Here is a 57,671-nt window from a genome sequence, read left to right as displayed (position 1 = left end):
TGGCTCGTCCTTTCGCTGCTCGATTTCGCCAAGTCCACCGGCGACAAACGCATCGAGGACACGGTCTTCCGCTGCTCGCGCGAGCTCCTCGGGCGGCAGTGGAAGCGGCCCGAAGACGCTTACCGGCACGGGCGCTGGAAGGGCTCGCTTTCGAGCAGCGGCACGGGCTGGCTCGCCGAGGTCATGAGCGAGGTGTTCATGTTTTGCCGGGACAAGGGCAGGGACAACTGCGACGCCTACAAGGACGCCGTGGTCGCCGCCGTCCGGCAGATCATGCAATACACCTACGCGCCCGAGAACGATTTCGTGGTGAAGAACCCGAAGGCGGCCGCGGGCGGCGTGTTCTGGAGCGTGCGAGAACGGTATGTCCGGACAGACTCCGTTTGTCACGCGATGAACGCGTACATCAACATCCTGCCATTCCTCGGGGACGGCGTGCTGCTCGAGCTGCCCGAGATGCCGCTCGCCGAGCGGCTCGCGTTCGACGCCGACGCCGACGACAAGAAGGCCGAGGCCGAGGACCGGGCCGGCGGCGACGATCGCGAGGGCGCGGACGAAGCGCCGATGTCCCGCGCCGAGGATCCGGCCGAGGAGGGCGCAATGAAAGGCCCGCGCCGCGGGCCGATGAGCGGGACGCCGGACGACGGGCCGCCGAGGCCACGTTTTCCCAAGGGTCTCCGGCCCCCGGGCGGCAGGGGCCCGAGGCCGCCGGGCCCGCCGCCGCAGGGCATGCCGCAGTAATCAGAAGATCTCGGGGCAATACGGGAGGCGCGCGCCGACGAACATTCGATCGGCGCGCTCGAGCGCACCTTCGGTCCGCGGAGCGGCGCCACCGACTTCCGCGAGGCGCGAGAACGAAAACCCGCCGAGGTACGCCGAGCCGAGCGCCGCGGCCGAGACCCGCAAATCACAGGGCTCCTCGGTCCGCGCCGCGCGCGAGGTGGCCGCGTCGAGGCGATACCGACCCGTGTTCCACGGGCAGAATTCATCGTCGACCTCGATCACGATCGAGTCCTCGCCGCCATAACGCCGCGCCGCGAGCGCCGCCGGCACGTCCACGATGCGGACCCACACCGAGTCGTAGGTGCGATAATGCATCCGCCGCGGCTCCGCGAGCAGCAGGAAGAGCGGGTGATCCGGGGGCAAACACGTCGCGTTGATGCGCGTCGCGAGGTCGATGTCGCAGAGGTACCGCCACGCGGCGCGCGTGCCCGCCGGCGTCGCGCCCATCGCCTCTTGCACCGTCACGACCGTGACCGGGATCTGCGGGTCCGTGTGCTCGAGGCGAACGCGGTAGAGCGCATACCCCTCATCGCGGCCATCGACCTTGACGATCACGCGTTGCAGCGGCCCCGATCCGGCGCGCATCGATTCCGCATCGATCAGCCTCCGCAGGCTCCACCACCCGGGCGAGCGCGACGGCATGCACGGGGCAGCGCGGCGCGCACGCTCGTAAAGCGGTGGTATGCGCTCGAGCGCCTCCGCCTCGCTCACGAACTCGGCCTCGAAGGGGACGGGCGAGCCCACGAATGCGGAGCGGTCGCGCTCGATCGACACGTCGCCCGAGAATGCGGCGATGCCGTACCCGAAGCGCCCGTAAATCGTCGCCTCGGTCGCCCAGAGCGCCGCGATGGGCTGCCCGCGGTCCCGCGCGTCGGCAAATTGCCGCTCGATGAGCTTGCGCAGGATGCCGCGCCGCCGGTGCGTCGGCATCACCGCGACCATCGTCAGGCCCGACGTGGGCACGGTGCCGCCGCCGGGCGTGCTGAAGTCGAAGGCGAACGCGCCGGCGGAGCCGACGATCGTATTGCCGTCATAAGCCCCGATCCGCGTGACGAGCTCGGGCAGCCGTCGGGATCGCTCCAGGCGCTCCTGCGAGGGGGGGAGACCAAAGGCCGTACGAATGGGATGGGCAAACTCGTCCGAGTGCTCGGGGCCGAGGAGGCGAATCTCGATGGACATGGCGGGGGCGAACCTACCACATCGTTCGTCGCGCCCGCGCGCCCGCTCCGTGCTCCGTGTGTCCCCGGGGCGCGCGGAGGGGCGGGCATAGGTCGGTTCTTGGTGGACGATCGGTGACGTCCCCGATGGCACGGCCCTCGCAAACGTCGATCTGACCGCCAAATCCGGGGGAAATGATGGCCGAACGGTTCACCTTGCCCGTCCTACCGCTGCGCGACACGGTGCTATTTCCCGGGCTCGCGACGCCGATCACCGCAGGAAGGCTGAAGACCTTGCGCGCGGTGGAGATAGCGCTCCGCGCCGACGGGGAGGACAAGCGGGTCTTCGCCGTCGCGCAACGTGACACCTCGGAGGAGCCCACGGAGAGCAGTCTTTTCGCGGTGGGCGTGATCGGACGGATCGCCCAGGTTCAGAGGCTGGGGACGGGGCTCTCGCTCGTCTTGCAGTGCGAGCGTCGCGCCACGGCGCTGCGATACGTCACGGAGGACGGGATCCTGCGCGCGGCTTGCGTGGAGCTCGCGGATCTGCCTCGCCGCCCGGGGGAGGAGGCGGTCGTGCTCGCGCTCGCCCGCGAGGTGCGTGAGCGGGCGATCGAGTACGGCAAGCGCCGCGGCGCGCCGAAAGAGGCGCTCGAGCAGTTCCTCGGCGGCGTCGAGGATCCGAGCGCGCTCGCGAACCACGTCGCGTTTTACCTCGATCTCCCGGTGGCCGAAAAGCAGGGCCTTCTGGAGACGCTGCGGACCGTGGAGCGGCTGCGCGCGCTCACGGTGCATTTGCATCGACAAATCGGGATCGCCGAGACGCAGGAGAAGATCCGGACGACGGTGCAGGAGGAGCTCGGCGAGCGGCAGCGGGAGCTTTATCTGCGCGAGCAATTGAAGGCGATCCAGAAAGAGCTGGGCGAGGAGGACGAGGCGGGCGTCGCGGATCGGCTGGAAAAGAAGATCGACGCGGCGGATCTGCCGATCGAGGTGCGCGAGGAGGTGCGCCGCGAGCTCGGTCGGCTGCGCCGGATGAGCCGGGAGACCTCGCCCGAGGCGCAGGTGTTGACGAGCTGGCTCGAATGGGTCGGTGATTTGCCGTGGAATCGGCGGACGGACGACCACGTCGATCTGGAAATGGCGCGGCGGATCCTCGACGAGGACCATTACGGCCTCGGCGACGTGAAGGATCGGGTGCTCGAGCTGCTCAGTGTCATCAAATTGCGCCTGCAGGGGCAGATCTCGGCGCCCGAGCGGGCGCAGCGGGCCGCGCGTGGGCCGATTCTGCTCTTCCTCGGTCCGCCTGGCACGGGAAAGACGAGCATCGCGGAGAGCATCGCGCGGGCGATGGGGCGCAAATACATCCGCGTCTCGCTCGGCGGCGCGCGCGACGAGGCCGACATCCGCGGGCACCGGCGCACGTACGTCGGCGCGATGCCCGGCCGGATTCTGCAGGGCATGCGGCGCGTGGGCTCGAAAAACCCCGTCTTCACGCTGGACGAGATCGACAAACTCGGCGTGTCGTACCAGGGCGATCCGGCGGCCGCGCTGCTCGAGGTGCTCGATCCGGCGCAGAACGTGACGTTCGTCGACCATTACCTCGGGTTGCCCTTCGACCTCTCGGAGGTCCTCTTCGTGTGCACGGCGAACCTGCGCGAGGGCATTCCCGCGCCGCTGCTCGATCGCATGGAGACGATCACGTTCCCGGGCTACACGGAGATCGAGAAGCTCGAGATCGCCCGGCGGTATCTGCTCCCGCGGCAGCGGCGCGAGTGCGCGCTCGAAGAGGAGCAGCTCGTCGTGTCGGACGTGGCGCTACTCGACATCATCACGAGCTACACGCACGAGGCGGGCGTGCGGCAGCTCGAACGGGCGATCGGCTCTCTTGCGCGAAAAGCGGCCCATCGTATTGCGACGGGCTCGGCCCAGCGGGTGCCGGTCGAGACGGTCGCGGACGTCCGTGCGCTCCTGCGGCGTCCGCGCATGCGGCCCACGGCTGCGCTCGAACGAGACGAGGTCGGCGTCGCGACGGGCATGTATTACACGCAGGAGGGCGGCGACATCATGCACGTCGAGGCGAGCATCGTTCCGGGCAAGGGCGAGCTCGTGCTGACCGGGCAGCTCGGCGACGTCATGAAAGAGAGCGGGCGCGCGGCGCTGACCTATGCGCGCGAGCACAGCGCGGCGCTCGGCGTGCCGCGGGAGCGGCTGGAGGGGCGGGACATGCACGTCCACGTGCCCGCCGGCGCGATTCCGAAGGACGGGCCGAGCGCGGGCGTGACGATGGCGTCGGCAATCGTATCGGCGCTCTCGGGCAAACGCGTCCGCAAGGATGTCGCGATGACCGGGGAAATCACGCTGCGCGGGCGAGTCTTGCCGATCGGCGGCGTGAAGGAAAAAGTGCTCGGCGCGCATCGGGCGGGCATTCCGGAGATCATCCTGCCGCGGGACAATGAGGCCGAGCTCGAGGATCTGCCTGAAGAGGTGCTGCGGTCGCTGCATTTCCACTTCGTCGAGACGCTCGACGAGGTGCTGACGATCGCGCTACGCTCGGCGCCTGCGGCGGCCTGGCCGGTGGAGGTGGAGACGCCGCGGGCGGCGTAGAGCATCGAACGATGCTCACGAGATCGCGAAGCGAGCTCGTCTCGGGGGGTGAATCGTCCGGGCTTTGCCCGGACGAGAGGGGGACGCGAGGCGTCCCCCTCGGGACAGAACTCATTCGTCTTCGTTTGCCACGAAGACCTGCGTGGAGAAGCGGAGCTGGCCGGTGGGCGCGTCGCGCGTGCCGGTGATCGTCAACGTGCTCACGGACAGGTCGCCGTCGAGGTCGCCCACGGCGGCGACCTCGACGCCCGTGACGCCGGGATCGGGCCCGCCGAGGGGCGGGCCGAGATACGCTTGCCCCACGGAATACCGATACTGGTAATACGTCGGGTCATCGAGACCGAAGCGGACGCAGCGCCAGCAACACTGGTCGAAGTCCTTGCCGTTCAGGTTTTCGGGCTGGTATTTTCGGGCCGCGGGGACGTTTTGCGGGGCGATGCACGTCATGGTGCCGCCGCATTCGGGGCACCAGGTCGTGGTGCTCGCCTCCGAGAGGCTGCCGAGGGGGAGGACCTCGCTCTTCGCGGCGCGCTCGGTGAGCATTGCAATGCCGCGTGCAATGGCGCCGATCGTCTGCTTCGCCTCGCTGACCCTCGCCGCCGCGAGGTAACGCCGTACGCCGAAAATGGCGAGCGCCGCCAGAATGCCGATGACGGCGACCACGATCATCAGCTCGACCAAGGTGAAGCCTCGGTCCTCCCTCCGCCGCTTCATGTTCTACCTTCCCCTGGGTGGCGCGCGTGAAGCACGTCACGTGCCATCCCCGCATGGTCCTGGATCCTGCGCTTTCTTGCAAGAAAGCGGAGCGGATTGCCTGACGCGCGCTGCGGCGCGTCAGGGTACGGTGACGAAAATCGTCACTCCCAGGACGAGGGGGTGACCATTTCCGTCAGGGGAAAACGGTCATTTCGGATCCGTCGCGAGGCACTCGCCCTCACCGCGGAAATGACCCACGGTGCGGGAGAGGTCCGTGACGAACGCGCCGAGGTCGTTCACGTCGCCGGCCGCGCCCGTGCCGTAGGCGCCGTCCGCGGGATCGATGTCCACGAGCTTTTTGGCGGCGAGCTCGGCGAGCGTCACCTCGCCGTCGTTATCCGTGTCCGCCGAGGCGAAGGCGTTGAAGCGCAGCTTTGCGTTCGGCGATTGCAGGTCGTCGTAGAACAGGTGATCGCCGTGGATCGTGATCTCGACATTGTCGGTGCCGCCGTTCGTGACGAGGACGCCGACCGTCTCGCGGCCGTCTTTCTCGCCTCGGCAATCGGTGTAGGCCGTGGGCACGCCGAAGCCCCAGCGGAACGTCTTTTTCACGGCGCCTTGCGTGGCCTCGCCCTCGGCCCAGATGGCGTATTTGCCTTGCTTCATCGCGTCGAGGTCGGCCGCGGTCGCGCCGTCGCCGAGCTCGGTATCGCCCCCCGCGGGGCGAATCTCGAAGCTCACCTTCGTCCAGGGCTTGGGCTCGAGATTCGCGAACGTGGCGAGCGGCTTGACCCCCGGGGCTACGTGATCGACGAGCTTCGTTTTGGTGACCTCGAAGCCGGGGGCGCCGGAATCGTCGGCGATGCGCACGCCGCCGAGAACGACGAGAAACTTCGAGAATTTGATCGCCCAGCCGTCTTCGAATGCGGACGCTGGGATCTCCTCCTCGATGTACCCCTCGCCCCAGGTCGTGAACACCACGTCCCCCGTGCCCGCGGTCTCGTCGGCACCGCAGCCGGCGAGGAGCGCGGCGGCGAGGCAAAGGTGCGTCATGCCAAACAGACTCTTCATGTGTTTCTCCTCAAGGTGTCGAATACTCGAAGGTCACGGCGGACCCTTTTTTGAAGCCGCGCGTGATCGCACGGAAGGCCAGGCCGTCCCGCGGCAGGACCACGGGCGAACCGTCCGGGCTCTCCGGAACCGCGTCGAATTCGGCCTGATCGAGCCATACGCTCGGCGCGACGTGGATCGTGATGGTCCCGTCGTTTTGCACGTCGGGCTCGCCCTCGAAGGCGCACCCTTCGAGGCGCGGCTCGCCATAGGCGTCGAGGACGTCGGCGGCATCGGCCTCGACGCGGAAGATTCGCGTCAGCGTGTCCTTTTGCGCCTCGCCTTCGAGCACGACGACGTGCCCCGCGAGCGCATCCTTCGCGCCACCCGTGGGCGCGGGCTCGTACGAGAAGCGCGCGGAGCGGTACAGGCCCGATACGCCCTCGCCGGGCGGGAGGTCCGCGGGGCCTTTCGCGAGGTCCACCGAGGACGAGGCGAGCACCTGGCCCATCGCGTCGCCGGCCTGGTAATGGCCGGGGTGCGCGTGGGCCAGGCCGAGGCCGAGCAGACGCGCGAAGTTATCGTGCGGGCGCGGGGGCGTGGCTGAGGCCGAGAAGATCGGCGCACCATTGAAGTAATAAAGCGGGCCGATCGAGACGGCGGCGAGCGAGAGGCGGATCGACCAGCCGTACGCATTGACGAACGGGGCGTCGATCCCGTCGTCGGCGACGACACGCGTCTGCAAGGCGACGCGCTTGCCGCTCGTGGTCTCGGCGGCGCCGCATGCGGAGGCGAGGGCGGCCGCGGCGAGGGAGAGGCCGACCAGGAAAAACCCGGCGACAGACGAGAGGCCCAGACGAACCATCGAGAGTTTCATGTGTTCCTCGCTTCTAGAGGTGGAGGGACAAGGTGCCCATCAGGGTGCGCGGCGCGCCCACCGTCACGTGATTGAGCGGCACGAGCGAGGGCGCCCCGCCGCGCGTGAAGCTCGAAGCGTAGGTGAACTGGCCGTCGTACCATTTCGCGTCGAGCAGGTTGTAGACGTCGAACTCGAGCTCGACCTCGCGGAGCCGGGCGCCGATCGTGGCGTCGGCAAGGAAGATGTCCCGGCCAAACTCGGCGAAACGCAGAGGCCGGGCGCCGAGGTAGGCGAGGCCGACGCCGATCTTGCCCACGAGATCACGGCCGAAGAGGCGGGCGAGGCGAGGCGTGAGCGCGACGTCGGCGCGCGCGACGAGCTGCGGCGTGTAGGGGACGAGCGAGCCGATGGCTGCCTCGGGGCCGGCTTCGGTGAACGAGGCGCGGGTATACGTGACGCTGCCGCTCTCGACGATCCACGAGCGCGGGCGGAGGACGAAATCGAGCGAAAAGCCGGTGCGCTGTGTGGCGGAGACACGCTCGTAGGCGACGGCCTTTTCATCGAAGACGAGGTCGTCGGAGAGGCGGGTGTGAAAGGCGGCGAGGTTCGCCCGCATGCGGTCGCCGTCGGCATAACGAAGGCCGGCCTCGAAGGAGCGCACGGTGGTGAAGGGCGTGCGTTCACCGTCGCCGAGGGTGCGGGCCTGCGGAGAGCGAAAGCCGTCGCCATAACTCGCGACCGCGTGCAGGCCCGGGAGCAAGGTGACGTCGACCGTCGCTTTTCCTCCCACGCGCGCGCCCATGGCCCCGCGCGCCGCACCCGCGCCCTCGCCCGAGGCGAGATCCGTGACGCCATAAAAGAGCCCGTCGACACGAACGCCGCCGCGGATCACCACGCGGCGGAAGGGCCGGAGCGAGGCGTCGACGTATCCAGCGACGTCGGCGGCGCGGACGTGGGCCAAGGCGAGCGTTTCCGTGACGCGATCGGTGACGACCGAGAGCCGGCGCTGCGATTGTTCGATCGTGTCGCCGCGGGCCTGGACGCCGATTTCGAGGGCGTCTTCCGGGGAGAAGATCGGCGTCTTGCGGTGGTAATGTGTGGACAAACCGAACGTCGTCGCCTCGTTCGTCTGCTGCTGCGAGTCGCCGTCGATCGGGTCGAGGAGGAACCCCGTATAGTTGGCGCGGAGGCGGAGGCCACGCGCGACGAAATAAGGCGTGAAGGAGAAGCGCGCTTTGCCGCTGTCGTCGTCGTGATCGAGGGAGAGGACGACCTGGATGCGGGTCGAGTCGCCGCCCTGGCGCGCGTCGTAGGTCGCGAATCGATCGACGAGGCCACGCTCGATGTCGTCGAGGCGGAGGACACCCGGCGAGGAGAATCGCGCCGCATAGGCCGAGGCCATCACGCGGGCCGAGAGGTTCGTGCTGATCGGAAAGACGTGCTGGGCCATCGCGGAGGCCCGGCGCGCGGCGCGCGAGGGGCCGAATCCGTCGGTGCTTTGCGCCTCGAAGGCGGCGAAGGTCGCTTCGGTCGTGCCTGCGGGGCGATAGGCGAGGAAGAGGCGCCGTTCGCCGTAGGTGCCGAGGCCGAGGGACGAGGTAAAACCCGTCTCGGCGAGGCCGAGATCCATTTCGATGGTGCCCGCGACCGCGAAATCGCCTTGTCGCGGGTCGTAGGGCCCGGCCTTCGCGCGGACGCTCTTCACGACCTCGGGCATGACGAAATGCAGGTCGGCATAACCCTGGCCGTGGATGTTCGAGACCTCGTTGACGGGCGCGCCCGCGACGCGCAGCTCGAGATCCTGCCCGTGGGCCGCGTCGAAGCCTCGCAAGAAGATCTGATGCGCCTTGCCCTGGCCGCCGTGTTGCGTGATGAAGACGCCGGGGACGACGCGCAGGAGATCACTCGCCGTGCGATGCGGCGCCGCTGCGAGGACGTCGCGCTTTTGCACGACTTCGGAGGCGCTGCGCGGCGGCCCTTCGCCGCGAACGGTCACGGCAATCGGAGGCGGAGGCGGGGGCGGCGGCGGATGCGGATGCGGATGCGGGGGCGGATCCAGGAGGCCGGGCGCGGGTTTGTCCGCCGGTTTGTCCGGTGGTACCTCGGTCACGCCCTCGAATCGGGCGATCATCCGGATTCGCGCCTTCACGGGCGCTCCGCTCCGGCGCGCGGGCTCGAACGTCCACTGCGCCGCGGCGCGGATCGCCTCGGCGTCGAAGGCCGGCGAGACGCTCGCCTCGATCTCGATCGCCACGGCCCGGCCGTCGGGGCCGACGGTGATCAAAAGCGGGACGATGACGTCGTGCGGCTCCGCGCGGCCACCGGGCCACGCGGGCGCGGGCTGGCTCTTCGGCACGGGCGGCGTGACCTCGTCGTGCGCGCGCGCGGGCCAAGCGACGAGCCATGCCAGAAAGAGGGACGAAGGGAAAAGGAGGCGCGGACGCAAGCGAGGTTCCCGTGCCGAGCTGGTAGCACGAGTGCGTCGGGTCGTGCTACCCATTTCGTGTCCTCGCGGGACGTACGCCCGACCGCGCGCCCCGGCTCCATGACGCGGTACGTAAGACCCCGCTTGACCGGGCGCTTACCAACTGGTAGGGAAGTCCTGACCGGATGGTTTTGGCTCGATCTTCCGACCCCGACGTGCCGCGCGCCATCGTCGCCGCGGCGACGCGCCTCTTCGCGGCGCAGGGCTTCGACGCGACCAGCTTGCAAGCGGTGGCGGACGAGGTCTCGCTGACGAAGCAGGCGGTGCTGCATCATTTCCCGTCGAAGGAGCACCTTCGTCAGGCCGTGCTCGACGCGATCCTCGCGCACTGGAACGATACGCTGCCGAGGCTTTTGCTCGCCGCGGCGGCGAGCGAGGATCGTTTCGAGGCGGTCTTCGGCGAGCTTTCCGCGTTCTTCGCAGCGGATCCCGATCGCGCGCGGGTCGTCTTGCGCGAGGCGCTCGATCGGCCCGCCGAGATGCGGAAGCTTTTGCGAGGGCCCGTGCGCCCGTGGCTCGAAGCGGTCGCGGGGTACATTCGCTCCGGGCAGGCCGCGGGAAAACACCACGCCGACGTCGATCCGGAGGCGTACGTGGTGCACGTGATGCTTTTCGTCATCTCCGCGGTCGCGACGGCGTCCGTGATGCAAGGGGCGCTCGACGACGACGCGCGCGCCCGCAGCGATCGTGAGCTCGCTCGAATCGCGCGCGCGAGCCTGTTTTCCCCCGCCCGGTCGCGCGGCGGGGCCCAACCGAAAAGGTGAATCCATGGCCAATTTCTTCACCGACAACGACGACCTCAGGTTCCATTTCGAGGAAGGCGTCGACTGGGCTCCGCTCGTGGAGGTGACCGAGCTCGGGTATCGAACCGAGGACGGCTTCAAGACGCCCCACGAGGCCGTGGCCTTTTATCGCGAAGTGGCCGAATCCACGGGCGCGCTCGCCGCCGAGCAGATCGCCACGCGCGCCGCGGCGATCGACCGCGAGGACACGCACCTCGAAGGCGGCGAGGCGATCGCCGGGCCGGCGATGAACCACGTCTTCGAGGCGATCAAGGCGGCGGAGCTGCACAGGCTGTGCTTGCCGCGCGAGCTCGGCGGGCTCAATGCGCCGCTGCTTTTGTATTTCCTCTCGGGGGAGATGATCGCGCGCGCCGACGTGTCGGTGATGACGCATCACTCGTTCCACGGCGGGATGGCGATGGCGATGCTCGCGTATTCAATCTACGAGGGGTCGACGGCGCTCGATCCGGCGCGCGGGCGGATCGAGTCCACGCGTTTCGCGAGCGCGATCGAGGAGATCGCCCGCGGCGACGCCTGGGGCTGCATGGACATCACCGAGCCGAACGCGGGCAGCGACATGGCCGCCTTGCGCACGCGCGCGGAGCTCGGGGCCGACGGTCGCTGGTATCTCTCGGGCCAGAAGATCTTCATCACGTCGGGGCACGGAAAATACCATTTCGTCATCGCGCGGACCGAGGAGGCGAAGGACCCGGACGATCCGTTCGCGGGGCTCGGCGGGCTCTCGATGTTCCTCGTCAAAGCTTATGACGATCTGCCGGACGGGACGCGCAAGCGGTACGTGACGATCGATCGCGTCGAGGAAAAACTCGGGCATCACGGGTCGGTGACCGCGGCGCTCTCGTTCGACAACGTGCCGGGGGAGCTCGTCGGCAAGCGCGGCGAGGGGTTCAAGTACATGCTCGTGCTCATGAACAACGCGCGCGTCGGCGTGGGGTTCGAGAGCATCGGGCTCGCGGAGTGCGCGTATCGCATGGCGAAGGCGTACGCCGAGGAGCGGCGCTCGATGGGCAAGCCGATCGCGCGGCACGAGATGATCGCCGATTACCTCGACGAGATGCGCACGGACATCCAGGGGCTCCGGGCGCTCGCGGTGGACGCGGCGTACAGCGAGGAGATGGCGCAGAAGCTCGTGCTCTTCGAGCGATTCTCGGCGGGGCTCGGGCCGGCCGAGCGGGAGCGCGTGGCGCGGGAGCTGCCGCGGTGGCGGGCGCGTTCGCGCAGGCTGACGCCGCTGCTCAAATACCTGGCCGCGGAGAAGGCCGTGGAGATCGCGCGGCGCGCGATCCAGATCCACGGGGGCGTCGGGTACACGAAGGATTACGGCGCGGAGAAGCTCTTGCGCGACGCGCTCGTGATGCCCATTTACGAGGGGACGAGCCAGATCCAGGCGCTCATGGCCATGAAGGACACGCTCATCGGCGCCATCAAGCGGCCGCGTGATTTCCTCGGGCGGATCGCGGACGCGCGGCTCGGCGCGCTCACCGGGAAAGACGAGCTCGATCGGCGCCTCGCGCGGGTGCAGGGGTATTCGCTCTCGGCGCAGCAGCACCTGCTCACGCGCACGGCCGCGGGCAAGCTGCGGACGCTTTCGGTCGTGCCGTTCGCGGGCTGGCGCGACGCCTTGACGAAGGGCTGGGATCCGAAGCGAGATTTCTCGCTCGCGATGCTGCATGCCGAGCGGCTCATCCGGCTTCTCGCGGACGAGGCCATTGCGGAGATCCTGGTCGCGCAGGCGAAAAAACATCCGGCGCGGCGGGAGCTCGCCGAGAGGTATCTCGATCGGGCCGAGCTCCGGGCGCGCGCGCTCCACGAAGAAATCACCACGACGGGCGGGCGCATCCTCGCGATGCTCTCGCCCGAGGCCGAGAAGCAGGCCGTCGCCGCGGAGTAAAACCCATGGGTGTCTCGACGAAACACGTGCTCTCGCAGCTCCCGGTGCTGCGAGGAATGGGGCAGGCGGCGCTCGCGTCGGTCATGCGCCGGCCGGCGAGCGGAATCGACGCGGAGCGAGGCGGCTGGCTGGAAGAGGAGATCGCGCCGCGGCCCGCGGATCTCGTGCGGGATTACGTGCGGCACGTGGGCGGCGATCCCGCGTGGTATCGCGGGCGCTTGCCGGCGCACATGTTCCCGCAATGGGGATTTCCCCTCGCGGCGCGGGCGCTCGCGGTGCTGCCCTATCCGCTGAGCCGCGTGGTGAACGCGGGCTGTCGGATCGAGCAACGCGCGATGTTGCCGGCGAACGAGCCGCTGCGCGTGCGGGCGCGGATCGATCGCGTGGACGACGATGGTCATCGGGCGCTCGTGACGCAGGTCATCGAGACGGGCACGGAGAGCGCGGGGATGGCGCTCGTGGCCGAGATGCGCACGTTCATCCCGCTCGAAAAGCGCGAGGGCAAGGAGAAGAAGGCGCGGCCGACGGTGCCAGCGAACGCGCATGAAATCGCGTTTTCCCGCATCCCGGCGAGCGCGGGGCTCGATTTCGCGAAGCTCACCGGGGATTTCAATCCGATTCACTGGATCGCGCCGTACGCGCGCGCGGCGGGCTTCCGGTCGTGCATCCTGCACGGGTTCTCGACGCTCGCGCGGGCGATCGAGGCGTTGAACCGGGCGCGGCTCGCGGGAGATCCGAGTCGACTCTCGGTCATCGACGTGCGATTCACCCGGCCGCTCGTCCTGCCCGCGCGGGTCGGCGTGTACGTGGATCAGAATCGCGGGATCTGGGTGGGGGACGCGAACGGCGGCGGGAGTTATCTGGAAGGTCACTTTGAAGCGGAGAAGGGGTCATGAGTGACGTTTTGCTGGAAATTGGTAGGAACGCCCGGGCGCGGGCGGTCGTGAACGCGCTCGGTTTGCCCATTCCGCTGCCCGTGCCGCTCCGGCGCGCGCGCGGGCCCTGGCGCGAGAGGCCGCTCGCGGACGCGAGCGTGGTCGTGGGCGCGTCGGCGGGCGCAGAACTCGCGCCGGTGATCGCGGAGACGCTCGCGGCGGCCGGGGCGAATGCGTATTTGACGGGGTCCGACTCGATTGCGCCCGCGTTCGTGGAGCCGGGCGAAGCGTACGGCAGGCCTGCGCGGGCGCTCGCGGCGCTCGGCGAGAACGAGCGCGTCGCGGGCGTGGTGTTCGACGCGACGGGGCTCCGGGACGTGGCGGGCCTTCACGCGCTGTACGAGACGTTCCACCCGCTCGTCAGCCGCCTCGCGCGGTCGGGCCGCGTGCTCGTGCTCGGGCGGCCGAGCGGGAAGGGGCCGGCGGCGGCGGCCGCGCAAGCCGCGCTCGAAGGGTTCGTCCGGAGCGTGGCGAAGGAGGTGGGCCGCGGGGGCGCCACGGCGAACCTCGTGCGCGTGGAGAAGGGCGCCGAGGCGCGCCTCGGGCCCGTGCTTCGATTCTTGCTTTCGCCGCGATCGGCGTTCGTCTCGGCGCAACCGTTCGTCGTCGATGCGCGGACGAAGGTGTCCGAGGAAAACCCGCCGTTCGTGCGGCCGCTCGAAAAGAAGGTCGCGGTCGTGACGGGCGCGGCGCGCGGCATCGGCGCGGCCACGGCGCGGCGGCTTGCCGAGGAGGGGGCGCACGTGGTTTGTTTGGACAGACCCGGCGACGATGGGCCGACGAGCCAGCTCGCGCGATCGATCAACGGGACGGCGCTGCTCGTGGATCTCGGGGCGGACGATGCGCCCGCGCGGATCGCGGACGTGGTGCGATCGCTCGGCGGGCTCGATGTCGTCGTGCACAACGCGGGGATCACGCGGGACAAGACGCTCGGGCGGATGAGCGAGAAGCAATGGGACGAGGTGATCTCCGTGAACCTCGGCGCGGTCGTCCGGACACACGAGGCGCTCGAGCCGCTGCTGCGCGAGGGTGGGCGCGTGGTGTGCCTGTCGTCGATCGCGGGGATCGCCGGGAACGTCGGGCAATCGGCGTATGCGGCGTCGAAGGCGGGGATCCTCGGGTTCGTCGCGGGGCTCTGTCCGATCCTGGCGGAGCGGGGAATCACGGTGAATGCCGTTGCGCCGGGGTTCATCGAGACGCGGCTGACGGCGGCGATCCCGGTGGCCGTGCGTGAAGCAGGGCGGCGCCTCGCCGCGCTCGGGCAGGGAGGTTTGCCCGAGGACGTGGCCGAGGTCATCACGTTCCTCGCGAGCCCGGGGGCCGCGGGGATCACGGGGCGGACGGTGCGGGTCTGCGGAGGCGCGCTCATCGGCGCGTGAGGGGAACATGGGGATGAGCGGAAAAACAGGGCGGCGGGCGGTGGTCGTGGACGGGCTGCGAACGCCGTTCGTCAAGGCATTCACGGATTTCACGAAGCTCGACACGATCGCGCTCGGCGTGGCCGCGACGCGGGGGCTTTTGAAGAAGGCGAACCTCGGGCGGCGGGACGTCGCGTCGATCGTGTGGGGCGGGGTCATCCTGCCGGGGACGGCGCCGAACGTGGGGCGTGAGATCGCCCTGGATCTCGGGCTGGATCCGGCCTGCGAGGCGATGACCGTGACGCGGGCGTGCGCGTCGGGGCTGCAAGCGGTGACGCTCGCGGCGGCGGCGATCGAGCGCGGCGAGGCGGACATCGTGATCGCGGGCGGGAGCGATTCGACGAGCAATGCGGAGATCAAGCTGCCGCAAAAGGTGGTGCACGCGCTCGCGCCGGTCGCGCTGGGGAAAGCCGATCCGAAGGCGATCCTCGGCGCTGTCGGAAAGCTCGCGCCGTTCACGGACATCCTGCCGACGCGGCCGAAGATCGCCGAGCGGACGACGGGCGAGGTGATGGGCGAGGCGGCCGAGAAGATGGCGCGGCGGAACGAGATTTCCCGCGCGGCGCAGGACGCGTTCGCGGCGCGCTCGCACCACCGCGCGGCGGCGGCGATGGCGTCGGGCCGGTTCGACGAGGAGGTCACGCCGGTCGAGACGAGCGAAGGGAAATGGGTGCACGCCGATGGCCTCGTGCGCGCCGATACGAGCGAGGAAAAACTCTCCAAGCTCCGGCCCGTGTTCGCGAAGGACGGGACGGTGACGGCGGGCAACGCGAGCCCTCTGACGGACGGCGCGGCGGCGGTGCTCCTGATGAGCGAGGAGAAGGCGCGGGCGCTCGGGTTCGCGCCGCGGGCGGCTTTGACTTCGTGGGCGTACGTGGGCGTCGATCCGGCGGATCAATTGCTCATGGGGCCGGCGCTCGCCATTCCTAAGGTGCTCGATCGGGCGGGGCGAACGCTCGCGGAGATCGATCTCGTGGACCTGCACGAGGCGTTCGCGGCGCAGGTGCTGTGCGTGCTGAAGATGCTCGGCAGCGCGGCGTTCGCGCGAGAGCGGCTCGGCAAGGGCGAGGCCGTGGGCGAGGTGGATCCGGCGCGGCTCAACGTGCACGGCGGATCGATCGCGCTCGGTCACCCGTTCGGCGCGACGGGCGCGCGCATGGTGACGACGATGGCGAACGAGCTCGTTCGGTCGGACAAACGGACGGCGCTGCTCGGGATTTGCGCGGCGGGCGGGCTCGGGGCGGCGGCGTTGCTCGAGCGGATCGATTGACAGAGCGCCGAACCGTGCGGGCTTTGCCCGGACGAGAGGGGGACGCGAGGCGTCCCCCTCGGGACTAGGGACTGCAATTCGTGTTCTTGGCGAACCAGCCCGCGAGCTTGCCCTCGGACTCGACTTTGTCGAGCTGTTCGAGGACCGGCACGGGGCGGAATGCGCCGTCGTCGCGCATCTGTCGATACACGCGGATGGCCATGCGCAAGCCCTCGACCTGGGCGGTCGTCGAATCGGCGCGCGGGTTCTCGATCAGGTGCGCCGCCACGCCGAGGATCGTGTAACCGAGGAGGATCGTCGCCGGGCCGGAGTGGCTCTTCGCGTTCGGGCCGTCGATGTAATCGCGGAACCACGGGCAGAGCCGCACGTCGATGTCGGGGCTCTCGCTGGCCCATTCGACCGCATTGCCGAGGTGCTCGCGGCTCGCCTCCGAGAGCGGCGCCTGGCTCATCTTCTTGAACACGGCGGCGATCGCGAGGAGGCGCGGGCGCGGCAAGGCCTCGCCCGGCGGGCCGAACGGGTTTTCCGCCTCGCGCATCTGATCGAGGCGCTCCTCCGCGGCCGGGCAGCCGTACATGTCGACGAAGATCTCGACTTCGCCGTCGGGGCATTCGACCACGTACCTGTCGATGATGTGCCCCGTGTGGTTCGCGCCGACGTTGCCCGAGCGCGCTTGTTGCCCTTTGCGGGGATCGGCGCCGAGCGGCTGCGAGCCGTCCTTGCACGTGTACTCCGAGACGAACGCGTAGCTGTCGACGGGGCCGCAGCGAGGGACCGGGTGCTCTTTGTCACGGCCGAGGCTCGGGTCCATCGGGGGCGGCCGTTTCGCCGACTTCTTCGGTGCCTCCGGGTTCGTGTCCGGGTTCGCCTCCGCGTCCGCGGCGGTCTGCGGCGGGGTCGTTTGCGCGCCTCCGCCGCAGGCGATCGTGAACAGGGAGAGGCCGATTCCAGCGATGGGGAAGAGGAGTCGTCGGAGCACGGGGGACCTCGTGTTCGGGGGAAACCGCATGGTACAGGGAGGCAGCCCACCGGTGTCACTTTTTTCTGGGCGCGCGGATGTCGAGCCGGCGCCGCGCGTCAGGGTTTTTCGGTGGGAGCCGGAGAGGGCAGGTTCTTGCCCCAGGCGAGCTGGCAGGCCGCGACGACGAAGCAGAGCACGAGGCAAATGAGCCAGAAGACCGGGAGGCCCGTCTTCGGCAGGAGGCGCATGCTGATCGAGGGAGCGCCCATCGCGCCGAAGCTGAAGGTGAGCGAAAAAGCGCCCTGATAACGGCCGCGGAGGTGCATCGGCGAGAGGTCGGCGACGATGCTCGCGTTCACGGGCGCGAAGATGATCTCGCCCAGGGTCCACACGGCGACCGTGGCCATGTAGGCCGGGAGCGTGGTGGCGAGCGCCATGGCCCCGAAGCCGAGGCCCGTGAGCGAAGAGGCAACCGTGAGGAGGACGCCGCGCGGGATGCCCTTCACCCACCGCGTGACGAGCGGCTGGAGGAGCACGATGAGCAAGCAATTCGTGGCGACCGTCGCGCCATAATGCTCGGTGGTGAGGCCCTTCTGGCGCATGTCCTCCGGCATGGCCGAGAGGTGCTGGAAAAAGACGAGCGTGAGCGCGAAGTTGCAGAGGAGGAACGGGAGGTATTTTCCGTCGAGGAAGGGCGTGAACACGCTGCCTCGTTTGTCGTCGCGTGCCTCCGCGGGGCGGCTCTCGGGGACGGAGCGCCAGATGATCGCGGCGAGGACGAGCGTGGTGAGCGCGTCGCCGATGAAGAGCGCGAGGAAATTGCGCTTCGCCATGAAGCCGCCGAGGACGGCGGCGAACGCATACCCGAGGTTCGCGGCCCAGTATTGCAGGGAAAACGCCTTCACGCGGTGCTCGGGCGGCACGACGTCGGCGACGAGGGCCTGGCTCGCGGGGCGGTACATGTCCGAGAAGAAGCCGAGGAACAACGTGGCCGAGGCGAGCTGCCAGAGCTCGCGCGCGAAGCCGAGTCCCATCATGAACGCGGAGCTCGTGACGAGCGCGAGGAGCATGGTGGCGCGGCGGCCGAGGCGATCGGCGAGGGCGCCGCCGAGCATGGTGCCCCCGAGCGAGCCGGCGCCGAAGAGCGAGGCGACGAGGCCCGCGGTGGGGAGGTCGAGGCCGCGCTGCTGCGTGAGGTAAACGAAGAGGAGCGGGACGACGAAGCTGCCGGCCCGGTTGACGAGCATGCCGGCCCAGAGCGACCAGAATGCCCGGGGCAAACCCTCGGTGATGCCAGCGAAGCGTACGGCGAGGGCGCTCATGTCCTAGCAGCCTGTGGACTCATCTGCTGCGCGCCCCGAATCGTCGGTCGACATCGCTCGAAATCCTTCAGGATTCCTCGCTCCGTCGCCCTAGCTTCGGGGCGCTCGCGACGATGATTCCACAGGCTGCTAGCGCCCGATTCCCGCACTGTCGCCAATGCCGACGGCGATGAAAAGATTTTCACGATTGGCGAGGACGGTGCCCCGCACGCACGGGCACGTCAAGCGCGGAGCATCAAAACGATCGGACGGCCGCGCCGAGGCCGGGCGCGCCGCGGTTGCCCGCGACGTCGAAGTCGCCGCCCTTGCCGCCCTCGCCGGGTTTGCCCGTGGCGAGCGAGACGGCGCCGCGGAGCTCGGGTTCGGCCCCGGCGTAGGCGATCACGACGGCAGGCCCGCCGAGGCCGCCGCCGCCGGGGCCACCCTTGCCGCCCGTTCCGCCCGCGCCGCCGTGGCAAGCGTCGGGCGCGGAGACGCCTTTTCCGGTGCCGCCCACGCCGCCCATTCCGCCCTTGCCGCCGGGCTGGCCATCGGCGCCGTCACCGCCGCGGCCGCCCCGATGGGCCGCGACGCGTCCGTCCCAGAGCACGATCGTTGATTCGATGCTGGCAATGCCGATGCTCGCGCCGCCGGGACCGCCGCCCATGCCGCCATGTCCGCCGCAGCCGCCGGTGCCGCCGCTTCCGCCGCTCGCGCCGGCCCCGGGGGTCGCATTGGCGCAAATCGAGGCCGCGCCCCGCGCGCCCCCGGCGCCGCCGCCGCCTTGTCCGGGCAAACCAAAGCCGCCGGTTCCGCCCGCGATGCCGAAATACCCCGTGGGGCCGAGCCGGCCGAAGCCCGCCGCGCCCGTGCCGGGCGTGCCCCGCGATCCGTCGTTGCCGGGCGTGCCCTTTCCGGTCGTGCAGCTCCAGCCGCTCCCCGCGTCCCCGGCGCCGCCGAGGCCGAAGCTCGGCGCCGCGGGCGTGCCGACTTCGCCGGCCTTTCCGGGGGTCGATTGCAATGAATCCGGCAGGATCGCGCCGCCGTCGCCGCCTTGCCCGCCGATGGAGACGCGGCCGCCGTCGCACATGCGCTCGACGCGCGCGCCGCCCGGGGTCCCGAGGTCGGGATCGGCGACGCAGGCCGCCTGGCCATCAAAACCGGGGTAACCGTCGAGCGTGGGATCGTATGGGAGGCTCGTGCCATTCTCGCCGTCGGCGCCCGCGCCGGCGCGCACGTCGCAGCGACGGAGCTCGACGCGGGTGTGGTCGGCGAGCAGGGCGATCGACGATCCGCCGGGGCGGGTCGCGTCGGCGGCGAAGACGGCGAGGTCCTCGATGCGACTCGTGCGCGGGCCGGGCGCGAGCACGAGCGGGACCTCGTCGGGCGAGCCGTAGAGGCGGGTCTTCTGGGTGTTGTCTTGCCAGCGATACCCGTCCTGGCAATCGAGGCCGCCGAAGATGCTGGCGCCGGCGGGCAGGACCAGGCGTTCGAAAAAGTCTTCGGCGCAGGTATAGATGGGACGTTCGGCGCCGGCGATGAGGGCGGCGCGGGCGAGGGTGCGGAAAGGTTTGTCCTGGGTGCCGGGGTTGTCGTCGTCGCCGAGGGTCGCGGAGACGAAGACGCCGCAATCGGCGGGGACGGGTCCGTCGTTCCAGGCGGGCACGCAGCGCGGCACCACGTAACGCTCGCCGGTGGCCCTCGTCTCGCAAATGGGGCCGTCCGTGCATTCGGCGTCGGGAGCCGGGGCGCAGCTCGCGCCGAACGCGAGCAGGGCGAGGGGCAAAAGGGCGAGGCGTGCGGCCCCGCCGAGGTTCGTCGGCATGATCGATCGCTTCCGGATTGGGCTTTGAAATGGAGAGGACGGCGCTCGCAGCGAGCACGCGTCCGGGGCCCTCGGGGGCCGCCGGGCATCGCATCGCGAGCGCCGACGATTTGGATGACGAGGCAACGGCGCGGTTGCGGAAATCGCGGAAGGACCGCAAGGCCAGGAAGGCGTGTTCGGGACGATGTTGACGGGCAAGAGACGGTGCTCTAGACAATGGAATCAATGAAAAAGGTTCTCGTCGGGACGTCGTTGATCCTCGGTTTGTGGGGCACCACATCCGGCTGCACGGACGAGGGTGAAGCGGGGTACACGACGTCGGGCAGCACGAGCGGGAGCGCGGGAGCGGCAAGCTCAGGCGCGGGCGCCGGGACGGGGACGAGCACGGGCACCGGCGGCGCAGGTGGCGTCGGGGGCGGAGGCGGGAGCGGCGGCGCAGGCGGGAATGGCGGCGCAGGCGGGAGTGGCGGCGCGGGCGGGAGCGGCGGCGCGGGCGGGAGTGGCGGCGCAGGCGGCGGGGCTGCGATCGACCCGAGCGATCTGAAGGCATCGGTCGCCTCCGGATATGTCGAGCTCTCGTGGGTGAAATCGAGCAAGCCCACGTCGAGGATCGTCCGCGCGGAGAACGGGATGCCCCTCGGCCCGGAGGATCCGAGCGCGACGGTGGTCTACGAGGGCGCGGCGTCGGCGGCGAGCGAGCCGCTCCGCAATCTGGTGGCCACGACGCCCGAGGCGCCGCGCACCTACCATTACGCCGTGTACGGCTGCGACGCGCCGGGGAGCTGCGGGGGCGGGGCGGCGACGGCCGAGCTCGCCGTGACGATCGGGCAGGCGCTCGTCGGCGGCGGGTACAACCTCGTCTTTCGCCACGCGGCCGCGGACGTGTGCCAGGACAATCTGGCGCTCGGGACGGCGGCCGAGACGTCGTCGCCGGATTGGTGGAAGAGCTGCGATCCGGACTGCGCGACCGCGACCGCCCGGCAGCTCAACGCGACGGGCGTCTCCCAGGCCGAGCAGATCGGCCTGGCGATGAAGAGCCGCGGCTTTCCGTTCGGGCGCGTGCTCGCGAGCGAGTTCTGCCGGTGCGTGACGACCGCCGACCTCATGAACCTCGGGCCGGCCGTCGAGGAGCGCAGCGACATCACCTATTACGTGCACGACGAGGGGAACCGCTGCGCGAGCACGATGTCGCTCGTAGCGACGGAGCCGCCCACGGGTACGAACGTGGCCATCGTGGGCCATTCCGGGTTCAGTTGCGCGCTCCTCGACACGCTCGCGTGGGGCGAGGCCGCGATCTACAAGCCCGATGGAAACGGCGGGTCGATCTACATCACGCGGGTCGATTCGATGAGCTGGCTCTCTTTGCAGTAACCTCTTTCATCGGGGCCGGGCCCCGGGCAGGCGACGATGACGCCGATGTTTTCCTTCGAGCCAAAACGAAAAACGAGGGTGATCGTCGGGCTCGCGTTCCTGCCGTTCGCCTGCGGCGCCTTGTTTTTTCTGGGGGTGTCTTTGCGGACGGCGTCGATCGGGTCGCGGCTCGGGGCGCACGCGGAGCGAAGGACGGACGATGGGCCGATGGCGATCCGCGGCGAGCTTTCGCTGCTCAAGGCGTCGTCGTCCTCGCCGCTCGGCGCCCCCGCCGCGGGCTGGGTCGGGGCCGTCGGGCGCTTGTCCCCGAGCGGCGACGGCCGATTCGAGGTTTCATGCGCGCTCGGGAGCTTCGAAGACGTGGCCGTGCGAAGGAACGACGGTTTCGCATTCCGGCTCGCGTTTGCCAAGACGAACGAGCGGGTACGGATCGACGAAGAGGAGGGCGCGACATGGCTCTTCGGCTCCGATCCGCGGGTGGGGATCGCGATCGGAGGGCTCTCCGCGACGGGCGACGCGCCGGGCCGGTGGATGAAGGAAAAGGAAGCGACGGGGCCCGGCATTCCGCTTTCGATCCGGGAGGCGTGCGGGAAAGAGCTCTCCACGCTGGGAGATTCGGCCGTCTACCGGGAGCGTGTCCTCGCGGAGGGGATGCCGGTGACGGTGCTCGGTTGCAAGCAGACGAATGACATCGTGCCCTGCCGGGACGGCCTGGATTTCGTCACGATTCATCCGCTCGATCGCGCCAAGGAGCGCATCGGGGGGCGAATGAGCCCGCTTCTTTTTCTTGGCGGGCTCTTTTCGCTGGTCGTGCTCTCGGCGGCCGGCTTCGGGGTGCTCTCGCTCGCGAGCCGCACGCGGAGGAGCTTCCGATGATCCTCACGTTGCTCGGGGCAGGACTCGTGGTGGCCGGGAGCGCGCTCGTCTTTCGAGCGCGGGAGAGCGCGGCGCTCGTGCTGGAGGTGTGGCGGCGCCCGACGAAGAAGATCGCGGAAATCGAGCCCGGGGTGGTGGAGCTCGCGGGGACGATTTCGGCGGCGGAGGAGCCGATCGACGGGCTCGCGCGGAAGGGCTGCGTCGCCGTGCGCACCACCATTCGAGGTTTTTCCGGGGACGGGAAGCGGCGCGCGCGGCTCGGGGAGCGGTCGATCCTGCGCGCGTCGCGGGTCGCGCTCCGCGATACGAGCGGTACGTGTGTGGTCGATCTCGGGGACGCGGAGGTGGTGGGGGACGAATGGGTGTCGCCTGCGGTGCGCGTGGAGGAGGCCCTGTCGTCGTGGCCGTCGTGGGCGCGGGATCTGGTGCCGCCCGGCGCGACACACGTGGAGGTCGAGGAGGCGGTGGTGCCAGAGGGCGCCGACGTGATGATCACGGCCATGACGCGGAAGCAGGAGCGCGTGGACGGGTTTTACAGGGACGCACGGGCGCGCTGGGAGCTCGGTGGATCCGAGGAGATGCGAAGCCTCGTGACGGTGGGAGGGCAAACGCAGCTCTTCCGGCGGACGGGCGGGGCCGTGGCGTTCGCGGTGGTGTGCGGGCTCTTGCTGGTCGTGCAGGGGATTGCGACGATCTTTTCGGGGATCCAGCTTTGAGCCGGATGGGCGGGCTCGGCGCGCGCTAGGGTCGTCAGCCTTTTTGGAAGGGTGAAAGGGAGACGTCGGAGCGCGCGGAATCGGGGTGGGAGGCTTCGGAGACGAGCGCGTCTTCGCGCGGAAACGTGCGGGGAGGGGTCCACGGGAGGATCCGGGCGAGGCGCGCCGCGCGGGGAGGGGTCTCCGCGGGAATTTCCCCGCGGGGAGGTCGGGGGGAGAGGCCCTCCCCGGGGGATTTTGTCGCCGGGGGGCGGGCGTGGGAGGGGTCCCCGCGGAGAATTGCAGCGCGGATCCTCGACGGGGAGGGGTCCCCGGGGGGAGCGCGGAGCGAAAATCTTCGCGGGGAGGGGTCCCCGTGGGGAGCGCGGTTCGGTTCGGTCCAGTGGGGAGGGGCGCCGTTGACAGGGGTGACCGCTGTGACCTGTCATCGTGGGCATGGACCAGGGAAAAAAGCCAACGCACCGGGGAAGGTCGGTGATGGACCGGGGAAGGTCGGTGACGGGCCGGCGAAGGTCGGCAAGGTGGGGGGCGGACCTGCGCTGCCTTGACAGGAGTTTCGATGTCCCTGCTGCCATCCAGAATAGTGAACCTTCCGCGTTTGCGAGCCCTCATTTTCCTCGGCCTCATCGGTTGCATGACGCTCTCGCTCATGCCGCTCGGCCAGGATTTACCGCCCTTCGGGGCCGGATGACCGGCCGAGCATCCCTGACGCCACCGCAGAGCGCCTCAGGGAATGTGTGGATGAGCTCAGCGGCGATATCAACCCCGGACACTACACGCTCGACGCCTCGGTGGAGGTCGACCAAGAAGGCCACGTGGTGGAGGTGGAGACGACGGGCCAGCCCAATCCGGACGTTGGGGTTGCATGCGGATGGCCCTGCGAGGGATGACCCTCCCGAAGGAGCTCCTCACGAACCGGAAGCTGCGCATGGGCAAGGTGTCCGCGTCGGCGGACGGGCAGGCGATGCCGGGACGGGGGCAGATTGGGGAGGTCGTGATCATCACGATTGTGACCATTACTGCTCGGGGTCGCCAGGCCTGCCGGCCCCAGGAGGCGGTCGGTTCAGGCGATGCATGCGAGAGTGCATGGAGGCAGAAGGGTGTTCATTCTAGGAGTAGGGCTATGAAATTAGGCACGGTGGAAGCTGCGAGAGTCGTGCGCGACGCCAGCATCGAGGCAATGGATGCTCTCAATTCGGTGGTGGTCGAGATCGCCCCGCTATTGTCGGAGGCCAACAGCAAGGACCTACGATTGGCGGTCGCAAAGAGCATGACGGCGATACTCGAACATCTCGTGAACCCCGCGCTGGAAGAATATCCAGAGCTCGAAGTAGATGAGGACACCTGGGGGGATATTGCGAGAGGTAGGGCCAGGGCGCGGCTGGCCTCTTCCGATTCACCAAACGAATGATCGCCATACCCTCCGCTGGTCTACGCGCCCTCCTTTCGCTCGCGGTCCCGGACTGAGCCGGCTCACGGTCCCCCAGGCCGGTCGAAAAGCTGGCCTTTTCCCGCGCTTCGCGCTACCCGTCGGGCTCCCAGCATGAAACCCGGGGACGTCGTCGCGGATCGGTTCGAGCTCGAAAAAGTGGCGGGCTCGGGCGGCATGGGGAAGGTGTTCCGCGCGAAGGACCGCAGGACGGGCGGGCTCGTCGCGCTGAAGGTGCTCTGGGCCCACGCGCACGCGGACACCGAGACGCGCTTCGTCCGGGAGGCGGAGCTGCTCGAAGGGCTCGATCACCCGGGGATCGTGCGGCACGTGGCGCACGGGCTCGGGCCGGAAGGGGAGCCGTGGCTCGCGCTCGAGTGGCTGGAAGGCGAGACGCTCGGTGATCGGCTGAAGCGCACGGGGCTCGATGCCGCGGAGAGCGTGGGCGTGGCGCTGCGCGTGGCCGAGGCGCTCGGGGTCGCGCACGCGGCGGGGATCGTGCACCGGGATCTGAAGCCGGCGAACATTTTCCTCGTGGGGCAGAGCGCCACGGACGTGCGTTTGCTCGATTTCGGGATCGCGCGGGTCGAGGGCGGCGAGGCGCTGACGCACTCGGGATACGTGATCGGGACGCCCGCGTACATGGCGCCGGAGCAGGCGCGGGGGTCGAAGCGGATCGATGCGCGGGCGGATGTGTTCGCGCTCGGATGCGTGCTGTTTCATTGCCTGACGGGGCGGCCGCCGTTCGCGGCGGAGGAGATGCACGCGGCGCTGCTGAAGGTGGTGCTGGAGGAGGCGCCGCGCGTCTCGTCGATGCGGCCCGGGGTGCCGGAGGCGCTCGACGCGCTCGTGGCGCGGATGCTGGCGAAGGCGTCGAAGGATCGGCCGAGGGACGGGGCCGCGGTGGCGGCGGAGCTCGCGGCGCTCGGGATCATCGCCGATACGGACGCGATCGAAGCGAGCATGCGGCCGAGCGGGTTGACGGGCAAGGAGCGGCGCGTGGTCTCGCTCGTGCTCACGAAATTGCCGCCGGGCGAGCGGGCGCCGAAAGCCGGGGAGAGCGGGGTCTTCGCGCCGACGCTCGAGCTTTCGGGGGCGGACACGGCGATGGACGCGGGCGGCGGGCGGGCGAGGTCGCTCGGGGCGATCGTCGAGCGATATGGCGGGCGGCTCGACGCGCTTTCGGATGGGACGCTCGTCGTGAGCCTTCTATCGACGGGCGCGGCGACGGATCAGGCGGCGCGGGCGGCGCGATCGGCGCTCGAATTGCGGGCGGCGCTGCCGGAGGCGCCGATGGCGCTCGTGGCGGGCGCGGAGGTGTCGTCCGAGGGGCTGCCGATGGGCGCGGTGATCGAGCGGGGCGTGAAGCTGCTCGGGAAAAAGGCGCCGGCCGGGAAGGCGCCGCCGATCCGGCTCGACGACGTGATGGCGGGGCTGCTCGACGTGCGGTTCGACGTTGACGGCGACGAGGGGGGCCTGTATCTGCGCGGCGAGCGCGACGTGACGGAGGCGGCGCGCACGCTGCTCGGGCGGCCCACGCATTGTGTCGGTCGCGAGAGCGAAATGGCGATTTTGATGGCGCTCGTCGACGAGTGTTTCGACGAGCCGCTCTCGCGCGCCGCGGTGATCCTGGCGGCGCCGGGCATGGGCAAGAGCCGGCTTCGGCACGAGCTCTTGCGCAAGGTGCGCGAAAAGCGGGATTCGGTCGGGGTCTGGGTCGGGCAGGGCGATCCGATGAGCCAGAATTCGCCGTTCGCGCTGGTCGGGCAAATGCTGCGCGGGCAGGCGGGGTTGTCCGGGGGGATGCCGCTCGACGTGCAGCGGCAAAGGCTGCGGGCGCGGCTCGGGCGGCACCTCGCGGGAAAGGAGCTCGAACGGGCCGTGATGTTCCTCGGGCCGCTCGCGGGCGTGCCGCCGGCGGACGAGGAGAGCATCGAATTGCGCGCGGCGCGGCGGGATCCTTTGCTCATGGGCGATCAGATCCGGGCCGCGTGGGAGGATCTCCTGCGTGTCGAGACGGAGGAGCGGCCGGCGATGCTCATCCTCGAAGATTTGCATTGGGGGGACCGGCCGACGGTAAAACTCGTCGACGAGCTGCTCCGCGCGTTGCCCGAGCGGCCGATCTTCGTGCTGGCGCTCTCGCGGCCCGATTTGCCGGAGGTGTTCCCGCGGCTCTGGGAAGGGCGGCCTTTGCAGGAGATCCGGCTGAAGGAGCTTTCAAAAAAGGCGGCCGAGCGGCTCGTGCGGGAGGTGCTCGGTGATCGGATCTCGGATGCGATGGTGGCGCGGCTCGTGGAGCGGGCCGGAGGAAATGCGTTTTACCTGGAGGAGCTGATCCGCGCGGCCGAGAGCGGGCGGGCCGCGGAGCTGCCGGAGACGGTGCTGGCGATGGTCGAGGCGCGGCTGATCGCGCTTCCGGCCGAGTCCAGGCGGCTCTTGCGCGCCGGGAGCGTGTTCGGGCAGGTGTTCTGGCGGGGCGGGGCCGCGGCATTGCTCGGCGAGGGGCCGCGGGAGGACGCGCTCGGGCCGATGCTCGTGGATCTCTGCGCGCGTGAGCTCGTGGTGAAGCGGCCGCAGAGCCGTTTTCCCGCGCAGGAAGAATATGCATTCCGGCACGCGCTCGTGCGCGAGGCGGCGTATGCGGCGCTGACCGAGGCGGATCGCGCGCTCGGGCACGAGCTCGCGGGGGCGTGGCTGGAGGAGGCGGGGGAGCGGGACGCGGTTGTCCTGGCAGAACATTACGAGCGCGGAAGGGCGCCGGCGCGGGCGGCGGCGTGGTACCGGCGGGCAGCGGAGCAGGCGCTCGAAGGGAACGATTTCCGGGCGGCGATCGAGCGGGCCGAAAAGGGGACGCGGGGCGCGTCGCCCGAGGCGCGCGGGGAGCTCGCGTGGATCCAGGCGGAGGCGTATCGCTGGCTCGGGGAGGCGGCCGAGGCCTCGGCGCGCGCGGCGAGCGCGATGAAAGCGCTGCCGCGAGGCAGCGGGGCGTGGTACGGGGCGGCGGCGACGGCGGCGTCGATGCTGGTCCGGCTCGGGCAGAGGGACGCGCTGGAAGAGCTCGCGGAGGAGGTGCGCGCGCCGGGCGCGGAGGCGATGGGCGCATCGGCGCCGGCCGTGAGCGCGGTGGCGCACGTGGCGGCGTCGCTGCTTCATGCGGGGGAGCACGCGGCGGCCGAGGCGCTCATCGGGCAGCTCGGAATGGCGGCGTGGCCCATTGCGGAGCGGGATCAGGGGGTTGCGGCGCGGCTGTATGCGCTGCACGCGTCGCGGGCGCTCTGCGCGGGGGATCCGGCGGCCTCGCTGCTCGCGACGGAGAAGAGCATTCCGGCGTTCCTCGCGACGGGCAACCGCAGGGACGCGTGCGTGGCGCGCGTGAACGCGGCGCACGCGCGGATCCAGCTCGGTCTCTTTGCCGAGGCGGAGCGGGATCTCGTGGAGCTGCTCGGCGAGGCGCGGCGGCTCGGGCTGTACAACGTGGCGGCGCTCGCGAAGCAGAACCTCGGGCCCGCGCTCGCCGCGCGCGGGGCGCTCGGGGAGGCTTCGCTTCATTTGCGCGAGGCGATGGCCGATTTCGCGCAGCAATCGAACCGGCGGCAGGAAGGGCGGGCGCGGATTTACCTGTCCGCATTGCTGCTCGCGCGCGGGGATCTGGAGGCGGCGGAGATCGAGGCCGAGGGCGCAGCCGAGGCGCTCGCGGCAATCGGGCCGCTGCGGGCGTTCGCGCTGGCGGCGTGGGCGCGGGCGCTGCTCGCGCAGGGCAACTGGCCGTCCGGGCTCGGCATTGCAGGGGCGGCGATGGGGCTCTTCGCGTCGCTCGGGGGGATGGAGGAGGGGGAGGCGCTGCTCCGGCTCGTGTATGCGGAGGCGCTGATTGCGTCGGGGAGCACGACGAGCGGCAAACATTCTATTTTCCAGGCGCGGACGCGGCTCCTCGCGCGGGCGAACCGGATGACGGACGGCGCGATGCGGGAGAGTTTTTTGGAGCGCGTGCCCGAGAACGCCCGCACGATGGAGCTCGGGCGCGAGCTCGGCGCCGGCGCCTGAGAAGTGCAGTGACCGCGTGACGCCGTAGGCCGGCGCGCGTCGCCTTGTGCCAGCGTGGGCCAAGGGTACGGCGAAATGAAAAACGAGCTTCGACGCTGAAATCGTGCGCGCGGACCTCGGGCATGCGGATTGCTCCGCTTTGCTTCCTCGCTTCGGGAGGTCCTCATGAAATTACGGTCTCTGCGCGCGCTCTCCGTCGTTCCTCTCTTGCTGGCTTCGCTCGGCGGGAGCATCGCCGCTTGTCTTGCCGTGGATGGCGAATCGAGCGACTCGGGGGGGTTCGTCGACGAGTCGTCGGGCGGAAGCGGGCCGGGGCCCGTGGGATCGGTGGGTGTAGGCGGCTCGGGGGGCGGCTTCAATGGCGGCGGCGGTTCGGCCGGCGCGGGCGAATTCCCCGGGGAGCCGCCGCCGCCCGATCCCGCCGCGCCGGGCGCGGACGCGGGCACGGACGCGGCCGCGGAATTCACCTGTGAAGGCCTCGACACCTCGAAGCCCGTCGTCCTGTATCTCTCGGCCGACGATTCCAACTCGATGGGCTCTCCCGTCCACGTGCGCGAGCTCATCCAGATGGGCATCGAGCCGATGGCGTACGAGATCCGCACCTACGAGTTCCTCAATTATTATCGGATCCAGTACGACGCGCCGGCCGCGGGCAAGCTCGCGCTCTACCCGGAGCTCGCGAATACCGCGGTCGTGAACGAGCTCGATTTCCAGATCGCCGTGCGCTCGTACGACGCGATCAAGCCGCGGCGCCCGATGACGGTGACGTTCGTGCTCGACACCTCGGGCTCGATGGGCGGCCCCGGCATCGAGCGCGAGCGGGCGGCGGTGAAGGCCATCGCCGCGAGCCTCGCCGAGGGCGATATCGTCAATGCCGTCACCTGGAACACGAACAACAACGTGGTGCTGAGCGGCCACGTGGTGACGGGGCCGAACGATCCGAAGATCCTGGCCCTGGGGAACGAGCTCACGGCGAACGGCGGGACGGACCTGCACAGCGGGCTCGTCGCGGGCTACGGGCTCGCCGAGCAACATTATGGTCCGGGGCGGCTGAACCGCGTGGTGCTGATCAGCGATGGCGGGGCGAACGTGGGGGAGACGGACGCCGATTTCATCGGCGGGAAATCGAAGGACGCCGACAAGGAGGGCATTTACCTGGTCGGCGTGGGCACGGGGCCCGGCACGTCGTACGACGACCGCTTGATGGATATCGTGACGGACAAGGGGCGCGGCGCGTACGTGTATCTCGACGGCGCGGACGAGGCCTCGCGCATGTTCGTGGATCGTTTCGACGAGACCATGGAGATCGCGGCGCGCGGCGTGCAGGTCGAGCTGACGATGCCGTGGTACTTCCAGATGCACAAGTTCTACGGCGAGGAGTATTCGGAGAACCCCGAGGAGGTCGAGCCGCAGCACCTCGCGCCGAGCGACGCGATGATCTTCAATCAGGTGCTCAAGGCCTGCGACCCTGCGCAGATCGTCTCGACCGACACGATCACCGTGCGGGCGCGCTGGAAGACGCCGCTCACGTACCTCGACCAGGAGACGTCCGTGACGACGACCGTGGGCGATCTGCTCGCGGCGCAGAAGGCAGGGCTGCCCAAGGCCAAGGCCATCGTCGCGTTTGCCGAGGCCCTGAAGTCGCCGACGTCGCAGAACCTGGCCGACGCGCAAGCGATGGCCGTGGCGGCGAACGTGAATGGTACCGATCCCGAGCTGCTCGAGATCGTGAGCCTCATTCAAAAGCACCCGCAGTATTGATGCCCGGGCAGCAACCTTAGGGGTTCTCCCGACGGTATGGAGGCCGTTGCGTACGGCCTCCGTCCAATTTCTACTACACGCCCCCGTCCATTTACTGCTTTGCCAGGTTCGGCGCCGTCAGACGCATGGCGCTGCCCATATGTCCATGGTACCCCCTTGGACCATTTCATTCAAACGGCTCGAACGGCCTTTTTGGCCGTGGGAGGGTGGCATGGACGGTGGTGGAGTCGACCGCGGACCTGCTGCTGAGGCGGCCATTTTACGGACGCTGCTCGATAACCTGGACGTCGTCGTCTGGGCCGTCGATCCCCAGGGGTACATGCGGTTTCACGACGGCAAGGCCGCGCGGCCCGAGGGAGATCTGACCGGGAAAAACGTTTACGATCTTTATCCGCCCGAGGTCAACGTATGGCTCGAGCGCGCGCTCCAGGGCGAGGCGCACCGCAAGATCACGGAGCCCGCGCCGGGCCATTTCTGGGAGAGCTGGTACACGCCGGTCAAGGACGAAAGCGGCAAGGTCACCGGCGTGATCGGGATGTCGATCGACGTCTCCGAGGCGCAAAAGGCGCAGCGCGAGCTTGCGCAGAAGCTCGAGGTGATCGAGCGGCAGCAGGACGTGATCCGGAACCTGGAGACGCCGGTGCTCGAGGTCTGGGACGGCGTGATCGCGCTGCCGCTCGTGGGGATCATCGATTCGAGCCGCGCCGCGCGGGTGATGAACGATCTGCTCTCTGCGGTGTCGCGCACGGGCGCCCGCTTCGTGCTGCTCGATTTGACCGGGGTCGACGTCGTCGATACGGCGACCGCGAACTATCTCATCGGGATGGTGCGCGCCATCGGGCTTCTCGGCGCGCAAGGCGTCGTCACGGGCATCCGGCCGAACGTGGCGCAGACGATCGTGTCCATCGGAATGGATCTCTCGTCGTTGAAGACGCTCGGGACCCTGCGGCAAGGGCTCTCGTATTGCATCCGGCAAATGGCGGCGCAGAAGAAGGAGCCCGCGTTCTAGCAACGGTCGATGAACTCGCTCTCGAAGGAGTGGCCTGCGCGGGCCGCTGGTGTTTCGCCGAGCGTACGATACGCTTGCGCGCATGACCGTGACGCCTCCGCCCGTGCCGCCCGGCAAGAGCCCCTTTCATGTCCGCGGCTCGACGTACCTCGGGGTCCGCTCGTACATCGACGAGCAGATCCGGGGCGGGCTCCCGGCCGTGCTCGCGCGCGTGCAGGACGAGGCGGTGCGCGCATTCGCCTCGCAGGTGTTCCTGCCCGTGGCCATGTACGACGTGCTCCCGCTCCGGCCCATCACGGAGGCCGCGGCGCTCGCGGAGGGGATGTCGTACGAGGAGTCGGTGCGCGGGCGGGCTCGGATCGTCGCGCAGCGTGACATACGCGGGCTCTACAAGCTTTTTTTCAAGGCCGTGTCGCCGGCGACGGCCGCGGAGCGATTGCAGCGCGCGTCGCTCCGGTATTTCGATTTCGGGGAGCTCGAGATCCTGGAGAAGGGCGCGAAGCGGACCGTGCTCGCCCAGAAAGGCATGCCGCGCTTCTTATTGCCCTGGTACCTGCCCATGATCGAGGGATACACGGCCGTCGTGCTGGAGATCGCCGGCGCGCAAAGCCCGACGACGCGCGCGGAGCCGCCGCGGCGGGACGGAGAGCGCGAGGGGATCGAGACGGTGTCGTTGCGAATCGAGCTCGCCTGGAGCTGAGCGACTCGCCCGTTCGACGCGGGTTTCCAGGAATGCCCGTTCACAGCCATTTGCGCGAAGGGACGCAGAGTTTTCCCGCTGGCAAATGAAAAGAGGCCGGGCGTCCTCGGAGATTCGGGGTAGAGTGGGGGCGTCGAGGAGGCCCATGCGGCACGATTCCACAGGACGAATGTTCGCCCGGGAGAGCATTGCGGCGCAGGCGCTCGGCTGGGTGGACGAGGAAACGCGCGCGATCGTCGCGCCCATTCACCCGTCGACCACGTTCCTGCGAGATCCGGACAATCAATACCGGTCGGGCAGGGTGTACGGTCGGAGCGACAATCCCACCTTCGATCAGGCCGAGGCGCTCGTGACGTCGCTCGAAGGCGGCTCGCAGAGCATGCTGTTCGCCTCGGGAATGGCGGCGGCGACCGCCGTGTTTTTGAGCCTTTCGCCCGGCGATCACGTCGTCGTGCCGGAGGTGATGTACTGGTCGCTCCGGAGCTGGATTTGTGGCCCGGGAGCGCGGTTCGGCCTCCGGGTGTCGCTCGTCGACATGACGAGCCCGGAGAAGGTCGCCGCCGCGATGGAGCCGGGCAAGACGAGGCTCGTGTGGGTGGAAACACCCGCGAACCCGCTCTGGGGCGTGACGGACATCGCCGAGGTGTCGCGTATCGCGCACGCGGCGGGGGCGCTCGTCTGCGTGGACTCGACGTCGGCGACGCCGGTGCTGACGAGGCCGCTCGAATGGGGCGCGGATTTCGTGATGCATTCGGCGACGAAATATCTGAATGGTCACTCCGACGTCCTCGCCGGGACGTTGACGGCGGCGCGGGCATGCGATTTCTGGGAGCGCGTGCGGGCCACGCGGTGGCAGGTCGGCAGCATCGCGGGGGCGTTCGAGGCCTGGCTGCTCGTGCGCGGAATGCGGACTTTGTTCCTGCGGGTGCGGGCGGCGTCACAGAGTGCGCTCGCGGTCGCCGAGTACCTGGAGCGACATCCGCGCGTGCTTTCCGTGATGTATCCGGGGTTGTCCTCGTTCCCCACGCACGCGGTGGCGGCGCGTCAGATGGACGGGGGGTTCGGCGGGATGCTGTCGGTGCGGATCCGCGGCGGCGAGGAGGCGGCGGTACGGGTCGCGTCGCGCGTGTCGCTCTGGAAACGCGCGACGTCGCTCGGCGGGGTGGAGAGCCTCATCGAGCATCGCGCCAGCGTGGAAGGACAAGGATCGCCGGTGCCGAAGGATCTGCTCCGGCTCTCGGTCGGGATCGAGGCGGCCCCGGATCTGATCGCGGATCTCGACCAGGCGCTCGCGTTCTAGCGCGGTTCTTGTGAAAAACTGCCTCCCGGTGCATCCTCGCGCGCCGATGGAGTCGATCCCGCCCGCGATCCTCGCCCGCTATCGTGACCTCGACGGCAGGCCCCACGCGCCCCACGGCGGGGGCCTCATCAACCGCACGTTCCTCGTCGAGGGGCGCGCGGGGAAGGTGATCGTGCAGCGGCTGCACCCGGTGTTCGCGGGTGTGGTGAACGAGGACATCGACGCGGTGACCGCGCACCTCGCGCGAAAAGGCCTTTTGACGCCGCGGCCTCTGCGCACGGACGACGGCGCGCTCTGGGTCGACGACGAGGAGGGGCGGGCGTGGCGCGCGCTCTCGTTCGTGGAAGGTCAGAGCCACGACCGCGTGCCGAGCCCGAGCTTCGCGCGCGAGGCGGGCCGCATGGTGGCGCGGTTCCACGCGGCCGTCGCGGATCTCGTGCACGACTACCGGCACGTGCGGGCGGGAGTGCACGATACGAAGAAGCACCTCGCCACGCTGGAATCCGCGCTCGACGCGCATTCGGGGCATCGGCTGTTCGGCGAGGTCGAGCCGCTCGCGCGGCACCTGCTCGCCGAGGCTGCCCGGCTGCCGGATCTTTCGGAGCTCCCGCTTCGGCACGTGCATGGAGATCTCAAAATATCGAATCTCTTGTTCCGGGGCGAACAGGCAGTGTGTCTCGTGGATCTGGACACACTCGGCCGGATGATCTGGCCTTTCGAGATGGGCGATGCACTGCGGTCGTGGTGCAACCCGGCGGGCGAGGATGCTCCGCGGGTGGTGATCGACGCGGATATGTTCGGCGAGGCGCTCGCGGGGTATGGCGAGATCGCGCGGGGGTCGGGGATCGTGTCGCGCGAGGAGGCGGGGGCGGTCGTCGCCGGGCTCGCGACGATATGCCTGGAGCTCTCGGCGCGGTTCCTCGCGGACGCGCTGCGCGAGGTGTACTTCGGCTTCGACGCGCGGCGATTCCCGGCCCGGGGCGAGCACAACCTGGTGCGCGGCAAAGGGCAACTGGCGCTCTTCGACAGCGTACAGACACGACGCACGGAGCTCGAACACGCCGCGCGCGTCGCGCTCGGCTGAATCACCCGCGGCGTTCGTCCCGTGGTAAAATTTTTGCCCATCACGCACTCGGCTCTTGCCGCGGGATGGGATCCATGATCGTTTGCCCCGCAATATTTGACCATCCTCTGGCCCGAGTCCCGGAAGTCTCGTCTCTCGTCGCGTGAGCGGCGGGTGCGGGGACGTTTTGGCACGCCGGCCATCGAGGAGGCGTGGAGGGTATGATGATCAAGCGAGGGTTCTTGGGGTTCTTGTGTTTCGGCGCGATGCTCGGGTTCGCGGGCATCGCCGGCGCCGAGCCCATCACGCAAAACACCGATCCCAACACGATCCTGCCGGCCCATTCGGTGGTCTGCGGTAACTCCGCCTACACGGCCGAAAACTCCTATTATCGTGCGTTCGATCTCTACGGCCTCGGCATTCCGGCGAGCGCGATCCGCAGCGTGCAGTTTGGCATCCAAGCGGCATCGGCCTTCGGCCCGCAGGTGGTCTTCGTCAAGTTCTACACGCTCGCCTCGACGCTCGAGCTGGCGAACCTCGTGCAGATCGGGTCGACCCTCACCGTGCCGATTCAGGGTCAGCAGACGTCGCTGCTCACGGTCCCCCTGAACCCGAATCTCTCCTTCGATACGCAGGACCAGATCGTCGTCGAGATCAACTCGCCGGATGGCGCGGAGACCGGCGCGGTCTTCTATATGGGCTCGAACGCCGCCGGGCAGTCGGCGCCGAGCTACATTTACGCGCCGGACTGCGGCCTCACCGAAATCACGGATTTCGCGGACATCGGCTACCCGAACGTGCACATCGTCATGACGCTCGACGTCGGCGTCTGCGGCGACGGCCTGGCCGAGGCCCACGCCGGCGAGACGTGCGACGACGGCAACACGGACAGCGGCGACGGCTGCGACGCGAACTGCACGGTCACGGCCTGCGGCAACGGCGTCGCGACGGACGGCGAGACGTGCGACGACGGCAACCTCGTGAGCGGCGACGGGTGTGACATGAACTGCACCCCGACCGGTTGCGGCAACAACGTCGTGACCGACGGCGAGGCCTGCGACGACGGCAACACCGTGGGCGGCGACGGCTGTGATTCGAACTGCACCGTGACGGCCTGCGGCAACGGCGTGGTGACGCAGGGCGAGGCGTGCGACGACGGCAACCTCGTGAACGGCGACGGCTGCGACGCGAACTGCACGCCGACGGGCTGCGGCAACAGCATCGTGACGGGCGGCGAGCTCTGCGACGACGGCAACACCGTGGGCGGCGACGGCTGCGACGGCAACTGCCTCAACCCGGCCTGCGGCAATGGGTTCGTCGGCGTCGGCGAGACGTGTGACGACGGCAACGACACGAACGGCGACGGCTGCGACGTGAACTGCACAGCCACGGGCTGCGGCAACGGCGTGCTCACGGAAGGCGAGGTCTGCGAGGACGGCAATACGGCCGACGGCGACGGCTGCGATTCGAACTGCACGCCGAGCGTCTGCGGCAACGGCATCAAGACGGGCACCGAGGAGTGCGACGACGGCAACACGGACGACGGCGACGGCTGTGATTCGAACTGCAAGCTGCCCGCCTGCGGCAATGCGATCCTCAACGAGGGCGAGGCCTGCGACGACGGCAACAACAGCAGCGGCGACGGCTGCGATTCGGACTGCTCGCTCACGGCGTGCGGCAACGGCATCCTGACGCTCGGCGAGGAGTGTGACGACGGCAACGACGTCGATGGCGACGGCTGCGACGCGACGTGTAAGTCGACGGGGTGCGGCAACGGCATCGTGACCGACGGCGAGGCCTGCGACGACGGCAATGACGTCGACGGCGACGGCTGCGACTCGAACTGCAAGGCGACGGCCTGCGGCAATGGCGTCGTGACCGAGGGCGAGCAGTGCGACGACGGCAACACGACGGCCGGCGACGGCTGTGACGCGAACTGCCGGGCGGAGTCGAACGGCGAGGGCGGCGCGGGCGGCGCGGGCGGCGGCGCGGGCGGCGGCGGCGAGAACGTCGAGGGCGGCTGCAACTGCAGCGTGGCGGGCGAGAGCGACACGAAGACCAACATGGGCCTCTTCGGCGCGCTCTTCGCGGCCCTGCTCGTGCCCTTCCGGCGTCGTCGCCGGTCGGCGCAAGCCTGATCCTCACGGAGCGACTCCCTCACCCCAACCCCTCTTTCATCGCTTGGGGGCTACGCTCGGACGAGCCGAGCTACGCCCCCAAACCCCCCTCTCGGGAGAGGGGCTTTTCATCTAAAATTGCGACCATTGCGGAAGTCGGTGTGTCTCTGCGAAAAGCATGGACGCGGCCGTCGGCGGCGGGGTATCCTCGTTTCACGCGCGCTTCTTGCCGTGATGAAAGCGAGATTCCCATGAGAATGCTTCTTCCCGTGATCGCCATTTCTTTGGCAATGGTCGGTTGCAGTAGCTCCGGTGACGTCGAGCTCGGGTCGGGGGCCGGTGGGCCCGGCGGATCGGGCGGAAGTGGGGGGAGCGGTGGGAGCGGCGGCGGCGGGAATGGGGGGAGCGGCGGCGGCGACGTGATCGATGCGTCGTATACCGTGACGTTCGACCCCGTGAAGGTCGCCGCCGGGACGGAGCGGACGCAATGCGTGGTGAAGCGGCTCGGGAACGACGAGCTCGTGCGCGTCCACGAGATTTACAACGTTCTGCCGACGGGCTCGCACCACCTCATCGTGTACCGGACGAACGACACGGTGGAGCAGCTCGAGCCGTTCGATTGCCAGCCGTTCGCCGATACCCTCGACCCGTCGAAGGGCGCGCCGGTGATGATCACGCAGAAGCACGAGGATAAGCTGACGCTGCCGGACGGCGTCGCGTTCACGATGCAGCCGAACCAGATGGTGCGGCTCGAGATGCATTACCTCAATGCGTCGCAGGCAGAGATCGACGTGTCGGCGACGTCGACGTTCCGCACGATGAAGGAGGCGAACTTCAAGGACGAAGCCGATTTCCTCTTCATCGGCAACCCCGACATCAACATCGCGCCGCATTCGTCGGCGACGCTCGGGCCGACGTTCATGGCGTTGCCCTCGGACCTCGTCGGCTCGAAGTTCTTCGGGATCACGGGGCACACGCATCAATGGGGCAAGAACGTGACGGTGGCGACGGTGCCGGCGAAGGACGGGCCGGAGACGAGCGTCTACAAGGTCGATGGCTGGCTCTGGAGCGAGCCGCCGACCGTGCTCCACGATCCGCCGTTCCAGATCCAGGAGGGCGGGGGCTTCAAGTTCACGTGCGCCTGGGACAACCAGAGCAGCCAGCAGGTGGGCTTCGGGGAGTCGGCGAACGACGAGATGTGCTTCTTCTGGGCCTACTACTACCCGAGCAAGGGCTCGCGGGTCTGCGCGCACACGGACCAGATCGGCGGCGGCCTCGACGTGTGCTGCCCGGGCAATCAGCTCTGCGGGCTTCTCTTCTGAGTCCAGGCGTCGCCGGGGGGACGCGCCCGCGCACGTCCCCCCCGCATTCCCGTCACCAGCCGCAGGTCTCGCCCTTGCTCTCCTCGCGGATGAATTTGCGCAGGGGCTCGAAGTATTCGAGGATCGCGCTCGCGTCGCCCTGCGTCTCGCCCGAGATCGCCTTCATCGCCTCCGGCCAGGGTTTGCTCGCGCCCATCGCCAGCATGGCCTTCAGCTTGTCGCCGGCCGCCTTGTTGCCGTAAATCGAGCAGGTGTGCAGCGGGCCCGTGTGGCCGGCCGCCTTGCAAAGCGCGCGGTGGAACTGGAACTGGTAGATGTGCGCCAGGAAATACCGCGTGTAGGGCGTGCCGCCGGGGACGTGGAACTTCGCGCCGGGGTCGAAGTCCTTTTCGCTGCGCGGCACCGGCGCCGACATGCCCTGGTATTTCCGGCGCAGGTTCCACCAGGCCTCGTTGTACTTGTCGGGCGGCGTCTTGCCCGCGAAGACGTCCCAGCGCCATTGATCGATGAGCTTGCCGAACGGGAGGAAGGCGATCTTCGCGAGCGCCTGCTTCATGAGGAAGTTCGTCTCGGCCTTCGGGTTCTCCGGGGCCTCCGCGAGCAGGCCGATCGTCTTCAGATACCCGGGCGTCACGCTGAGCGCGATGGTGTCGCCGATGCCCTCGTGGAAGCCGTCGTTCGCGCCCGATTGGAAGAGGACCGGGAGCGTGTGGTAGTAGGCGTAATAATAGTCGTGCCCGAGCTCGTGGTGGATGGTGATGAAATCCTCCTCCTTGGGCTCGATGCACATCTTGATGCGAATGTCGCCGCCGTACGTGACGTCCCAGGCGCTCGCGTGGCAGACGACCTCGCGGTCGCGCGGGCGCACGAACATGGAGCGCTCCCAGAACGTCTTCGGCAAGGGTTCGAGGCCGAGCGAGGTGAAGAACCGCTCGCCCATCTTCACCATGTCGACGGCGCCGATCTTCTTGTCGACGAGCGCCTTCGTGACGTCGATCGAAGCCTCCTTCGGATACGGCGCCACGAGGTCGTAGAGGTTCGACCAGTCCTGCGCCCACATGTTGCCGAGCAGGTGCGCCGGGATCGGCGCCTTGTCGCCGATCTTGTCCGCGCCGTACAGCTTGCGGAGCTTGGCCCGGACGAGGCAATGCAGCTCGTCGTAAAGCGGCTTCACCTGGTTCCACAGGCGCTCGGTGTCCGCCTCGAACGCCTCGGGCGTCATGTCGTAGCCCGCGCGCCAGAGCGCGCCCATGTCCGAGAAGCCAATCGAGCGCGCGCCCTCGTTGCCGAGCTCGACGTACCGCGTGTACCGCTCCTTGATCGGCGGCGCGATCGAATGCCAGCCCGTCCAGGCGTCGACGAGCTCGTCGTATTTGCGGCTCTTCGCCATGATGTTCGAGAGCTCGTCGAGGTTCAGGCATTTGCCCTCGAGCCGCGGGGGGCAGTATTTGCCCTTGCCGTAATCGGCCTCCATCGAGACGGCGATCTGCGCGAGCTCGGCGCGCTTCTTCGCGTCCGGGGGCGCGGGCAGGGTGCTCGAGAGCTTGATGAGCTTGAGCTGCCGCGCGACCGGCTCGTCGAGCTTCAGCCCGTCGAAGCGCGTCGCGCCCGTGATCGCGGTGCCGAGGTATTCCATGTTGGCTTCCTCGGCCGCCGCCGAGATCGCCGTCGTATCGTCCGTGATGTACGTCTTGTTCACCCAGGCCGCGCGCGCCGAGGCGGTCCAGAGTTTCTTCAAGTCGTCGTTGACACGGAGGGTGAACCCGTGCGCCTCCTCGGCCGTGGGCGGCTTCTCGGCCGCGGGTGCACCGGTCTTGCCAGGCGCGGACGCCGCCGCCGAGCCCGTGGCCTGCGGCGCCGGCGGCGATTCGGAGCTACACGCGAAGACGGCGGCGGCGAGCGGGAGGACGAGGGCGAGCGAGGCGTAAGGGCGTTGTTTCATGGACCGGGCTCCGAGGTTTTGCCCGGTATAATCCGGAAACTAGGCTTCGGGAAAGAGCATTGCGAAGGCGCCCGGCGAAAGGAGATTGTCGCAGACGAACGTGGCGCCGGCCTTCTCGAGATCTTCCTGGACGAACCTGCCCGTGGCGACGGCGAGCGACTCGGCGCCGATGGCGTGGGCGGCCGAGATGTCCTTGGGCGTATCGCCGATGACGACGACGCGGCAATCGCCCCGGTCCTTGCCGAGACGCTCGGCGCCGCGGCGAGCGCCCGCGTCGAGGATTCTCGCGCGCTCCTCGGCGTCGCAGCCGAAGCCGCCGAAGGAGAAACGATCGAAGAGGCTCGCGCGGTCGAGCTTGATTCGAGCGCCGTCCCGGACATTGCCCGTGCCGAGGCCGAGCGCGATGTGAGGAATACGAGCGGCATGATCGAGGACGTGGTCGATGCCGGGGTGCGTGACGTACCCGGTGGAGGCGGCGACCTCGGCGACGAGCGCTTCGAGGTAGGCGGCGAGGACACGGTCGATCGCGGGCTCGTCGGCACTCGCGCCCACGGCGTCGAGGCCCCGGCGGACGATGGCGCGATCGGTCATGCCGTCGAAGGAGAAGTGCGCGCACGCATCGGCCCGGCCGGTGACACACTCGAAGGCGCGCTCCATGGAGCGACGGCCCGCGCCGCCCGTGTCGATGAGGGTGCCGTCGATGTCGAAGAGGAGGATGGTGGGATGCACGGGCGGAGTATGGCAGAGCCGACGGATCGTGCTCCCCGCGGCGTGCGACCGGCTGTTCGGCGAGGCGCGCGGCTCAGGCGCGCCCGGAGCGCCGCGCGAGCTCGTGCAGATCGGGGACGCCGGTCGGGATGTCGCCCGTGAAGCCCATGCAGGTGAGCTCGAGGTGATTGCCGAAGGGGTCGTAGAAATAAAGGGAGGCGTGCCCGGGCGGGCCGAGCCGGCGCGGCCCCTCGGTGGCGACGCCGTTCGCTTCGAGGGCCTTCTGCATCGGGACCATGTCCTCGGGCGCGACGGCGAACGCGATGTGCGGGTGGTCCTGCGTGGGCGAGGGCCATCCGTGCCCTTGCGGGAAGAGGTCGATGCGGGCCGTGCCGAGCTTTACCGTGATGTGCGTGCTGCGCGCGGCGTCGGCGGCGCGGCCGAGCGAGGCGAGGAGCTCGGGCGTGATGCGCATGACGACCTCCGCGCCGAGGACGCCGACGTAAAAACGCTCGGCGACCGCGAGATCCCCGACGGGCAACGTGAGGTGATCGATTCCGTGGATGCGGCCCGCGAAGGGGCTCTCTTGGACATCGCTCATGGTGACGACCTCCGGTGAGGCGCTTCGTGAAGCAAGGGGAGGGCCAGGGCCCATCACGTTCGTGGGGAAGGAAGGGTCGGCCCTCGTGGACGTACGTCGCGCGAAGGCGAGGGGATCACCCCGAAGTCCGGTCGACAGGGCATGGACGGGATGGCGTTGCTCCCCGTGTCTGCTCGACAGGACGTCGTGGATGAAGGCGACCACGCCCTCGCCCTGTCGACAGGGCGTCGGGAGGAAGGTGATGCCCTCGACGGGCTGTCGACAGGGCAGGGGGGATGAAGGCGACCACGCCCTCGCCCTGTCGACAGGGCAGGGGGGAGGAAGGCGACTACGTCGACGCGTGATCGATCGGGCGTGGGGATGAAGGCGACCACGTCGACGCGTGATCGATCGTGCGAGGGGGTGATCGGGAGCAGGCCCCTGCCCTGGCGGCAGGGCAGGGGCGGGGTGGGGTCAGCGGCTCACTTCGGCGGCTTCTGGGCGCAGAAGCCGTCGATGCACTCGTCGGCCGGGTTGCAGCAGTCGGCCTTCGTGGTGCAAGCGTTGCCGGTCTCGGAGCAGGATCCTGGCGGCGGGGGCTCGCCGCAGAGGTACGCGCCGCTCGCCGGGTCCTTGACGCACTGGCCGCCGCAGCAATCGGCGCCCGTCACGCAGCCCTCGCCCTGCGCCTTGCAAGGCTCGGGCGCCATGTACGCGTTCTCGGAGAGGCCGCAGCCCTCCTGTCCGCGCATGTAGAAGGGCGGATGCGAGGGATCACCGGCCGTCGGCGGGTCGTCGATCGCCGTCATCCAGAGCTGCTGGCGGTTCGTGCCGACGAGGGAGTTGCCGTAGTCGCGGCGCGAGATGAAGACGAGCCAGTAGTACCCGCCCGCGCGCTGCGGCGCGAAGACGGGGTTGAAGCTCTTGTTGTCGCTGGAGGCGACCGCGAGCTTCTTCAGCTCGGAGCCGTCGTTCTTGACGAGCCAGAGGTCGCCGTTGCCCGTCGAGCGCGAGCCGGACGTGGGGCGGCCGAACGCGATGTACTGGCTGTCGGACGTGAAGCTCGGGTACGCCGGGCGGCCCGGGGCGCCGGCCTGCGGGACGATGGGATGGACGTTGCTGACGGTGATGCCGTCGGCCGCGACGTCACCCGTGGCGAGGTAGCCGCTCGACGCGTCGAAGATCCAGCCGCCGCCGCCGAGGCCGCAGATGGCCGCGACCTTGGTGCCGTCGGGCGACCACGCCGGCTCGCCGCAGCCGTTGCCCATGGCGTTGCTGTTGAGCACGCCGCCGCCGGCCGCGTTGACGATCCGCAAGACGGAGGCGCTCGGGTTCGAGGCCGCGTCGTTGCTGACGAGGATCTTGTCGCTCGTGTGGTTGAAGGCGCTGAAGGTGCCGCCGAGGCCGGAGCCGGGCTGGATCGCGCCGTATTGCGCCGGGGCCTGCGCGAGGTCGACCGTGATCTGCGGGAAGGGCGTGCCCGTGTCGAGCGTGGCCATCATCGTCTTGCCGTCGCGGCTGACGCTGTGGCAACCCCAGCAGCCGCCGGGGTTGAAGAACTCCTCGGGCGTGGCCGAGTCGGGCTTGATCTTGAGGATGCGACCGTTGGAGTTGCCGCCGCAGGCGCCGGGCAGCTCCCAGTAATACACGGCGCCGCGGACGCGGCCCTGCGCGACGTGCCAGATCTGGCTCGTGGGCGCGTACGCGCCGCCGCCGGGCGCGAGGCGCGAGAGCTGCACCATGATCGGGTCGCTCTGCGCGCCCGTGCCGGAGGCGCCGATGTACTCCCAGTCCTTCTGGTCCATCAGATACCGAGCCGGCGCGCCGGTCTGGAAGTACGCGACGTACTCCATGTGCTTCTCGGTGATCTTGATGCGGTAGATCTCGCCGCCGCCGACGCCGTTCCACTGGACCTCGGGCGCGAGGACGCCGAGCGGGAAGACGGTGTCGTGGTACGGATAGACGATCGACATGCCCGGGTCGGGGCCGACGGGGTTGTCGAAGGCCGCCATGGTCGGCGGATCGACGCCCGCCACGTTGACCGTCTTCTTGACGTTGACCGTGACGTTGGTGCTCGCCTCGGCCATGTTGAGCTTCGCCGTGAGGACGCCGGTGCCGCCGACGTTGCCGGTCGGCAGGAAGGTCGCGCCGGTGATGTCGCCGATGTCCGGCCGCTCGTAGACCCACGTGACGAGGTTCGTGACGTCCTGGCCGGCCTGGGTCTTCACGGTGAAGACCTGCGTCGGCTTGTTGAGGTCCACGACGTTCAGCGTGGGGTTCGCGGGCGTGATGATGAGCTGCTGGACGTTCGGGTCGCCTCCGTTGCCGCCCGATCCGCAGTTGAAGAGACAGCCGCCGTCGCCGCCCTGGCCACCCTGGGCGCCGGTGCCGCCGCTCCATTCGCCAGCGTCGCCGCCGTCGCCGCCATTGCTCGAGTTGGTGGCGTCGCAGCCGTAGGCGAACATCGCCACGCCGAGCGCGCTCACGATACCAAGGAATGCAAAGCCTCTGCGCATGCGCTTCTCCCCGTGTGGGTCGCCGACCTTACCTGGCGGGCGAGAGGGCAGAAGGATACCACTGAGCAGAGGAGCTCTGCAGCGCGAAACGGCAATTTTCCGACGGGAAGACCCGATGCGTCCAGCTTTCCGGAGTGCCCGGAAGAATGGACCAGCGGCAGAATGCGGGAGAACTAGCGGCGAGGGATGCGACGGCGAAGCGCGAAGGCGGCGCCGAGGAGCAGGGCGGCGAGGGGCGCGCCTTCGGTCGGCGCGGGGACGCCGGCGACGCGGCATCCGCAGCCGCCTTGCTTGGGGGGCTCGGACGGGGGCGCCTCGGTGGGCGTCTCGCCCGTGGCCGCGGGCTCCTGGGGCGCCTCGGCGGGAGCGGCGGTCTCGCCCCCGCCTTCCTTCTTCTCGGCCGAGGCGTCGTCCTTCTTCTCCTCGGTGGGCTTCTTCTTCTTTTCGCCCGCGAAGACGATGGCGCGGCGGTCGACGATGGGGTTGTCACCCTTGAGGATGAGCTTGATGGTCTGGCCCATCTGGGCGCCGTCGGTCTGGCGGGTGATCTTGAGATCGTATTCGCCGGCCTCGAAGCCCTTGTCACGACGGATCACGAAGTCGAACTTCGTGATGTTGAAGACCTTGCCGCTCGCGTCGGAGAAGCCGACGTCCATGCTCTCGTTGATGCTCGGCTGGTTCTTCAGCGGGAGCTTCGTGAGGATGGGGCGCTCGGGGGACTGGTCCGTGAGCGAGCGCTCGTAGAGCACGGTGGGCGTGAAGCTGAAGATCATCGGGATGTACGAGATGTCCGGCTTGCCCCCGTAGTTGATGGTGAAGTTCAGCTTCCACTTGCCGTTGACCTCCTCGGGCTCCCGCGTGGCGAGGGTGACGCTGCCGGCGGCGCGGGCGTCGGTCGGCGCGAAGAGCACGAACGCGAGCGCGAGGGCGGCGAAGAGCGCGCGGAGGAGGGCCGCGCGACGCTGCGGTTGCGATGCGAGCGGTGATTTCATGGTGGGAAAACCCCTATCAGGTTGGAACGGTCACGGGAACCAGAGGAGCTTGTCCTCGGCGCCCTTGTAACAATCGGCCTGGGCCTGCTCCTCGTTGTCGCCGCAGCCGCCGCCGAGGCAGCTCGCGATGTCGTGGAGCGCGGAAGCGTTGTACCGCGTGGTGAACATGGCCTGCTGCGCCGGCTCGAGGCGCTTCATGGCGGCCTTGCACTCGGCAAACTCGACCTTCTCGCAGCGCGTGGCGCGGTTGCAGCGGGCGTCGATGACCTCGTCGACGCCGGGGCCGCTCATCGGGAGATCGACGAGGGCCTTTTCGTTGCACTCGGAGAGGAGGAGGGCACGATCGGCGGCGGCCGGATCACCGGCCTTCTTGGCTTCCTCGACACGCTCGAAGTAGCACTTCGTCATGACGCGGATGTACGCCGCGGAGGCGGTGGGGGAGGCCGAGCGGCACTCGGTCATGCGATCCCAGGCGCCGCCCGGGCCCTCGGACTTGGCGAGGGAGTCGCACCACGCAGCCTGCGCGGTGGTGACGTCGGGGCGATCGGGGTAGTTCGCGTTTCCGCCGCAGGCGGCGATGGCAAAGCCGGTGATGAGGAGGGCCGCGGCGCGGCGGGCGGCGCGCAGGCGATCCTTGGGGAGGGAGCGGACGTCGTGCATGGCGCGACGGTATCACGCACGTGGTGGCAGGGACGAGTTCGTCGGCTCGGGGCGTGTCGAGGAGCCGCCGCCCGGCTCGGGTCGAAACACATTTCTTTGCTCGCGTGCTTGCAAACCATCACAAAGCGGGGTACAGTAGCGCTGTACACGAAAACGTCCCCTGACCGCTTGGCACGTCGCTCCTCTTCCGAAGAATGACGCTCGCTCGGAAGACTGGATGACGCAACGTGCGCCGCGGCGGACGACGTACCCATGTTGGGGCTTCGTGCGCTCCGGTGCGCCTCCGTTCGCCTGCTGAGGCTTCCTCGAACGGTCGGCGCAGGGCGTCCTCACGGACGCTCGATGAGAAGCCACGAAAGCACACCATGAGCAATCGTCTCTACGTCGGAAATCTCTCCTTCAACACCAGCCAGGCCACCCTCGAGAGCGCCTTCGCCGCAGCCGGCGATGTTCGCGAGGTGGCGATGCCCACCGACCGCGAGACGGGCCAGCCGCGCGGCTTCGCGTTCGTGACCATGGGCAACGCGCAGGCGGCGAACAACGCGATCGCGCAGCTCAACGGGATGATGCTCGACGGCCGCTCGATCAAGGTGAACGAGGCGCAGGAGCGTCCCCAGCGCAGCGGCGGCGGCTTCGGCGGCGGCGGCGGCGGTGGTCGCGGCGGCTTCGGCGGCGGTCGCGGTCGCTACTGATCCATCGAATGCAATCGGCGGCGTGAACGCGGCGCTCTCCGGAGCAGGCCGCGAAGCGCCGCCGTGCGCATTCCATCCCCCGAAAAGGGGGCCAATAGAGGGCCGGGACCACGACGCGTGGTCGAGGAGCGACGCATGGCACTCGACAGTTGCGGAATCTGCGGTGGCGACGGCCGTATCACGAACTCGTTCGGGAACGAGACGCGATGCCCGGGCTGCCACGGGACCGGGCGAAGGTCCGAGGACGGCGGGCTGCGTGACGTGACGAAGACGAAACCGTCACATTACCGCGCGACGAACAAGGCCGCCGCCCCCCAGAAGGCCCAGGGGCCCGCGACGCTCGCGGGTATCGCCCTCGCGAACGAGGTGCAGGCGAGCGCGCACGTCTCGACGGATACGAAGGCCAAGCTGACGCGGGAGATCGCGGACCACGAGGCCACGCACGGCAAATGCACCGAGACCTTCATCAAGAAGGTCAAAAAGCAGCTCCGGCCGATCGCGCGTTGAACGGCGCCGGGGCCGCGCGGCCCCCGCCGTGTTCGTGTTCATCGACGATCCGAGGATTGCGCCCCTCGACGAGGAGCGCTCGCCGTTCATCGGCTCCCGCCCACCTTGGCCGTCCATGCATTGCCGTCGAACGACGATTCGATGTCGTACGACGCTCCGTGGAACTGGACGCTCCCGCCGTCCTCCGGGCTTCCGCCGCGGAGCACGTTCGCTGCGCTCTCGTAAAGCAGGACGGACGTGAGCCCGATCGGCAGATCGCTGGAGAGCGTCCACGTGCCGTCCGCCTCGCCCGCGGCGATCGTCAAATGTTGCCGGGCGCCGGACGCGTCGACGAGCACGCCGAGCGCGGAGCCGCTGCGGTCGCGCGACGTGGCGCGGAATTCGAGATGGGAAGCGGCCGTGAGAAGGGCAGCCGGCGCGCGAGGTTTCAACGTGGTCGACATGGTCGGAGAACCATAACCTCTCGGGCCCCCGACGTCCGGAACAATCGTAGGAGCAAAATGCTTTGGGTCGTGGTATCTTGCGTGTCTTGGCCTGACGCGAGGAAAACGATCGCGCTCGTCGAGTCGCGCGGCGCGTGATCGATCGTGACCGCGATCAAGGAGGACGATGAATTACCGCAAGAACCTCGAGCGCACGGAGCGCCGTAACCAGCGGATGGCCCGGGAAGACGCGGCGGGCAAGCTCGTCGAGAGAGCTCCCGATCTGACGGATCTCAAGATTGCAATCGACGAGATGCCGAGGGGCGGCAGCGTGGGCGGCAACCGCTACATCCGACGCGTCGTCCTCGCGCAGGCGCCCGCCCTCTTCGAGGTGCCGTGCTCCGAGTCGCGATGTCAAGACGGCGGATACGACGTGACGAGCGAGATCCTCGCGGCCCTCACGTCGCGCCGGACGACGTTCGAGGGCCAGCAGGCGTGCCCGGGGCGGTGCAGCCTGGGCGACTGCGGTAGGGTCCTTCATTACGTGGTGACGGCGACGTACAAGCACGCCGAGGACGTGAAGACCCCGCCGATGCAATGACGTTGCGGCAGCCTGCCGCGGGTCATCCTCCTCCGCCGAATTCGCGAAAGCACGGCCCGCGCGGCCGTTGACGAACCGGCGAAATCTTTACGCTTGCCTTTCTCGTCGGTGTCTCCGAAGGTGAGAAGCGAGCGTCGGCCGCCATGACGAAGACCCCGGACACAAGCCTCGCAGCGCGAACCGTGAGCGGCTGCGACGTGAAAGAGCCTCCAGATCCAGGCCTCTTGATGTTCGGGCGTGGCATGAGCCGCGCGAAGCACGTGAAGGTCGTCGATCTGCTCGATCCGAGGCGCTCGGGGGCCGAGCAGCGGGCGCCTGATCTGGCGAGGGGCCCTCCGCCCGAGATCGCAGGGGAATAACCAGGCAAGCGCGCCGTCGGCGATACGCGTCGACACGAAGGCCGGGATTTCGGCTCGGAACGGACCATTTGCGTTCGTTCCGTGTGCCGTCCATGGATTCGTGCGCGCGCCGCGATGCCGCTCGTCCGCGATTTCGATCCAGGAGGGGACGATGAGGTTTTCGTACATTCTCACGCGCCACGAGCTCGTGCTTTTCGTGAAGCTCGGGCTCCTCGTGTCCTGCGTCGTCGGATTGCGGTCGCTCCTCCGGATCCTCGTCGAGGAGGGCGACGACGATACGCCGGACGAATGACCCACGCAGCGCCGCAACGTCGGCATTTCATTTCGTGCCCCGAAAGGTCCACGCCCATGTTCCCCATCGCTCCGAGCCTCGTGATCACGACCCAGGATGCAGAACGCCTACGCCTGATCGTGGAGCTCCACCTCGAAGGACCGAGGCGCGCAGCGGCGGAAGCGCTCGATCGGGAGCTCGCGCGCGCCAAGCTCGTCGCGCCACCCGCCGTGCCGTCCGACGTGGTGACGATGAACAGCCTGGTGCTCTATCTGGACGAGGTGACGCAAAAGCGCCGCGAGGTGGTGATCACGTATCCGCGGGACGCGTGTGTCGAGGAAGGGCGCGTGTCCGTGCTTTCGCCCATTGGAACGGCGCTGCTCGGGCTGTCCGTGGGCCAGGGAATCACGTGGCCGATGCCCACCGCCGGCCACAAGCGGCTGCGCGTGCTCGCCGTCCCCTATCAACCCGAGGCCGCGGGGAATTTCCAGCTCTGACGACGCACGGGCCCGTGGGCTCGTCCTTTGCCGTCCGTGGCAGAAGCCTTGCCTGCGGGGGGCTGTGGAACGGAGGGTGTCATGGCAAACGAGCTGACGGGGAGGCGGGTGGCCATTCTCGTGGAGAATGGGTTCGAGCAGGTCGAGCTGACCGAGCCGCGGCAAGCGCTCGACATGGCAGGGGCACAGACGTGGATCGTGTCGCCGGTGAGCGGGCAGGTGCGTGGATGGAAATTCACGCAATGGGGGGATTCGTTCGGCGTGGACGTGGCGCTCGCGGATGCCCGGCCGGAGAATTTCGACGCGTTGCTGCTGCCCGGCGGGGTGATGAACCCGGACAAACTGCGGATGAACCCCGAGGCCGTCCGGTTCGTGCGCGCGTTCTTCGACGCCGGAAAGCCGGTCGCGTCCATTTGCCACGGGCCGTGGATGCTGGTCGAGGCGAACGTGGTGCGGGGCCGGCAGGTGACGTCGTGGCCGTCCGTGCGGACGGACCTCGAGAATGCAGGCGCGGAATGGGTCGATCGGGAGGTGGTGAACGACAGCCAGCTCGTGACGAGCCGCAAGCCGGACGACATCCCCGCCTTCAATCGGGTGATGATCGAGCTGTTCGCGAAGGCGCGGGCGGCGGCGAAGGCGGCGTAGCCGCGAGGACGACGAGCCGGGCGTGCCGCTCAGACCTCGGTCACCGTGAAGGGCGGCACGCTGTTGTAGTTCGTATCCTGGGCGTAGAACCGCCAGCCCGTTTTGGTGCGAACGCCGATGACGTGGCTGAGCCAGTGGTTGCCATTGTCCCAGTACCGGGTGATGCCGAAGTTGCCAGCGGAGCGGACGTTGCAGCGGGCGTCCATTTGCTGGTTGGTGAACTTGCCCCCGTCGATGTGCCTCACGGTGGGAATCGGGCCCGGGGTGATCACGAGGCGGCAGCCCGTGAGGCCCGCGGTGAAGAAGTAATTCGCGCCGGCGCCGAGTTGAATGACGGGCTCTTTGTCCTGTTGCCAGGCCAGGTAATGCGCCTTGAACGCGTTCGAGCCGATGTGCTTCTTCATGCCGGGGAGGATCTTGGTGACCGTCACGGCCGGCATGTTGTTGTGCTTCGACTTGATGATGAGGTTGATCTCGCAGATGCCGATCTGGGTGGCGAGTGAAGGATCCGGTACCGAGATCACGGCGTGATTTCGCAAGAACAAAACGGGATCGCTCAGGAAGAGCTTGTTGATGCCTCCACTCATGGGAACCTCCCGGAAAAAATGGCGTGAAGAAAGCGGCGACGGTCCCATGGTACACCGTCGCGGCCTCGCCGCGGAGGTTCACGGGCTCGAACAGACGGCCGCGTCGCTGCGCCCAGCCGCGCGCACGAGCGACGCGCCGGGGGACGGGAATCGGACCACGAGGGTTTCATTATTCCGAGGGAAACGGACCTCGAGGCCTTCCAGGCAGGTGCGGCCCGAAGAGACGGCGACGAGGGCCGTGGCGCCGAGGCTCGGGGCGTCATGGCCTTCGTCGGGCGGGTCGAATTGCACGTCGACGAGGACCTCGGCGAGCAGGCGGTAGGCGTCGGGGTCGGGGCGGCAAGCCGAGGAGGGGTCGAGGTTCACGAGGCTGCCGGCGAGGCGCGTGGGGCCGAGGGCGGCGCGGGTGAGGTCGAGGTCGGCGAGGAGGATGTCGCCGGAGGTGCCGGAGACGGCGCTCACGGCGAGCCGAGGGGAAGCCGCGTCGCCGCGGCGGCGCGCGAGGCCGAGGCGGTGGCGGGTGACGTCGGGGACACGGGCGATCTGGGCGAAACGGCGGAGGAGACCGCCGCGGAGGAGGGAGAGCTCGCCGTCCGCGGCTTCGAGCGCGAGGAGGTCGCCGCGGCCGAGGTCGACGGCGGCGGTGAGGATGCCGTTGTGCTGGAGGGGGACGGGGTCGCGGCTCGGCGAGGCGCCCGGGAGGCCGAGGTCGAAGCGGAGCTCGGTCGTCCGGAGGAAGAGGCCCACGGGCGAGGCGTCGGTCGCGAGGAGGACGGGGACGACGGCGCCCTCGACGCGGCTGAGGGGCGGGGCCTTGAAGGTGACGCGGCGTGGAGGGCGCGGGTCGAACGGGAGGCCAACGTCGACGTCGTAGGCGCCGGCACGGACGACGCCGACGGCGACGCCGGGCGGGATGCGCAGCGAGGCGGGGAGCGGCGGAGGGGCGGCGTCGGCTTTGCCGTCGCCGCGGGGCGCGGGGGTGCCGGGGCGTTCGAGGCGGCAGCGGAGGGGGAGCGAGCCGAGGCGCTTGACGGGGGGCTCGGGCGCGGGGGCGATGTCGGCAGATAGGGGCGGCTCGGCAGCGGAGGCGGGTGCGGGGCCGCCCCAGCCGAGGCGGACGACGCCGTCGCCGAGGGCGCAGCCGAGCTCGGAGCAGCCCTGGACGACGTTGGCGTCGTAGGGGGCGTTGAGCTCGCCGACGGGGGGCGCCGCGACGGGGCGGAAGGTGCGGCCGCCGTCGGTGGTCTCGTGGTAGGTGGCGAGGCCCTCGGCGTCGGCGCGGGCGAGGGCGAAGGGGCCGCCGCGAAGGACCTCGACGACGCCGGGCGGGAGCGGATGGACCACGACGCGGCCGTCGGGCTGGATGTGGACGCCGGCGAAGCGGCCGCCGAGGCGCGTGGAGACGGGGAGCACGCGCTCGGAGCGGCCTTGGGGGATGGGGTCGGGGCGCTCGGCGTCCTCGGCGGACTCGCCTTCGGGCGGGAGGACGATCCAGCCGTGGATGGAGCCGTCTTTTTCGTCGAGCCAGAAATCGCGGTCGATCGAGCGGTAAGGCGGCTCCTCCATGGGCGTGAGGACGGCCGCGAAGGCGGCGCCGCCGAGGGCGGGATCCTCGGGGTCGACGCGGATGATGCGGACGCCTTCGGGCGCGGGTTCGGGGGCGGTTTTCGTGTCCTTGCCGCGGAAGACCAGGGCCGTGGCTGTACCGCCGTCGCCGGGGAGGAACCGGTACAGATGGGTCGCGTCTTCGCCGGTGAGGCGTCGCTCGGTCCAGGCGCCGCCTTCGCTGCGGACGCAGACGTAGGCCTCGTCGGTGGGGGTCGGATCGAGCGGCTCGGGCGGGTCTTCCGGGGGCGTCGTGAACTCGCGCTCGAACTGGCTGGGCCCGAAGAGCCTCGGTTGCGCGTCATTGACGGGCGGGGCGCCCCGGAAATCGGCGACCGTGGGGACGAGCACGCCACATCGACCGGTGAAGGCGAAGCGGGGGCCGAGGCCCGCGACGAACGTGGACGGCTCGGGGAAGGTGGCTTCGACGCGCGGCGCGGAGGGGTCGTCGCGGAGGGCGAGGACGTGGGCGCCGTGCGGGTGGGTGCACGCGAGGAGGATGTCAGGGCCGCGGGTGATGGGCTGGCAGTGCGTGTAGAGCTCGGTGACGCCGGTCAGGAGGGCTTCGTCGAGGACCTGGCCCGTGGTGAGGGCGAGGACGCGGACGGATTGCTCTTGCGTGACGAGGACACGGCCGCCCGGGAGGCGGGCCCCGGCGAAGACGGCGCTCGCGAGCTCGGGCGGGGCGAGGCGGCGGCTCGGGGGCAGGATGTCCTCCGCGAGGGAGGAGATCATGCCCCAGCCGAGGTCGTTCGGCGGGTCCGCGACGACGGGGACGAGGCCTTTGGCGGGGTCGAGGGCGAGCGTGGGCTGGCGGCCCGCGCCCGCGAGCAAGAGGAGCCTTCCGGACTCGCCCTCCTCGACGCCGAAGATGCGGACGTTGCGCTCGGCGGTGAGGTCACGGAAGGTCTTGCCGCCGTCGGTGGTGATCTCGGCGCGGCCGAAGGCGTCGAGGCGGACGCCGTGCTTGCCGTCGAGGGAGGAGGCTTCGGCGAAGCGCGCGAGGTCGGTGCGGCGGAGGGCGGGCGTGGCGGCGCGAGGGTCGAGCTCGAGCAGGCCGAGGTCGGTGCGCAGGACGAGGGTGTCGAGCCAGGGGCGCGCGCCGCCTTCGGCCGCGATCTGGGCGATGGGGCGGAGCTCGCCGAGGAAGGTGTCGGCGCGGTAGGTGCGCGCTTCCGACCAGAAGACGTAGCCGCCGCCGAGGCGCGCCGGCAGGGAGCGGAAGCCGAACAAAGCCTCGGGACCCTGCGCCTCGGCGAGGACCACGCCGCCTTCGAGCAGGAAGCGCTTGCCAGAGGCGAGGGCGGGCTCGCGGCGTGGCAGGGCGGAGCCGCGGCCGGCCTCGTCGAAGGAGATGCCGACGCCCTCGGAGAGGACGTACCGGGCCGGGCCGAGGAGGGGCTCGGGCGCGGCAGCGGGTTTCGGGCGGAGCGGCGTGGTGGAGGCGCTCGGGCGCGTGGGCTTCGCGGAGCAGGCGGCGAAGGCGGCGGCGAGGGCGACGAGGGCGACGGACGCGGCCCGGGGGAAGGCGCGGTTCTTCATCGGACGATGCCTTCGCAGGTGAGCGGCTGGCGGACCTCGGCGCCGAAGCCGAGGACCACGAGCGTGCCCTTGCCGGGCCCCTTGCCGTCGAAGCGAGCGATGACCTTGCGGACCGTGCCCGGCGGGTCGTAGTAGCCGAGCTCGGGCTCGTAGCGGTCGTCGCGGACCGCGAACTCCACGGCTTCGAGGCAGACGCGGGCCGGCGACCAGCGCAGGACGGCGATCCCGGCCGAACCGCTGTTCGTGATGCCGAGGAGCGCGCCCTGGGCGAGGCCGATCTCCGTGTCGAAAGGAAAGACGACGCGGGCGTCGTCGGGCTGCGGCGCGCAGCGAGGATCCGAGGCGGCGGTGAGGTCCGCGAGGGACGCGAGGCGTTTCTCGGGGCCGAGCGTGCCTCGAGCCGGGTCGAGCGGCGCGATCACGGCGTCGCCGCCCGCGTCGACGGCCACGACGACCGGGTCCTGCCCGCGCAGGCCGGCGGCGAGATCGAAGCGGCTGGCGCCCTCGGGTGGATGCAGCGACGCGAGCTCACGTCGGCCGCCGGAGACGACGCGGCCGGGCGTGGGCGTCTTTTTCGGCAGCTCCACGGCGGAGACGGCCTGCCCCTCGCCGCTCCCCGTCACGAGCAGGGCGCGGCTGCCGTGCACGACGCCCACCGTGGGATCGTCGACGCACCCGCCGATGGGGATCGTCAGGCCGGCGTCGTCGACGAGCGGGGCGGCGCAGCGGCCGAGGCCCGAGGTGGCCACGGCGCGCACCTTCGTGCCGTCGAGCACGTACCCGAGCCGGATCTCGTACGGATGGAACGGCGTCGGGCCGAGGCGCGAGAGCGGGATCGTGGCGCGGGTGATCGGCGCCGCGAGGTCGAGCAAGGGCACGTAGGCGACCTCGGCGTCACCCGTGGCACCGGCGGGCTGCGGGCCGTTCCAGGGGATGAGCATCCCGCCCGTGAAGCCGATGCGGCCGGGCGCCGCGCGGGCGATCGGCGTTTTCGTGTAGCCGAGGCCGAACGAATCGGGGATCCGCTTGCCCTCGCCCGCGCCAGCATATCGGCAGGCGAGGCGCACGAGCGGGGGCAGGGGGATCGGGCGCTGGTAGTCGGGGTTTGGCTTCGGCGAGGTCGTGTCCTCGGGCGCGGGCGTGGAGCCGTCGTTCCAGCCGATCCGCACGAACATGCCGACCTGGCAGCCGACCTCGCTGCACGACATGGGCTCGGACGATCCGCCGCTCGGCGGGGGCGTGATGGGGCGGAAGGTGCGGCCGTAATCGGTCGTCTCGAACAGGCGCTCGGTCTCGGTGCGGGCGAGGCCGAAGCGGCCCGAGGTCGTGACGCTGACGGTCTGCGCGGGGAAGGGGTGCTGCCGCGGGCGGCCCTCGGGGTCGATGGTCACGGCCGCGAGGCTCGACGGTCCGTGCGCCGAGGGGAGCCAGCCTTCGATCGTGCCGTCTGGCGTGACGTGAAGCGCGCGGGTGAGCAGCGCGGTCGTCGCCGAGGAATACGTGGTGACGTCGAGCGGCGGCTCGTTGCGGGCCACGCGCACGACGCGGAGGGCGCCGCGCACGGTGACACGGGGCGCGCCGTGGAGGAACGTGCCGGGAATGGCCACGAGGGCCACGGCGGCGCCCTCGGCCCGGGGAATCCAGGCGACGACGTCGCTCGCGTCGGCCGGCGCGAGCGTGTGCTCGACCCATACGCCCGGGCTTTTCCGCACGCAGAACACAGGGCTCCGCTGGTTCGAGGCGTTCGTCGGCGAGGCCGTGGCGACGACGTCGGCGGGCGAGCCCGGCGCGGGCCCCTCGCACGGGCCGACGAAGCCGAGCGCCTCGCCGTCCGCGACCACGAAGCGGTCCCAGATCGGCCCGTCCGGCAGGTCGAACGTACGCTCGATGCGCCCGCCGCTCGCCAGATCGAGCACGGTGGCGCGGTTGTGACCTTCGCAAACGAGGAGCGCGCCGTCCTTCACCCGCAGCGGCGCGCACGTGTCGTCGCCCGTCTCGATCGAAAGCAGCGCGGTCGCCCGGCCCGTGTGCAGGTCGACCCGCGCGACGGCGCCCTCCGCGACCGCGAGGGCGTCCCCTTCGAGCCAGCGCAGGCCGTACGCCGTCGCCGCGTCGAGGGCCGACACGCCGGATTCTTCGGGCCAGCGATCATCGAAATCGGGCGGCGGTTCGTGGCGCCGCGGGCCCTGCGGGGCGCGATCCGACACGATGCTCCCGCGCGCGTCGACGAGCCGGCTCTCCTCGCCCCGGAGCATCACGTGCAAATCCTCGCCCCGGACCTCGATCTCCGTCGCGTCCGGAAGCTCGGCCGACACGTCGCGGAACGTCGCGCCGCCGTCCATCGTGAGGCGCGCGTGGCCGAACACCGTCAGCACCAGCGCGCGGCGCGCGTCCGCCGCGAGCCCGACGGCAAACCCGGGCAGGTCGAGCTTGCGCGGCGGCCCTCCCGCGGGCGACACCACGAACACGCCGGCCGCCGTGACGAGCCCCGTGCCGTCGACCCAATCGAACGTGCGTTGCACGGCCGAAGGCAGCTTCCCGAGCAAACGCGCCTCGCCGAGCCACTCGGCCGCGCCGAACACCTCGCGCTCCTTCCAGAGCACGTACCGCGCGGGCGCCGCCGGCGCGGCGCTCCACGCCGGGGCCGCGGTGGCCCCGTCGAACTCGGCCGTGTCCTTGGCCGTCGCGATCACGTCGGCCCCGCGCGACTCGACCCGGCGACCGCCCGCGAGCGCGCGATCGATCCCGGCCTCGGTCCGCTCGATCCAATCCGTCGCGCCCGGCACGACCCAGCGCGGCGGACCCAGCACCGCGTCCCGCGACGACGCCGCCTCCACCGCGCGCGCCTTCTCCCCGGACGGCGGCGTGATCGGCTCGGGCCGCGCCCCCGTGCAGCTCGCCGCGGCCACGAGGAGCGCGCAGGCCGACGTGAGGGCGGCGCGCTTCATCGGGATCGCTCCTCGGGCGCCGGTTCGAGCTTGCAGTCGAGCGTTTGCCGCAGCCCGCCCGCCTGGAGCACGGCGCCGCGGCGCTTCGAGCCCGCCCACCGCACGACCAGGCTTCCCTCGCTGCGCGTGGTGTCATCGGGCCGGCGCTCGGCTCCGACGTCGATCGCCTCCACGCACACCCGCTCCTCCGTCCAGCGCACGAGCGCCGCGCCCGTCGCGCGGAGGGACACGCCCGGCAGCGCGCGCGTGTCGAGCCCGAACCACGCCGAGGGCTCCATCGGCACGAGCGCCCGCCAGCCCGTGGCCTTCTTGCAGCGTGGATCGTCGGCCGGCGTCGCGGTCGACCACGGCGCGAGCGCGATCCGCGGCCGCGGGCTCTGCGTCGACGGATCGATCTCCGCGACCGCGATCACGCGCGGCGGGCTCCCGTCCCAGAGCAACATCCCGATCGCCCCGTCGTCCCGCCGGGCCAGCGTCACCGGCCTTCGCCCGCCGCTGTCGCGCTCCTGGCCCATGAAGACCGGCGGTCGCATCGGCGCCTGCCCGTGCTCCTCGAACGTCGTACGCCGGCGGATCTCGCCCAGCACGAGCACGCGCTCCGGCCCGAGCAGGAGCCCGGCGCCCACGGAGGTCTCGTTCGCCGCGTAACGCCGCGGCTCGAAGAGCGGCAGCGTCGCCGTGCGATCGTTCGCCGCCACGACCTCGTTCCTGTCCGTCACGAACAAAAGCCCGACGTCTCCCTTCGGCGCGAGCAGCGGCGTCACGATCACGCGCCGCGCTTCCTCGAGCTCCGCGCCCGTCGCGTCGATGCGCAAGGGCGGCGCGCCCGGCTCGAACGGCACCCGCATCACGAGCGAATGCGTGCGCAGCGGCGCCGCGCTGGCCTTTCGCGGCGGCGTCTTCCCCGGGGTTTTTCCCTGCGTATTCCCCGGCGCCGGCGGGGCATTGCCCGCGTTCTGCGGAGCGCCCTGGAGCAAGCCCTGCAGCGCGCCCTTCGGGAGCTGCGCGAGCACCTCCGGCGGCAGCGCTTGCAGGAGGTCCGCCGACGGCCCCCCTGGCTCGGCCTCCCCGGGCGTATTCTCCACCTCGCGCACGAGCGTCACCACGTCCCCGAGCCCGGTTTGCCACGACAACCTGCCCTTGTCCGGCACGAGCGTGTCCTCCGGGGCGAGCTCCGGTTTGCCGGTCGGCGTGCAGGCGAGCCGCACCGGCGCCTTCCCCTCCGGCTCCTCGTAGGGTTTGGCCGGGTACACCACCGGCGCCGCGCCCGTCGATCCCCAGCCGAGGCGCGTCACCGGTCCGATTGCACACCCGAGCGGCGAGCAGAAGCCGCCGAAGGCCGCGGGCGGCACCGGCGACCGCCCCGCCGCTCGAAAGCTCCGGCCGTGATCGATCGTCTCGTACAGATCGCCGTCGCGCGTCAGCGCCACACCAAAGTCGCCGGTCACGATCATGCCGAGGACCCGCGGCGGCGGGGGGAACGTCGTCACCTGGCCGCGCGCATCCACGACGACCCCGACGAACACACCGCCCACCTCGCCCCCGTTCGGCGACACCAGCCAGCCCTCGACCGAGCCGTCCTCCCGCACCTGGAACCGACGCTCGACGAGCGGCCCGAGCGGCCCACGCATGCCGCCCGCGTACATGCCGTACGGATTGAACGAGGGACGCGAGAACACCATGCCCGAGACCTCGGCCGGCACCCGCACGATCCGCACGCCGCCTTGCACGATCACGCGTGGCTCGTCGCTTTTCGCCTCGGGCAAACCCTCCGTGCGCGGATCGACGACCAGCGCCACCGCCGTCCCGTCCCGCCGCGGCGCCCAGCCGTACACCTCCTGCCCGGGC

At 69.8% G+C, this 57,671-nt stretch carries 45 protein-coding genes (2 of these 45 cut by a window edge); 26 read left to right on the top strand and 19 right to left on the bottom strand.

Going from position 1 to position 57,671, the window contains the following annotated elements; genetic code table 11:
• Positions 1-741: the 3' end of a glycoside hydrolase family 76 protein gene (locus QHF84_RS17755; RefSeq protein WP_281314500.1), read on the top strand. The gene continues 1,389 nt to the left of window position 1, outside the view; the window shows 741 of its 2,130 coding nt (coding positions 1,390-2,130); its start codon lies off the left edge, out of view; its stop codon occupies positions 739-741.
• Here QHF84_RS17755 and QHF84_RS17750 read toward each other — a convergent pair whose 3' ends face one another.
• Complete coding sequence (locus QHF84_RS17750) at positions 742-1,962, bottom strand: GNAT family N-acetyltransferase (protein WP_281314499.1); 1,221 nt, start codon at positions 1,960-1,962, stop codon at positions 742-744. It lies immediately after the preceding gene.
• A gap of 173 nt (positions 1,963-2,135) precedes the next feature.
• On the opposite strand from QHF84_RS17750, the gene lon reads away from it, so the two are divergent.
• Positions 2,136-4,547 (top strand): endopeptidase La, encoded by a 2,412-nt coding sequence (gene lon, locus QHF84_RS17745; RefSeq protein WP_281314498.1) that lies wholly within the window; start codon positions 2,136-2,138, stop codon positions 4,545-4,547.
• A gap of 111 nt (positions 4,548-4,658) precedes the next feature.
• Here lon and QHF84_RS17740 read toward each other — a convergent pair whose 3' ends face one another.
• The 4 genes from QHF84_RS17740 to QHF84_RS17725 all read right to left on the bottom strand — a co-directional run bounded on the left by QHF84_RS17740 (position 4,659) and on the right by QHF84_RS17725 (position 9,598).
• Positions 4,659-5,261 carry a prepilin-type N-terminal cleavage/methylation domain-containing protein gene (locus QHF84_RS17740; RefSeq protein WP_281314497.1) on the bottom strand — a complete coding sequence of 201 codons (603 nt, stop codon included), beginning with the start codon at positions 5,259-5,261 and terminating at the stop codon, positions 4,659-4,661.
• Positions 5,262-5,450: 189 nt separating this feature from the next.
• Entirely contained in the window at positions 5,451-6,314 is an 864-nt protein-coding gene (locus QHF84_RS17735) for a hypothetical protein (protein ID WP_281314496.1), read from the bottom strand.
• A gap of 10 nt (positions 6,315-6,324) precedes the next feature.
• On the bottom strand, positions 6,325-7,170 hold the full coding sequence (locus QHF84_RS17730; protein ID WP_281314495.1) for a hypothetical protein: 846 nt from the start codon (positions 7,168-7,170) through the stop codon (positions 6,325-6,327).
• A gap of 13 nt (positions 7,171-7,183) precedes the next feature.
• Positions 7,184-9,598 carry a TonB-dependent receptor gene (locus tag QHF84_RS17725; RefSeq protein WP_281314494.1) on the bottom strand — a complete coding sequence of 805 codons (2,415 nt, stop codon included), beginning with the start codon at positions 9,596-9,598 and terminating at the stop codon, positions 7,184-7,186.
• Between the two features lie 170 nt (positions 9,599-9,768).
• Between QHF84_RS17725 and QHF84_RS17720 the strand changes: the two genes are divergently transcribed.
• Genes QHF84_RS17720 through QHF84_RS17700 form a run of 5 tightly spaced genes read left to right on the top strand, consistent with a single transcriptional unit; the run spans position 9,769 to position 15,954 of the window.
• The gene (locus QHF84_RS17720) at positions 9,769-10,401 is read left to right on the top strand and encodes a TetR/AcrR family transcriptional regulator (protein WP_281314493.1); all 633 of its coding nucleotides are present in this window, start codon (positions 9,769-9,771) and stop codon (positions 10,399-10,401) included.
• Positions 10,402-10,405: 4 nt separating this feature from the next.
• A complete protein-coding gene (locus tag QHF84_RS17715; RefSeq protein ID WP_281314492.1) occupies positions 10,406-12,331 on the top strand; it encodes an acyl-CoA dehydrogenase family protein in 1,926 nt (641 codons plus the stop codon).
• 5 nt (positions 12,332-12,336) lie between these two features.
• Positions 12,337-13,227: a MaoC/PaaZ C-terminal domain-containing protein gene (locus tag QHF84_RS17710; RefSeq protein WP_281314491.1), complete on the top strand. Its 891-nt coding sequence runs from the start codon at positions 12,337-12,339 to the stop codon at positions 13,225-13,227.
• Entirely contained in the window at positions 13,224-14,645 is a 1,422-nt protein-coding gene (locus QHF84_RS17705; RefSeq protein ID WP_281314490.1) for a 3-oxoacyl-ACP reductase, read from the top strand. The genes QHF84_RS17710 and QHF84_RS17705 overlap by 4 nt, the downstream gene beginning before the upstream one ends.
• Positions 14,646-14,658: 13 nt before the next feature.
• Positions 14,659-15,954 (top strand): acetyl-CoA C-acyltransferase, encoded by a 1,296-nt coding sequence (locus QHF84_RS17700; RefSeq protein WP_281314489.1) that lies wholly within the window; start codon positions 14,659-14,661, stop codon positions 15,952-15,954.
• 64 nt (positions 15,955-16,018) lie between these two features.
• Here the strand turns inward: QHF84_RS17700 and QHF84_RS17695 are convergent, their stop codons facing one another.
• The 3 genes from QHF84_RS17695 to QHF84_RS17685 form a co-directional block, all read right to left on the bottom strand.
• Positions 16,019-16,933 (bottom strand): hypothetical protein, encoded by a 915-nt coding sequence (locus tag QHF84_RS17695; RefSeq protein WP_281314488.1) that lies wholly within the window; start codon positions 16,931-16,933, stop codon positions 16,019-16,021.
• A 98-nt stretch (positions 16,934-17,031) separates the two neighbouring features.
• Positions 17,032-18,237 carry an MFS transporter gene (locus tag QHF84_RS17690; protein ID WP_281314487.1) on the bottom strand — a complete coding sequence of 402 codons (1,206 nt, stop codon included), beginning with the start codon at positions 18,235-18,237 and terminating at the stop codon, positions 17,032-17,034.
• A 235-nt stretch (positions 18,238-18,472) separates the two neighbouring features.
• Complete coding sequence (locus tag QHF84_RS17685) at positions 18,473-20,041, bottom strand: PGRS family protein (RefSeq protein ID WP_281314486.1); 1,569 nt, start codon at positions 20,039-20,041, stop codon at positions 18,473-18,475.
• Between the two features lie 225 nt (positions 20,042-20,266).
• Between QHF84_RS17685 and QHF84_RS17680 the strand changes: the two genes are divergently transcribed.
• The 12 genes from QHF84_RS17680 (at position 20,267) to QHF84_RS17625 (ending at position 37,749) form a co-directional block, all read left to right on the top strand.
• Complete coding sequence (locus QHF84_RS17680) at positions 20,267-21,412, top strand: hypothetical protein (RefSeq protein WP_281314485.1); 1,146 nt, start codon at positions 20,267-20,269, stop codon at positions 21,410-21,412.
• A gap of 36 nt (positions 21,413-21,448) precedes the next feature.
• Entirely contained in the window at positions 21,449-22,288 is an 840-nt protein-coding gene (locus tag QHF84_RS17675; protein ID WP_281314484.1) for a hypothetical protein, read from the top strand.
• Entirely contained in the window at positions 22,285-23,004 is a 720-nt protein-coding gene (locus tag QHF84_RS17670) for a hypothetical protein (RefSeq protein ID WP_281314483.1), read from the top strand. The genes QHF84_RS17675 and QHF84_RS17670 overlap by 4 nt, the downstream gene beginning before the upstream one ends.
• 1,123 nt (positions 23,005-24,127) lie before the next feature.
• Complete coding sequence (locus QHF84_RS17665) at positions 24,128-24,415, top strand: hypothetical protein (RefSeq protein WP_281314482.1); 288 nt, start codon at positions 24,128-24,130, stop codon at positions 24,413-24,415.
• A 132-nt stretch (positions 24,416-24,547) separates the two neighbouring features.
• Positions 24,548-28,477, top strand: a complete 3,930-nt coding sequence (locus QHF84_RS17660; RefSeq protein ID WP_281314481.1) for a serine/threonine-protein kinase — start codon at positions 24,548-24,550, stop codon at positions 28,475-28,477.
• A gap of 165 nt (positions 28,478-28,642) precedes the next feature.
• Positions 28,643-30,238 (top strand): VWA domain-containing protein, encoded by a 1,596-nt coding sequence (locus tag QHF84_RS17655; RefSeq protein ID WP_281314480.1) that lies wholly within the window; start codon positions 28,643-28,645, stop codon positions 30,236-30,238.
• Between the two features lie 211 nt (positions 30,239-30,449).
• A complete protein-coding gene (locus QHF84_RS17650; protein ID WP_281314479.1) occupies positions 30,450-31,247 on the top strand; it encodes an STAS domain-containing protein in 798 nt (265 codons plus the stop codon).
• 82 nt (positions 31,248-31,329) lie between these two features.
• Positions 31,330-31,947 carry a hypothetical protein gene (locus tag QHF84_RS17645; RefSeq protein WP_281314478.1) on the top strand — a complete coding sequence of 206 codons (618 nt, stop codon included), beginning with the start codon at positions 31,330-31,332 and terminating at the stop codon, positions 31,945-31,947.
• 145 nt (positions 31,948-32,092) lie between these two features.
• The gene (locus QHF84_RS17640) at positions 32,093-33,247 is read left to right on the top strand and encodes an aminotransferase class I/II-fold pyridoxal phosphate-dependent enzyme (RefSeq protein WP_281314477.1); all 1,155 of its coding nucleotides are present in this window, start codon (positions 32,093-32,095) and stop codon (positions 33,245-33,247) included.
• A gap of 46 nt (positions 33,248-33,293) precedes the next feature.
• Positions 33,294-34,331, top strand: coding sequence for a phosphotransferase (locus QHF84_RS17635; RefSeq protein ID WP_281314476.1), 1,038 nt, complete (start codon positions 33,294-33,296; stop codon positions 34,329-34,331).
• A gap of 200 nt (positions 34,332-34,531) precedes the next feature.
• Positions 34,532-36,448, top strand: a complete 1,917-nt coding sequence (locus QHF84_RS17630) for a DUF4215 domain-containing protein (protein ID WP_281314475.1) — start codon at positions 34,532-34,534, stop codon at positions 36,446-36,448.
• 230 nt (positions 36,449-36,678) lie between these two features.
• Positions 36,679-37,749, top strand: a complete 1,071-nt coding sequence (locus tag QHF84_RS17625; RefSeq protein WP_281314474.1) for a hypothetical protein — start codon at positions 36,679-36,681, stop codon at positions 37,747-37,749.
• 52 nt (positions 37,750-37,801) lie between these two features.
• Here QHF84_RS17625 and QHF84_RS17620 read toward each other — a convergent pair whose 3' ends face one another.
• From QHF84_RS17620 to QHF84_RS17595, 6 genes are all read right to left on the bottom strand, one after another.
• The gene (locus tag QHF84_RS17620) at positions 37,802-39,691 is read right to left on the bottom strand and encodes a M2 family metallopeptidase (RefSeq protein WP_281314473.1); all 1,890 of its coding nucleotides are present in this window, start codon (positions 39,689-39,691) and stop codon (positions 37,802-37,804) included.
• Positions 39,692-39,730: 39 nt separating this feature from the next.
• Positions 39,731-40,420: an HAD family hydrolase gene (locus tag QHF84_RS17615; RefSeq protein WP_281314472.1), complete on the bottom strand. Its 690-nt coding sequence runs from the start codon at positions 40,418-40,420 to the stop codon at positions 39,731-39,733.
• A 73-nt stretch (positions 40,421-40,493) separates the two neighbouring features.
• Positions 40,494-41,000: a VOC family protein gene (locus tag QHF84_RS17610; RefSeq protein ID WP_281314471.1), complete on the bottom strand. Its 507-nt coding sequence runs from the start codon at positions 40,998-41,000 to the stop codon at positions 40,494-40,496.
• Between the two features lie 461 nt (positions 41,001-41,461).
• On the bottom strand, positions 41,462-43,495 hold the full coding sequence (locus QHF84_RS17605) for a hypothetical protein (RefSeq protein WP_281314470.1): 2,034 nt from the start codon (positions 43,493-43,495) through the stop codon (positions 41,462-41,464).
• A gap of 173 nt (positions 43,496-43,668) precedes the next feature.
• Complete coding sequence (locus QHF84_RS17600; RefSeq protein ID WP_281314469.1) at positions 43,669-44,487, bottom strand: MYXO-CTERM sorting domain-containing protein; 819 nt, start codon at positions 44,485-44,487, stop codon at positions 43,669-43,671.
• 30 nt (positions 44,488-44,517) lie between these two features.
• The gene (locus QHF84_RS17595) at positions 44,518-45,147 is read right to left on the bottom strand and encodes a hypothetical protein (protein ID WP_281314468.1); all 630 of its coding nucleotides are present in this window, start codon (positions 45,145-45,147) and stop codon (positions 44,518-44,520) included.
• Between the two features lie 365 nt (positions 45,148-45,512).
• Between QHF84_RS17595 and QHF84_RS17590 the strand changes: the two genes are divergently transcribed.
• Positions 45,513-45,839: an RNA-binding protein gene (locus tag QHF84_RS17590; RefSeq protein WP_281314467.1), complete on the top strand. Its 327-nt coding sequence runs from the start codon at positions 45,513-45,515 to the stop codon at positions 45,837-45,839.
• Positions 45,840-45,974: 135 nt separating this feature from the next.
• The gene (locus tag QHF84_RS17585; RefSeq protein WP_281314466.1) at positions 45,975-46,346 is read left to right on the top strand and encodes a molecular chaperone DnaJ; all 372 of its coding nucleotides are present in this window, start codon (positions 45,975-45,977) and stop codon (positions 46,344-46,346) included.
• 86 nt (positions 46,347-46,432) lie between these two features.
• On the opposite strand, the gene QHF84_RS17580 is transcribed toward QHF84_RS17585, so the two are convergent.
• The gene (locus tag QHF84_RS17580; protein WP_281314465.1) at positions 46,433-46,789 is read right to left on the bottom strand and encodes a hypothetical protein; all 357 of its coding nucleotides are present in this window, start codon (positions 46,787-46,789) and stop codon (positions 46,433-46,435) included.
• A 166-nt stretch (positions 46,790-46,955) separates the two neighbouring features.
• Here QHF84_RS17580 and QHF84_RS17575 point away from each other — a divergent pair, with 166 nt between their 5' ends.
• The 5 genes from QHF84_RS17575 to QHF84_RS17555 all read left to right on the top strand — a co-directional run bounded on the left by QHF84_RS17575 (position 46,956) and on the right by QHF84_RS17555 (position 49,141).
• Positions 46,956-47,369: a hypothetical protein gene (locus tag QHF84_RS17575; protein ID WP_281314464.1), complete on the top strand. Its 414-nt coding sequence runs from the start codon at positions 46,956-46,958 to the stop codon at positions 47,367-47,369.
• A gap of 143 nt (positions 47,370-47,512) precedes the next feature.
• Positions 47,513-47,728, top strand: a complete 216-nt coding sequence (locus QHF84_RS17570; RefSeq protein ID WP_281314463.1) for a hypothetical protein — start codon at positions 47,513-47,515, stop codon at positions 47,726-47,728.
• Positions 47,729-47,879: 151 nt separating this feature from the next.
• Complete coding sequence (locus QHF84_RS17565; protein WP_281314462.1) at positions 47,880-48,020, top strand: hypothetical protein; 141 nt, start codon at positions 47,880-47,882, stop codon at positions 48,018-48,020.
• A 56-nt stretch (positions 48,021-48,076) separates the two neighbouring features.
• The gene (gene rnk / locus QHF84_RS17560) at positions 48,077-48,496 is read left to right on the top strand and encodes a nucleoside diphosphate kinase regulator (RefSeq protein ID WP_281314461.1); all 420 of its coding nucleotides are present in this window, start codon (positions 48,077-48,079) and stop codon (positions 48,494-48,496) included.
• Between the two features lie 81 nt (positions 48,497-48,577).
• A complete protein-coding gene (locus QHF84_RS17555; RefSeq protein ID WP_281314460.1) occupies positions 48,578-49,141 on the top strand; it encodes a type 1 glutamine amidotransferase domain-containing protein in 564 nt (187 codons plus the stop codon).
• 29 nt (positions 49,142-49,170) lie between these two features.
• Here QHF84_RS17555 and QHF84_RS17550 read toward each other — a convergent pair whose 3' ends face one another.
• The 4 genes from QHF84_RS17550 to QHF84_RS17535 form a co-directional block, all read right to left on the bottom strand.
• Positions 49,171-49,728 (bottom strand): hypothetical protein, encoded by a 558-nt coding sequence (locus QHF84_RS17550; RefSeq protein WP_281314459.1) that lies wholly within the window; start codon positions 49,726-49,728, stop codon positions 49,171-49,173.
• Positions 49,729-49,806: 78 nt separating this feature from the next.
• Entirely contained in the window at positions 49,807-52,875 is a 3,069-nt protein-coding gene (locus QHF84_RS17545; RefSeq protein ID WP_281314458.1) for a hypothetical protein, read from the bottom strand.
• Positions 52,872-55,823 (bottom strand): hypothetical protein, encoded by a 2,952-nt coding sequence (locus QHF84_RS17540; RefSeq protein WP_281314457.1) that lies wholly within the window; start codon positions 55,821-55,823, stop codon positions 52,872-52,874. The genes QHF84_RS17545 and QHF84_RS17540 overlap by 4 nt, the downstream gene beginning before the upstream one ends.
• Positions 55,820-57,671: the 3' portion of a hypothetical protein gene (locus QHF84_RS17535; protein ID WP_281314456.1), read on the bottom strand. The gene runs 1,337 nt beyond the window's last position; 1,852 of the gene's 3,189 nt are visible here — the last part of the coding sequence; its start codon lies off the right edge, out of view; it ends in the stop codon at positions 55,820-55,822. The genes QHF84_RS17540 and QHF84_RS17535 overlap by 4 nt, the downstream gene beginning before the upstream one ends.

The organism is Polyangium sp. y55x31, assembly GCF_029946505.1.
Taxonomy (GTDB): domain Bacteria; phylum Myxococcota_A; class Polyangia; order Polyangiales; family Polyangiaceae; genus Polyangium.
Note: the sequence above shows the minus strand (reverse complement) of the source record. Positions and strands in the feature narration are given on the sequence as shown.

Bases quoted from the DNA above. Each gene is read 5' to 3' on its own strand.
- QHF84_RS17750 (WP_281314499.1), bottom strand. From the start codon at position 1,962: ATGTCCATCGAGATTCGCCTCCTCGGCCCCGAGCACTCGGACGAGTTT.
- lon (WP_281314498.1), top strand. From the start codon at position 2,136: ATGATGGCCGAACGGTTCACCTTGCCCGTCCTACCGCTGCGCGACACG.
- QHF84_RS17740 (WP_281314497.1), bottom strand. From the start codon at position 5,261: ATGAAGCGGCGGAGGGAGGACCGAGGCTTCACCTTGGTCGAGCTGATG.
- QHF84_RS17735 (WP_281314496.1), bottom strand. From the start codon at position 6,314: ATGAAGAGTCTGTTTGGCATGACGCACCTTTGCCTCGCCGCCGCGCTC.
- QHF84_RS17730 (WP_281314495.1), bottom strand. From the start codon at position 7,170: ATGAAACTCTCGATGGTTCGTCTGGGCCTCTCGTCTGTCGCCGGGTTT.
- QHF84_RS17715 (WP_281314492.1), top strand. From the start codon at position 10,406: ATGGCCAATTTCTTCACCGACAACGACGACCTCAGGTTCCATTTCGAG.
- QHF84_RS17710 (WP_281314491.1), top strand. From the start codon at position 12,337: ATGGGTGTCTCGACGAAACACGTGCTCTCGCAGCTCCCGGTGCTGCGA.
- QHF84_RS17705 (WP_281314490.1), top strand. From the start codon at position 13,224: ATGAGTGACGTTTTGCTGGAAATTGGTAGGAACGCCCGGGCGCGGGCG.
- QHF84_RS17700 (WP_281314489.1), top strand. From the start codon at position 14,659: ATGAGCGGAAAAACAGGGCGGCGGGCGGTGGTCGTGGACGGGCTGCGA.
- QHF84_RS17690 (WP_281314487.1), bottom strand. From the start codon at position 18,237: ATGAGCGCCCTCGCCGTACGCTTCGCTGGCATCACCGAGGGTTTGCCC.
- QHF84_RS17685 (WP_281314486.1), bottom strand. From the start codon at position 20,041: ATGCCGACGAACCTCGGCGGGGCCGCACGCCTCGCCCTTTTGCCCCTC.
- QHF84_RS17680 (WP_281314485.1), top strand. From the start codon at position 20,267: ATGAAAAAGGTTCTCGTCGGGACGTCGTTGATCCTCGGTTTGTGGGGC.
- QHF84_RS17675 (WP_281314484.1), top strand. From the start codon at position 21,449: ATGACGCCGATGTTTTCCTTCGAGCCAAAACGAAAAACGAGGGTGATC.
- QHF84_RS17670 (WP_281314483.1), top strand. From the start codon at position 22,285: ATGATCCTCACGTTGCTCGGGGCAGGACTCGTGGTGGCCGGGAGCGCG.
- QHF84_RS17665 (WP_281314482.1), top strand. From the start codon at position 24,128: ATGAAATTAGGCACGGTGGAAGCTGCGAGAGTCGTGCGCGACGCCAGC.
- QHF84_RS17660 (WP_281314481.1), top strand. From the start codon at position 24,548: ATGAAACCCGGGGACGTCGTCGCGGATCGGTTCGAGCTCGAAAAAGTG.
- QHF84_RS17655 (WP_281314480.1), top strand. From the start codon at position 28,643: ATGAAATTACGGTCTCTGCGCGCGCTCTCCGTCGTTCCTCTCTTGCTG.
- QHF84_RS17650 (WP_281314479.1), top strand. From the start codon at position 30,450: ATGGACGGTGGTGGAGTCGACCGCGGACCTGCTGCTGAGGCGGCCATT.
- QHF84_RS17645 (WP_281314478.1), top strand. From the start codon at position 31,330: ATGACCGTGACGCCTCCGCCCGTGCCGCCCGGCAAGAGCCCCTTTCAT.
- QHF84_RS17640 (WP_281314477.1), top strand. From the start codon at position 32,093: ATGCGGCACGATTCCACAGGACGAATGTTCGCCCGGGAGAGCATTGCG.
- QHF84_RS17635 (WP_281314476.1), top strand. From the start codon at position 33,294: ATGGAGTCGATCCCGCCCGCGATCCTCGCCCGCTATCGTGACCTCGAC.
- QHF84_RS17630 (WP_281314475.1), top strand. From the start codon at position 34,532: ATGATGATCAAGCGAGGGTTCTTGGGGTTCTTGTGTTTCGGCGCGATG.
- QHF84_RS17625 (WP_281314474.1), top strand. From the start codon at position 36,679: ATGAGAATGCTTCTTCCCGTGATCGCCATTTCTTTGGCAATGGTCGGT.
- QHF84_RS17620 (WP_281314473.1), bottom strand. From the start codon at position 39,691: ATGAAACAACGCCCTTACGCCTCGCTCGCCCTCGTCCTCCCGCTCGCC.
- QHF84_RS17610 (WP_281314471.1), bottom strand. From the start codon at position 41,000: ATGAGCGATGTCCAAGAGAGCCCCTTCGCGGGCCGCATCCACGGAATC.
- QHF84_RS17605 (WP_281314470.1), bottom strand. From the start codon at position 43,495: ATGCGCAGAGGCTTTGCATTCCTTGGTATCGTGAGCGCGCTCGGCGTG.
- QHF84_RS17600 (WP_281314469.1), bottom strand. From the start codon at position 44,487: ATGAAATCACCGCTCGCATCGCAACCGCAGCGTCGCGCGGCCCTCCTC.
- QHF84_RS17595 (WP_281314468.1), bottom strand. From the start codon at position 45,147: ATGCACGACGTCCGCTCCCTCCCCAAGGATCGCCTGCGCGCCGCCCGC.
- QHF84_RS17590 (WP_281314467.1), top strand. From the start codon at position 45,513: ATGAGCAATCGTCTCTACGTCGGAAATCTCTCCTTCAACACCAGCCAG.
- QHF84_RS17585 (WP_281314466.1), top strand. From the start codon at position 45,975: ATGGCACTCGACAGTTGCGGAATCTGCGGTGGCGACGGCCGTATCACG.
- QHF84_RS17580 (WP_281314465.1), bottom strand. From the start codon at position 46,789: ATGTCGACCACGTTGAAACCTCGCGCGCCGGCTGCCCTTCTCACGGCC.
- QHF84_RS17575 (WP_281314464.1), top strand. From the start codon at position 46,956: ATGAATTACCGCAAGAACCTCGAGCGCACGGAGCGCCGTAACCAGCGG.
- QHF84_RS17570 (WP_281314463.1), top strand. From the start codon at position 47,513: ATGACGAAGACCCCGGACACAAGCCTCGCAGCGCGAACCGTGAGCGGC.
- QHF84_RS17565 (WP_281314462.1), top strand. From the start codon at position 47,880: ATGAGGTTTTCGTACATTCTCACGCGCCACGAGCTCGTGCTTTTCGTG.
- rnk (WP_281314461.1), top strand. From the start codon at position 48,077: ATGTTCCCCATCGCTCCGAGCCTCGTGATCACGACCCAGGATGCAGAA.
- QHF84_RS17555 (WP_281314460.1), top strand. From the start codon at position 48,578: ATGGCAAACGAGCTGACGGGGAGGCGGGTGGCCATTCTCGTGGAGAAT.
- QHF84_RS17550 (WP_281314459.1), bottom strand. From the start codon at position 49,728: ATGAGTGGAGGCATCAACAAGCTCTTCCTGAGCGATCCCGTTTTGTTC.
- QHF84_RS17545 (WP_281314458.1), bottom strand. From the start codon at position 52,875: ATGAAGAACCGCGCCTTCCCCCGGGCCGCGTCCGTCGCCCTCGTCGCC.
- QHF84_RS17540 (WP_281314457.1), bottom strand. From the start codon at position 55,823: ATGAAGCGCGCCGCCCTCACGTCGGCCTGCGCGCTCCTCGTGGCCGCG.